Source organism: Sphingopyxis sp. FD7, from assembly GCF_003609835.1.
Taxonomy (GTDB): domain Bacteria; phylum Pseudomonadota; class Alphaproteobacteria; order Sphingomonadales; family Sphingomonadaceae; genus Sphingopyxis.
Map to the genome: position 1 here is coordinate 1,134,127 of NZ_AP017898.1, position 57,671 is coordinate 1,191,797.

Here is a 57,671-nt window from a genome sequence, read left to right on the forward strand (position 1 = left end):
CCGTTCGAGGGCACGTTGGTGAAGGCGTCCATGCTGTTGCGGCGCACGCTTCCCTTGGCGGTCGCGAACATGACGTGCAGCTTGCCCCATTCGGACTCGTCCTCGGGTAGCGGCAGCACGGTGGAGATGGTCTCGCCCTGTGCGAGCGGAAGCAGGTTGACCATCGGACGGCCGCGCGTCGCGGGCCCGCCCTCGGGCAGGCGCCACACTTTCATGCGATAGACCTTGCCCGCGGTCGAGAAGAAGAGCACCGGCGTGTGCGTCGAGGTGACGAACAATTCGGTGACGACATCCTCGTCCTTGGTCGCCATGCCGGCGCGGCCCTTGCCGCCGCGGCGCTGCGCGCGGAAGGTGCCGAGCGGCGTGCGTTTGATATAACCGTCCATCGTGACGGTGACGACCATCTCCTCGCGCTCGATCAGATCCTCGTCGTCGATCCCGTCGGCGGCGGGCGCCACCAGCGTCTTGCGCGGCGTTGCAAACTCGTCGCGCACCGCGACCAGTTCCTCGCGCATCACCGCGTAGAGTTTCGCGCGGTCGGCCAGGATCGAAAGCAGTTCCTCAATCTCGGCCGCCAACTCCCCGAGTTCCTTGCCGATTTCATCGCGGCCGAGTGCCGTGAGGCGGTGGAGGCGGAGGTCGAGAATCGCCTTCACCTGCACTTCGGACAGGCGATAGGTCGCGGCCTCCTCCATCTCGCCCTCGATCGCCTCGACAAGGCGGATATAGGGCGCGATCTCGCCGATCGGCCATTCGCGCGCGAGCAGGGCTTCGCGCGCGGCGGCGGGCGAGGGCGAGCCGCGGATGATGCGGACGACTTCGTCGAGATTGCTGACCGCGACGACGAGGCCGAGCAAGATGTGCGCGCGGTCGCGCGCCCTGGCGAGCTCGAACTTGCAGCGGCGGGTGATGACCTCTTCGCGGAAGGCGATGAAGGCCGAAAGAATGTCCTTCAGGCCGAGCATTTCGGGGCGTCCGCCGCGGATCGCGAGCATGTTCGCGGGGAAGCTCGACTGCGCGGGGGTGTGGCGCCACAGCTGGTTGAGCACGACCTCGGCGGTCGCGTCGCGCTTCAGCTCGATGACGACGCGCACGCCCTCGCGGTTCGATTCGTCGCGGATGTCGGCGACGCCCTCGATCCGCTTGTCGCGCGCGGCTTCGGCGATCTTCTCGACCAGACCGGATTTGCCGACCTGAAACGGAATCGACGTCAAAACAATTGATTGCCGGTCATTCCTGCCTTCTTCGATCACATGCGTCGAACGCATCATGATCGAACCGCGGCCGGTGGCATAGGCGCTGCGCGCGCCGCCCTGGCCGAGCATCATCGCGCCGGTCGGGAAGTCGGGGCCGGGGACGATCGCCATCAACTCCTCGAGCGTGATCGGTTCGCCGCCCTCGAGCTGGCGGTCGATCATCGCGAGCGTCGCGTCGATCACTTCGCCGAGGTTATGCGGCGGGATGTTGGTCGCCATGCCGACCGCGATGCCCCCCGCGCCGTTGACGAGCAGGTTGGGGAAGCGCGCGGGGAGCACGGTGGGCTCCTCGCGGCTCGCGTCATAGTTCGGCTGGAAGTCGACCGTATCCTTGTCGAGATCGTTCAGCAGCACCATCGCGGTCCTGGCAAGGCGCGCCTCGGTATACCGCATCGAGGCCGGTGGATCGGGATCCATCGAGCCGAAATTGCCCTGACCGTCGATCAGCGGCACGCGCAGCGACCAGTCCTGCGTCATGCGCGCGAGCGCATCATAAATCGCGCTGTCGCCGTGCGGGTGATAATTACCCATGACGTCACCGACGATCTTCGCCGATTTCTTGTACGGACGGCCGGGGACGAAGCCGCCTTCCTGCGCGGCATAGAGGATGCGGCGGTGGACGGGCTTCAGGCCGTCGCGCACGTCGGGCAGCGCGCGGCTGACGATCACGCTCATCGCGTAATCGAGGTAGGACGTCTTCATTTCGTCGACGATATTGATCGGCGAAACGCCGTCCTCGGACGGCTGCACAGGCGTATTTTCTTCGGTCAAGACCCGGCCTTTTTTCTGCTTTTCGGGAGGTGGTTTTTGCCTAGCCCAAGGCGCAACGGATTGCCAGTGATTCGGGCGATTTTCAGGGAATGATTTCGCTGCCGTCCCACGCGAAAACCCGGCCCGTCTGGGCCGGTGTCAGCGCGGCGATCGTCCGCAGCAGATTGCTCGCCGCCAGGGATGGTGAAGCGAGCGACGCGGGCGGAACCGCGCGCCGAAACGGCTGCGACATCGGCGTATCGACCGTGCCGGGGTGCAAGGCGACGATCAGGGCGTCGGGATTGCGCCGCGTCTCGGCGATCGCAAAGCTGCGAACGAGCTGATTGAGCGCGGCTTTGGAGGCGCGATAGCTGAACCAGCCGCCGGTCCGGTTGTCGCCGATGCTGCCCACCCGTGCCGAGAGCGCGGCGAAAACGGTGCGCCCACGACGCGGCATCAGCGGCAGGAAATGCCTTGCAACCAGCGCGGGCCCGATCGTGTTGACCGCAAAGTTTCGCGCCATCCAGTCCGCATCGATGTCGGACAGGCCGCGTTCGGGGCGATGGCCATCTGCGTGGAGCAGGCCCGTCGCGACGATGACCAGACGGGGCGGCGGGCCGCTGGCGGCGACCATCGCCGCGGCCGCGGCCACCGAATCCGCGTCGGTGACGTCGATGGCGAGCGGAGGTGACGCCGAACGGGCAAGACGGTGGATGACGTCATGCCGCCCATCGGCGGCAAGCGCGTCAGCCAAAGCAGCGCCGATGCCGCCCGCTGCGCCGATTACAACCGCCGATCCCGCTTCCGTCATGGAAGCGACGCCTATCATTCGGGGGCACGAAGGAACAAGCGATGCTTGCCAAAGCCGCTTGCCGCCATAATAGGTTGATCCGTGCATCCTTTGCTGTTCCTCGCTTGCCTATGCCCTTGATCGCGCTCGTCGGCGCCAGTGAGACGCTGCCCGATGGCGGATTGCGCGCGCTTGTCACCGTGGCGGGCGAGACGCTGATCGAGCGACAGGCGGCGCGCCTCGTCGATGTCGGGGTGACGCACATCGCCGTCGCCGTCGCCGCGCTGCCCGCCGAACTGCTGGCGGTGTGCGACCGCATTCGCCGTCGGGGGGTGAAGGTGACGCCGGTGCGCGCGGCGGGCGATCTTGTCCCGCTGGTCGAGGCCGAGGACCGGCTGATCCTCGTCGCCGACGGCCTGCGCGCCGGGGGAACGCATTATGCCGCGATCGCAAAGCCGGGATCGCCGGCGATTCTCGTCACCGGCGACACCATCTTGACCCAGGGATTCGAGCGGATCGACGCAACGCGGCGCTGGGGCGGGCTGGCCTCCGTCGCGCCGCCGATGGTGGCCGAACTCGCGGCGATGCCCGGTGAATGGGACATGATGCTGACGTTGCTGCGCCTCGCCGTGCAATCGGGCGCGCGCCGTCTTTACTGCGAACCCGCGCTGTTCGAGCAGGGCGAGATTGCGATCGTGTCCGACCGCCCGACCGCGGCGCTGATCGAGCAATCGAGCCTGCAACGGACCGAATATGGCGGCATGGGGCTGGGACGTTCGGCGATCATGATGCCGCTCGTGCGGCTCGCCGGGCCGCTGCTCGTCAAGTCACCGAAAACCGCGCGTTATCTGCCCGTTGTCACCGCATTTCTGTGGATCGGGGTCGCTGCGCTGGCGGCGAGCGGGCTGGCCGCGGCGGGAGCGCTTGTCGCGGTGCTGGGCGGGCTGGGGCTTGCCGCGATGCGCTTTCTGTCGGCCTTTCGCGCCGAAAGTGCGGCGCAGGATCGGACGCGCTTGCTCATTCGCAGCTTCGCGCTCGCCTTGCTCGCGCTCTTTCCATGGCTGCTCGCCTTCGGTGCAGCCAGCCGGTCGATGCCGCCCTTTGCCGAAGCGGCGCTGGCGCCGTGCCTCGCGGCGGCGATCGTGCTGGCGCGCGCGCTTTACGAGGATGCGGGCGAGCGGCGGCGCTTCCACTGGTTGCTCCCCGACGCCGACCAGGCGTGGATCATGCTCGCGCCTGCACTGCTGTTCGGGCTGGCGTCGCCGATGTTCGCGATCCTGCCGCTGCTCGCGCTGTTCCAGATCCTGCTCTGGCTGCGCCTCGCACGGCGCCCGGAGCCCCGCTAAAACAACGTCCTTCAAGGTTTAAGGCCTATTAACGCCAAACTGCTATTGGCGGGTGCGCATGAGTGAATCGCTCTCCTTTGCCGGCATCGAACCGCCGTCGCCGACGCTGTCGGCGCGCCTTGACGAGCTGGCCGACTTTTTCGCGGCGCCCTCCGCCGGTCGGCTGACCGACGAGCAACGCGCGCTGTCGCTGGGGATCGCGCGGCGCCTGGTCACCGATGTCGCGGCGCGGATCGACCCCGCGATCGACAGCGCCGCTCTATGGGCCGACTGGCTGCACCGCGGGGTGCCCGGCGCGACGCGGCTGGTCGGCGTCTGCTTTGCGCGGGCCGAGGAGCATCGCTGGCGCGCACTTTCGGCCGAGCGCGTGGTGCCGGCGCCACCGACGGGCGCCGTGGACGAGGCGAGCGGCGCGGCGTCCGACGCTCCGATGACGGCGCGCGAGCGTGCCTATCTGGATCTGCGCATTGCCGACCGGCGGCGGTTCGACGCCCATGGACAGCCGACGCTGGCGATCGCCGACGTCGATGAGGAAATCTTCCGCGCCTTGCTCCACGAGGTCGCAGCGTGGCGGCTGGCCGAGGTGAACATCGACACCGGCCGGGCGGCGAGCCTGGGCGATGCCGTGCGGCATGCGGTAGAAGGGCAGGCCGACGAGGGCGGCATGACCGCCGCCGCCATCGCCTATCACGAGGCGGTCGGCGCCGCGTTGCCCGAGACGGCGCGCGCGGCGATCGCGGCGCACGACTGGCCCGCGCTGATCGCGCTCGCGGCGGCGGCGCAGCAGCGTCGATATGCCGATATGGCGCTGGCGCTTCTGACCGCCGAGACGGCGGCGCTGCCGTCGCTGCTCGCGCCCTTGCGGCTCGACCGCGACGCCCTGGCGCCGCTCGAAGCATCGCTCGCCATGCTGCCGGCGCGTGCCGTGAACGACGCCGATGGCGCGGCGCCGGAGGCGGAGCGATGAGCGAACGCATTGTCCGCGGCCGCGTCGACCGGTCGGGCGTGCTGGTTAGCGCCGATGTGCCGCTGCTCCGGCTTCAGCAGCGCGCCGGGGCGGGGCTTGGCAAGCCGCTCGCGCTGCCGCACCTCGCGCGGCTCGCCGCGCTGGCGCAGCGGTTGCATCGCGAGATCAACCGGCCGCTCCATGCCGCCGACGATCATAGCGACATCCAGGCGCTCGTGCGCATCACACCCGACGCCGAGGGGGCGAGCATCGAGATCAGCGACTGGCGCGCGCGCGCCGTGGCGCAACCGGGAATGCCGCCCGTCGCGGAGGAAACGGCGCTCGCCGACGGATGGGCGTGGGAGTGCGACCAGCAGTTGCGGCTCGTCGCGCTTCGCGCCGCGGGGCGTGCGCCCGCGGTGCCGCCGGGATGGGAAGGACGCTCGCTGTCCGAGTTGTTCGAGTTGCAACCCGACGCCGACGGTCGCTTTCCTGTCCTGCGCGCGCTCGCGCGCCAGTCGCGCTTTGGAGGGCAGAGCGTGCGGGCTGCGGGCTCGGCGATGACGCTTGGCGGCGACGCGCTGTTCGATGCGGCGGGCCGCTTCACCGGCTTCCGCGGCTTCGCCGCGGTGACCGGCGCCCCGCCCGCCGCGACGCCGAAGGACGGCGGCGCGCTTGTCGATCCCGCCTTTGGTTCGCTGCCGCTGTCCGACCCGAAGTTCGGCCGCCGGATCGACGGCGCGCTGCGCGGTCCCTTGAGCCGCATCATCGCGACCGCCGAGACGATTTCGGGCCAGTTCGACGGCCCGATCCGCGCCGATTATGCGCGCTATGCCGGCGACATCGCTCATGCAGGACGGCATCTGCTGGGGCTGGTCGACGACCTCGCCGACCTTCAGAATATCGAACGGCCGGGGTTCAAGGCGGCGCGCGACGACATCGATCTTGGCGATCTGGCGCGCCGCGCGGTCGGTCTGCTCGGCATGAAGGCTGAGGAGAAGGGCATCCGCATTTCGGCGCCCAGCACCGATGACCGGATGCCCGCAACCGGCGAGTTTCGCCGTGTTTTGCAGGTGCTGCTCAACCTGCTCGGCAATGCGATCCGCTATTCGCCCGAAGATTCGCAGATATGGCTCCGCGTCGATCGCGAGGACGACCGCGCGATGGTCACCGTCGCCGATCAGGGGCAGGGGATCGACGCCGAGCAGCAGGCGGTGGTGTTTGAAAAGTTCGAGCGGCTGGGTCGCACCGACAGCGGCGGATCGGGCCTGGGCCTTTATATCGCCCGCCGCCTGGCGCGCGCGATGGACGGCGACCTGACCGTCGACAGCGCGCCGGGGCAGGGCGCACGCTTCACGCTGAGCCTGCCGGCGCGGGATGAGGAGTAGGGATCGTAACGGCCTTGGGTATTTTTCCTAAGTCGTCATCCCTCGCTTTCGCTGATCTCTTCCAGCGTCGCCGGATCGAGCACGCGCACGCGGCCCTGTTCGAGCGCGATGATTCCCGATTCCTCCCAGCTTTTGAGTTGGCGGTTGATATGCTCGCGGCTCATTCCCGCGAAATTGCCGAGTTCGGTCTGGCTGAGCTCGACGCGCTGCGCGATCCCGGTATCCTTGCGGATCAGGCGTTTCAGATAGCGCGCGAGACGCGGGCCGGAGGCATAGGCGCGGTCGCTTTCGATCGTCTGGTCGGCAGTGCGCAGCCGCCGTGCGAGTTGCTGCATCAGCGACCAGGCGAAGTCGGGGTGGCTGGCGACGAAATCCTTGAGCGCATTGCGGCCGAGCTGGAGCGCACTGCCCGCGCTGGTCGCGGTCACCGACGCAGTGCGCTCGCCACCGTCGAGCAAGGCGATCTCGCCCAGCACCGCGCCCGGTTCGGCATAGGCGAGGACGATCTCGCGCCCGCCCGACGTCAGCATCGACACGCGCGCGGTGCCTTCGGTCAGGATCAGCATCATGTCGCCGGGGTCGCCTTGGACCAGCAATTCCTTGCCCTTGGCGAACTGGACCTGGACCGCGCGGCGCGCGATCTCGGCCCAATCTTCCGCCGAAAGACCGGAAAAAATGCTGTCGGGGCCCTGCAGTTCGGCAAGTCTTGCATGATCCATGGCCCCAATCCCCTTTTTGGTCAGACCAGCCGGCTCTGCTTCACCGCCGCTTCGATGAAACCCGCGAACAAGGGATGCGGGTCGAAGGGTTTGGATTTGAGTTCCGGGTGGAATTGCACCCCGATAAACCACGGATGGTCCGGCCGCTCAACGATTTCCGGCAACATGCCGTCGGGCGACATGCCCGAAAACACCAGCCCGCCCTTTTCCAGCCGCTCGCGATAGGCGCCGTTGACCTCGTAACGATGGCGGTGGCGTTCGCTGATCTCGGTCGCGCCATAGACGCTTGCGACATGACTGTTCGGGGAGAGCTTGGCTTCATAGGCGCCGAGGCGCATCGTGCCGCCAAGGTCGGTGTTGGCGCCGCGCTTCTGCAACCCCTCCGCGCTCATCCATTCGGTGATGAGGCCGACGACGGGTTCGTCGGTCGGGCCGAATTCGGTGCTCGACGCCTTCGCAATACCGCTCGTATTGCGCGCCGCCTCGATGCACGCCATCTGCATGCCAAGGCAGATGCCGAAAAAGGGCACATTTCTCTCGCGCGCGAAACGGACGCTCGAAATCTTGCCCTCCGACCCGCGTTCGCCGAAGCCGCCGGGGACGAGGATGCCGTGCAACGGTTCGAGATTGGCGACGAGATCCTCGTCGCGCTCGAACATTTCGGCGTCGAGCCAGCGGATATTGACCTTCACCCGGTGCGCCATGCCGCCATGGACCAGCGCCTCGTTGAGCGACTTATAGGCGTCGGGCAGCGACACATATTTGCCGACGACGCCGATCGTGACTTCGCCCTCGGGGTGCTGCTTGCGGTCCATGATGTCGTACCAGGCCGTGAGGTCGGGCGCGGGGGCGTCGTGGATGCCAAAGGCGTGGAGCACCTCGGCATCAAGTCCTTCGCCATGATATTGGACCGGCACCGAATAAATGCTGTCGGCGTCGAGCGCCGGGATTACCGCTTCCTTGCGCACGTTGCAGAACTGCGCGATCTTGGCGCGCTCGGTCTCGGGCAGCGGCTTTTCGCAGCGGCAGAGCAATATGTCGGGCTGGACGCCGAGCGAGGCGAGTTCGCGTACGCTGTGCTGCGTCGGCTTGGTCTTCAGCTCGCCCGCGGCGGCAATATAGGGCACCAGAGTGACGTGGACCGAGATGGCGTTGTCGCGCCCGACCTCGTTCTTCAGCTGGCGGATCGCCTCGATGAACGGCAGCGATTCAATGTCGCCGACGGTGCCGCCGATCTCGCACAGCACGAAATCGAGGTCGTCGGTTTCGGCGCGGGCAAAATCCTTGATCGCGTCGGTGACGTGCGGGACGACCTGCACCGTTGCGCCCAGATAGTCGCCGCGGCGTTCCTTGGCGATGATCCCCTGATAGATGCGGCCCGAGGTCACATTGTCGCTCTGCCGCGCCGCGACGCCGGTGAAGCGCTCGTAGTGACCAAGGTCGAGGTCGGTTTCCGCCCCGTCGTCGGTCACATAGACCTCGCCATGCTGATAGGGCGACATCGTGCCCGGATCGACGTTCAGATAGGGATCGAACTTGCGAATGCGGACACGATAGCCACGCGCTTGCAGCAGGGCGGCGAGGCTGGCCGCCATCAAACCCTTGCCAAGCGAGGAGACCACGCCGCCGGTGATAAAAATGAACCGCGCCATGGGAGGAAAGACTTACTCAAAGGGTGGGGGACGGCGCAAGCCGTCGAATCGCAAGCCACGGAAAAAGTTTCCGCTGGCGTGCGGGGTGGATGCGGAGGCCGAAGCCGCCGTTTATTTGGTGGCGGGCGGCGCCTTGCTGCTTCCGGCCGGGGCCGGGGCGCTTTCCTGGCTCGCCGCGGCGGCCGCGGCGGCGGCCAGCGGATCGTCGGTCAGCGGCGCGGGCGCGGTGCCCGCGGCGGCGCCGTCGGCGGGCTGCGCCGGGGCGGTGATCGACGAAGCCGGAGCGGCGCCGCTCGTCTGCGCCGATTTCGACAGCGTGGTGTCGATCGTCGAGCCGCTGCGGCCGACCGAGGCCATCGCCGCGAGCAGGATCGACAGGCCCACGAACAGGCAGGCGAGCACCGTCGTCGCGCGGGTCATGAAATCCGCCGCGCCGCGCGCCGAGAGCAGGCCCGCGGGGCTGCCGCCGACGCCCAGGCCGCCGCCTTCCGACTTCTGCATCAAAATGACGCCGATCATCGCGGCGGCAACGAGCGCCTGGACGACGAGCAGGAAGGTGAAAAGGCTGGACATCATATTTTCCCGAACTTGCGCGGCCTCAAACGGATCGCGCCCGCGGCGCACATAGAGACGAAGCGGCAGGGGTTCAAGCCACAGCTTCCTCGAACGACATTCCGGGTGCCGTTCATGTCGGGCCCTTCGACTGCCTTGCAGGCGTTCAGGATAGATTTCGACCTTTGGTCGAAGTCGAGACACCCATCGAGATCACTCCATGCCCGAGGGGCATCTCGACTTCGCTCGATGCAAGCGGAAATTATTGGTGGATTAAAGTCCCGCCGCCGCCTCGATGATCGGCACGAACTTGGCCGCGGTCAGGCTGGCCCCGCCGACGAGCGCGCCATCGACGTCGCCCGCGCCGAGCAGTTCGGCGGCATTGTCGCCATTGACCGAGCCGCCATAGAGGATTCGGATATCTTCCGCCGCATCGCCGAACCGTTCCGCGAGCGCGCCGCGGATCGCGCCGTGCATCGCCGCGACGTCTGCAACGGTCGGAACCAGTCCGGTGCCGATCGCCCAGATGGGTTCATAGGCGATCGCGAACCGCTGCGGATCGAAGCTGTCGGGCACCGACCCAGCGACCTGCGCCAGCACATATGCGATTGCGCCGCCCGATTCGCGCACGCCCTGCGGCTCGCCGACGCACAGGATGACCGACAGGCCCGCGGCGAGCGCTGCTTCGGCCTTGGCGCGCACGTCGGCGTCGCTTTCGCCGCAGCCTTCGCGCCGTTCGCTATGTCCGACGATCACGAGCGAAGCCCCCGCATCGGCGAGCATCGGCGCCGCGACCGAGCCGGTGAAGGCCCCCGACGCGGCGCTATGGCAGTCCTGTCCGCCGACCGCCTTGCCGGGCGCTGCCGCGGCCATCGCACCGATCAGCGTGAAGGGCGGGCACAGGGCGACATTGACGCCGGGATGCGCGTCGGCGGCCGCGAAAATGGCCTGTGCTTCGCCGAGCGCATTCTTGAGCCCGTTCATCTTCCAGTTGCCGACCACATATTTGCGCCGCGTCATCGCCCCGCTTCTCCCGCTTCTGCGAACAATGATCCGCCCCTAGCGGCGAAGGTCGCCACGAGGCAAGCGGCGCGGCGATCCGCCGGGGTCGCCTTTCGCGCCTTGATGCCGCGGCATCGCGCCTCTAAAGCAGCGCGCAACCGCGCCTCGTTGCGCCCTGCCCGAAAGACCGCCTGCTCCATGATTACCGCCATCCGCGCCATGTTTTCTTCGACGATCGGCAAGTTTCTCGCGCTGGCCTTTGTCGTTCTGGTCGGCGTCGCCTTTGCGCTCAGCGACGTCACCGGAAACTCGACCTTCGGCGGGATCGGCGGCGCCAATGTCGCGAAGGTCGGTGGCGAAGAGATCGGTGTCGGCGAACTGCGCGACCGCGTGCGGCAGGCCTATGACCAGGCGCGCCGTGATCAGCCGGGACTGACGATGGCGGCGTTCGTCGAAGGCGGCGGACTCGATCAGGTGCTCGGTCAGCTCATCGACGGGCTCGCCTTTGATCAATATGCGACCGAGTTGGGTTTCGGCGTCAGCAAACGGCTGATCGACGGGCGAATCGCCGATCTGCCAGCCTTTGCAGGCGTTTCGGGCAAGTTCGACCAGACGGTGTTCCAGAACTTCCTCCGCCAGAACGGGATCAGCGAAGCACAGCTGCGCCGCGACCTTCGCCAACAGATACTGCTCGAACAGCTGGCGGCGCCGATCGCGCAGATGCCGCGGATCGCGTCCGGCATGGCCGAGCCCTATGCCGCGCTGCTGCTCGAACGGCGGCGCGGGCAGGCGACCTTCATCCCGTCAAGCGCGTTCGCGCCCAGAAACGATCCGGGCGACGCCACGTTGCGCCAGTTCCTCGCCCAGAATGCCGCGAAGTTCACCGTGCCCGAACGCCGCGTGATCCAATATGCGATTTTCGACCGCGCCTCGGTGCCGGTGCCCGCCGTGACCGACGCCGAAATCGCGAAGGCGTATAAGGACAATGCGGCGCAATATGCCGCGAGCGAAACGCGGCGTTTTGCGCAGGTGATCCTGCCCGACCGGGCGGCCGCAAACAGCCTCGCCGCGAAGGTGCGCGGCGGCGCGTCACTCGCGAGCGCGGCTGCCGAGGCGGGTTTGTCCGCCTCTACGACCGGCGACCTCAGCCAGAGCGCCTATGCCGCGACCACAAATGCGACGGTTGCGAAGGCCGCCTTTGCCGCAAAACGCGGCGAGGTGATCGGGCCGCTCCAGACCGGACTCGGCTGGACAGTGCTGCGCGTCGAGGATGTGACTGCGCGCCCGGCCCGCAGCCTGGCCGAAGCAAGCGCGGAAATTCGCGCCGAACTGGCAAAGAACAAGGCGAACGAGGCGATCGTCGATTATTATAATGCGATCCAGGATGCGGTGAACAGCGGGGCGTCGATCGAGGAGGTTGCGTCCGACCGCAAGCTCCCGATCATCGAGACCCCGGCGATCCTGCCGAGCGGCCGCGCGCCGGGACAGCCAGGCTTCGCACCCGCGCCGGAACTCGCACCGGTCATTGCGCAGGCGTTCCAGGTCGGCGGCGAGGGCGAAGGTCAGATCGCCACGATCGTCGAGAATGAGAAATTCGCCGTCTTTGCGGTGAAGTCGATCGTCGCCGCCGCGCCGCCGCCCTTCGCGCAGATCCGCGGCGACCTGCTTTCCGAATGGCGCTTTGCCGAGGGGCAGAAGGTCGCGCGCGACAAGGCGCGCGCGATCGTCAAGGCGGTCGAAGGTGGCAAGAGCCTCAACGAAGCCGTCGCTGCCGCGGGACCGAACATCGGCGATGTGCAGGCGATCGGCGGCAGCCGCGCCGAGCTGGGCGCCAATGGCGAGCGCGTGCCGCCCGAACTCGCGCTGCTCTTCTCGATGGCCGAGGGCAGCGTGAAAACGCTGGAAATCCCTGGCAATCGCGGCTGGATGGTGATCGCGCTGGATGAGGTGCAGCGCCCTGATCCCAAGGCGATCGAACCCCAGCGCGTTGCCGCGATCGCGCGGCCGCTGGCGCCCGCCTTTGGCAATGAGCTGATCGAGCAGTTGGCGGCGGAGGCGAAGCGGCGCGCCGGGGTGACGATCAACAAGGAACTGGTCGACCAGTTGCGCCGCGAACTGACCGGCACCGCGCCGGTCGCCGAATAAGCGTGAGTCTGGAGGGCAGGGCCGCCGCGCTCGAAGCGCTGGCCGCGGGACGCGGCGCGGTCGTCTGGCAGCGGCTGATTGCGGACATCGAAACGCCCGTATCGGCGGCGCTCAAGCTGATCGAGCCGGGCCGCGGCGACTGGGTGCTCGAATCGGTGGAAAGCGGCGAGACGCGCGGGCGTTACAGCCTGATCGGCCTCGACCCCGACCTGATGTTCGAGGTGCGCGGCGAGGCCGCACGCGTCAACCGCGACTGGCGCCGCGACCGCGACGCCTTTTCCCCGGTCGAGGCGGGCGCGTTGCGGGCGCTGCGCGACCTCGTTGCCGAATGCCGTTTCGACGTGCCCGACGGATTGCCCAAGGCGCTGGCGACACTCGTGGGCTTTTTTGCCTATGAAACCATCGGCCTCGTCGAACGCATCCCGCGCGCGCCGGGCGCGGGGCTTGGCCTGCCCGACATGATTTTCGTGCGCCCGACGACGATCCTCGTCTTCGACCGGCTCGCCGACGAACTGTTCCTGATCGCGCCGATCTGGCCCGACGCGCATGGCGCGATCGACCGGATGATCGACACAGCCGAAGAGCGGCTCGAAAGCATCGCAGCGCGCCTGTCGAGCGCGAGCGTCCACGCGGATCGCGCGTCGACTGCATCGCTGCCCGACGACATAGCCGCGACGCCCGCGACGTCGCCCGAACGCTTTGCCGAGATGGTGGCGGCGGCGAAGGACTATATCGCCGCGGGCGACATTTTTCAGGTGGTGCTATCGCAGCGCTTCTCGACGCCGTTCGACCTGCCGCCCTTCGATCTGTACCGCGCGCTTCGGCGCGTCAATCCGTCGCCCTTTCTCTATTTTCTCGATCTGCCGGGTTTTGCGCTCATCGGCTCGTCGCCCGAGATACTGGTGCGTGTGCGCGACGGCGAGATCACGATCCGGCCGATCGCGGGCACGCGCCCGCGCGGACGCACCAGCGCCGAGGACGCCGAAAACCGCGAAAGCCTGCTCGCCGACCCCAAGGAGCGCGCCGAGCATCTGATGCTGCTCGATCTCGGCCGCAACGATGTCGGCCGCGCGGCGATCGGCGGCAGCGTCACCGTGACCGACAGCTATACGGTCGAGTTCTACAGCCATGTCATGCACATCGTATCGAACGTCATCGGCCGCATCGCGCCGGGTAAAGACGCGATCGACGCGCTGTTCGCAGGCTTTCCCGCCGGGACGGTGAGCGGCGCGCCCAAGGTTCGCGCGTGCCAGATCATCGCCGAGCTGGAGGCCGACGCGCGCGGGCCTTATGCGGGCGGCGTCGGCTATTTCGCGCCCGACGGCAATATGGACAGCTGCATCGTCCTGCGCACCGCGATCGTCAAGGACGGCATGATGCACGTTCAGGCGGGGGCGGGGATCGTCGCCGACAGCGATCCGGCCTATGAACAGCGTGAGTGCGAGGCGAAGGCGGGCGCGCTCTTCGCTGCCGCGCGCGAGGCAGTGCGGGTCGCGGGGGCCGCGGGGTACGGGCAGTAAGGTTGGGGTGTCCTTTGCTTGGCCGCTTGCGGCGGTGATGCGGATATCGGTGATTGACCGAAAGCGGGGCTTTATTCCATCGTCATCCCGGCGGATAAGGGAAGGTCAGCTTACTTACCCCATCAGCCACCGCACCCGCCGGAATCACAACGCCCGGGCCTTGTTCCCAAGACCCGGGCGCCTGTGACGAACACTCGCCATCCCCCTTGTTGCAGGCCTGGCGAAAGGCCTGCACTCCCTGGAGCCGGGCCTTCGGGCCGCGTTGTTCCAGAAGCCAGAGGGGTAGGTGGGTGGTGGCCTTTTGTCACCCTTCCGCGCGCTGCCGAGCGCGCTTTTTCAAAGCCCTGTGGCCAATGGGCAACATATGTTGCGAATCGCTCGCATTGCACCGCCCATTGCCAGCGCCCCGCGACCTGCCTAAAGCGGCGCCATGCGTGATGCTTTTTCTGCGCCGCAAGGACCGCGATCTACATGATTCTCCGCCCTTATGAGCGCGCCATCTTCAAACGCTATCTGCTGCCGCAGCGCGGCGAGGGCTTCATCTTCGTGGCGGCGGCGTTCAGTTTCGTCGCCGTGACGCTGGGCGTCGCGGCGCTGGTCGTCGTGATGAGCGTGATGAACGGCGTGCGCAGCGACCTGTTCGACAAGATCGTCGGCCTGAACGGCCATGCGGTCGTGCAGGGTTTCGGCGGACGGCTCGACGACTGGCGCGACGTGCTGGAGCAGGCGAAGGCGACGCCGGGGGTCACCTCGGCCACGCCGCTGATCGAGCAGCCGCTGCTTGCAACCTTCGGCGGGCGCGTCGAAGGGGTGCTGGTGCGCGGCATGACCGTGCCCGACATTCGCAGCAACGCCGTGCTGGGCGGCAAGGTGTTGCAGGGCAGCCTGAACAGCCTGACGCCGGGGTCCGGCAATGTCGCGATCGGCAGCGAACTCGCCCGCAACCTCGGTGCGACGGTCGGCTCGAACGTGACGATCATCAATCCGCAGGGCCGCTCGACGCCATTCGGAACGGTGCCGCGCGAGATCGGCTACCGGGTATCGGCGGTGTTCGAGATCGGCGTCTATGACTTCGACAAGGCCTATATCGTCATGCCGATGGAGGATGCGCAGCTCTTGCTGCTCAGCGGCGACCAGATCGGGATGATCGAGGTCAAGACCGAAGATCCCGACCGCGTGGGCGAGATTTTGCAGCCGCTCGCCGAAAAGCTGGCGGCGCAGGCGGTCGTGTCCGACTGGCGGTCGATGAACGCCAGCCTGTTCGAGGCGCTGTCGATCGAGCGCGTCGCGATGTTCGTGATCCTGTCGCTGATCATCCTGGTCGCGTCGTTCAACATCATTTCCTCGCTCATCATGCTGGTGCGCGCCAAGACGCGCGACATGGCGATTTTGCGCACGATGGGCGCGCCGCGCGATTCGGTGATGCGCATCTTCATGGCGATCGGCCTGTCGATCGGCGTCGCGGGAACGATCGTCGGCATGATCGCCGGCTTCGGGCTGCTCTATTTCCGGCAGGGGGTGCTGCGCGGGGTCGAGTTTCTGACCGGCCAGCCCTTGTGGGATCCTTCGATCCGCTTTCTGACCGAACTGCCGTCAAAGCCCGATCCGGTCGAAATCGTCGGCATCGCGGTGATGGTGATCGTCTTCAGTTTCCTCGCGACGCTCTATCCCGCCTACAAGGCGGCGAACACCGATCCGGTGCAGGTGCTGCGCTATGAATGACGCCGCGCTGGAACTCGTCGACCTTCAGCGCAGCTTCGTGCAGGGGGACGTCACCATCGACGTACTGCGCGGCGTCAATGCGTCGCTGCGCCGCGGCGAGATCGTTGCGCTGCTGGGGCCGTCGGGATCGGGCAAGTCGACGATGCTCCAGGCGGTCGGCCTTCTCGAAGGCGGCTTCGGCGGCACGATCCGCATCGACGGCGAGGATGTGACGCGATTCCAGCAAGGCGAACGCACCAGGACGCGGCGCGAAAAGATCGGCTTCGTCTATCAGTTTCACCACCTGCTCCCCGATTTCAACGCGATCGAGAATGTCGTGCTGCCGCAGCTCATTCGCGGCGCGGGGCAGGCGGAGGCCGAGGAGCGCGCCGCCGACCTGCTGGGGAGGCTTGGGCTCGCCGAACGGCTGCACCACAAGCCGAGCAAGCTGTCGGGCGGCGAGCAGCAGCGCGTCGCGGTGGCGCGCGCGCTGGCGAACCGGCCCTTGCTCGTGCTCGCCGATGAGCCGACGGGCAATCTCGACGAAGCGACCGCCGACCGGGTGTTCGACCAATTCGTGAAGCTGGTCCGCGATCATGGGTCGGCGGCGCTCGTCGCGACGCATAACGAACGGCTCGCGGCGCGGATGGACCGCGTGTTGCGCTTGCACGAGGGGCGGATCGAGGCGTAGGCTCCTCCCGCCGGAGGTAGGGGGATTGCCGATGACCATCCGTTTCATGGTGGCGCTGTTCGCCCTGGTGCTGGGCGGTGCGAGCGCTGGACAGGCCCAGTCGCCGCCGCCGCCGCCGCCGCCGTCGGCCCCACCGCCGCCGCCACCCATATTGCCCCCGCCGATCTTGCCCGCGCCGCCGACCTGCATCGGCCCCGAATATCGCGCCTTCGATTTCTGGGTCGGCGAATGGGACGTTTTTGCCAACGGTGCGACCACACAGGTCGCGACGAGCAGCATCGAGGCGATGTTCGGCGGCTGTGCGATCCGCGAAACCTGGAAGCCCTTCAAGGGCGCGGGTGGCGGCTCCTTTAGCCATTATGACAAGGAACGCCGCCGCTGGCGGCAAGCGTGGGTCGATGGCAGTGGGACGCGGGTCGATTTCGACGGCGGCGTCGCCGAAGGGCGGATGGTGCTGACGGGGCATTGGGCGAATGTTGCCGGAAAGGGCAAGGACGGGCTGATCCGCATGACCTTCAGCAAACTGCCGGGCGGCGCGGTGCGCCAGCATGGCGAACAGTCGCTTGATCACGGACTGACATGGGCGACGAGTTTCGATTTCGTATACAGGCCGCGCAAGGCGGGGGAGGATTGATATGGGGCTTTACGATCTCTCGGCGAAACTGCCGGGCGGCGGCGCGCAGTCGCTCGCGGACTATCGGGGCAAGGTGCTGCTGATCGTCAACACCGCATCGAAATGCGGCTTCACCCCGCAATATGAAGGGCTGGAGGAACTGTATCGCGATTACAAGGATCGCGGGTTCGAGATATTGGCTTTCCCGTGCAACCAGTTCGGCGCGCAGGAACCGGGCGACGCCGAGGAGATCCGCAATTTCTGTTCGCTGACCTATGATGTGTCGTTCCCGTTGATGGCAAAGATCGACGTCAATGGCGACGACGCCGACCCGATCTTCAAGCATCTGAAGAAGGAAAAGACCGGGCTTCTGGGCAGCGCGATCAAGTGGAACTTCACCAAGTTCCTCGTCGATCGCGACGGCAAGGTCGTCTCGCGCCACGCGCCGACGACGAAGCCCGAGCAGCTGCGCAAAGAGATTGAGGAACTGCTGGGTTAGCGGACAAGAAATCGTCATTGCGAGCGAAGCGAAGCAATCCCCAGCTATCAACCGCAAGTTGAGATCAATAGCTGGAGATTGCCGCGTCGCCTTCGGCTCCTCGCAATGACGTTTTTGTGAAACGAGGCCATGGTCGAATCATCCCGGTCACGTTAGCGTCACCCGATGGCCTACAGCCCCTTCGTTCCCCTGCGCGTCTTTTCCAGTTACACGATGCTCGAAGGGGCGATCGAGCCCAAGGCGATTGCCAAGGCGGCGCGCGAGCGCGGATTTCCGGCGATTGCAATTGCCGATCGCAACGGGCTCTATGGCGTCATGGCCTTTGGCGAAGCGTGCAAGGCCGCCGGGGTGCAGCCGATCGTCGGCGCGCTGCTCAGCGTTGCGCGGCCTGGGCAGCGGATGGCGAACGGCGCGCCGCTGATCGACTGGCTCGCGCTTTATGCGCAGGACGAGACGGGTTACAATAATCTCTGCGGGCTGGTGTCGGCGGCCCATCTCGCGCGACCCGTCGAGTTGGAACCGCACATTGTCTTGGCCGATTTGGCGGGCAAGACCGACGGCCTCCTCTGCCTGACGGGCGGTGGCGAAGGCGCTTTGGCGCGCCTGCTCGCGGGCGAGCAGCAAAGCGCCGCCGAAGATTATGTCGAGCAACTGGAGGCGCTGTTCGGCGGACGGCTTTACATCGAGCTGTCGAGGCGCGGCGACGCCACCGAGCAGGCGGCCGAAAATGCACTGATCGAGATGGCCTATGCACGCGCGCTGCCGATCGTTGCCACCAATCCCGCCAATTTCGTCGAACCGCAATTCCACGCCGCGCACGATGCGATGCTGTGCATCGCGCAGTCGGCCTATGTCGAGAGCGAGGATCGCCGGTCGAGCAATCCCGAGGCGTGGCTGAAGCCCGCGGAGGCGATGGAGGATGCCTTTTCCGACCTGCCCGAAGCGATCCGCAACACGCTGGTGATCGCACAACGCTGTGCGTTCATGGCGCCGAAGCGCAAGCCGATCCTGCCGAGCCTTGCGGGCGACCGTGAAGGCGAGGCCGCGCAATTGAAGGCCGACGCCCATGCGGGGCTGGAGGCGCGGCTCGCGCTCTATCCCGACCTGACCGCCGACGAGCGGCAGGCCTATGTCGAACGGCTCGATTATGAGATCGACGTCATCACGCAAATGGGCTTTCCCGGCTATTTCCTGATCGTTGCCGACTTCATCAAATGGGCGAAGGCGCAGGATATTCCGGTTGGACCGGGGCGCGGGTCGGGCGCGGGCAGCGTCGTTGCATGGGCGCTGACGATCACCGACCTCGACCCCTTGAAATTGGGCCTGCTGTTCGAGCGATTCCTCAATCCCGAGCGCGTGTCGATGCCCGACTTCGACATCGACTTCTGCGAAACGCGGCGCGGCGAGGTGATCCGCTATGTGCAGGAGAAATACGGTCGCGACACCGTCGCGCAGATCATCACCTTCGGGAAGCTGAAGGCGCGCGCGGTGCTCAAGGACACCGGGCGCGTGCTCCAGATGAGCTATGGCCAGGTCGACCGGCTCGCGAAGCTGGTGCCGAACCATCCGACCGACCCCTGGACGCTCGAACGCGCGCTGAATGGCGTTTCGGAGCTGATGACCGAATATAAGCAGGACGACGGGGTGCGGCGCCTGTTCGACATGGCGCGCCAGCTGGAAGGGCTTCCGCGGCACAGTTCGACCCACGCCGCCGGCGTGGTGATCGGCGATCGGCCGCTCGATCAACTCGTCCCGCTTTATCGCGACCCGCGCTCGGACATGCCCGTGACGCAGTTCGACATGAAATATGTCGAGACCGCGGGGCTGGTGAAGTTCGACTTCCTCGGCCTCAAGACGCTGTCGGTGCTGAAGGAGGCGCGGCGGCTGCTCGCGCTGCGCGGGATCGACGTCGACCTCGACACCCTCGCGTGGGACGATCCGGCGGTTTATGAACTGCTCCAGCGCGGCGACACCGTCGGGGTGTTCCAGCTCGAATCCGAAGGGATGCGGCGCACGCTGTCGGCGGTGAAGCCGACCAATTTCGGCGACATCATCGCGCTCGTCGCGCTCTATCGACCGGGGCCGATGGACAATATCCCGCTGTTCGGCGCGCGCAAGAACGGGCGCGAGCCGATCGCCTATCCGCACCCGCTGCTCGAGGGCATCCTCGCGGAAACATACGGGATCTTCGTCTATCAGGAACAGGTGATGCAGGCCGCGCAGATTCTGGCCGGCTACAGCCTCGGCGGCGCCGACCTGCTCCGCCGTGCGATGGGCAAGAAGATTCAGGCGGAGATGGACGCGCAGCGCGAAACCTTCGTCAAGGGCTGCGGCGAGCATAACCAGATCGACGCGAAGACCGCGAACGAGCTGTTCGACTTGATCGACAAGTTTGCGGGCTATGGCTTCAACAAGAGCCATGCCGCCGCCTATGCGCTGCTCTCCTATCAGACGGCATGGCTGAAGGCGCATTATCCGCATGAGTTCTTTGCCGCGTCCATGTCGTTCGACAGCCACCAGACCGATAAATTGTCGGTGTTCATCGACGACATGCGGCGGCTGAATATCGACATTGCGCCGCCGTCGATCAACGACAGCGAAGCCGATTTTTCGGTCGGCCGCACCGACGGGGGACTGGCGGTGCGCTATGCGCTGGGGGCGCTCAAAGGCGTCGGTGAAAAGGCGATGGAGGCGCTGGTCGCCGAGCGGCAGGCGAAGGGCGATTTCGCCAGCCTCGACGATTTCGCGAGCCGCATCGACCCCAAGCTGCTCAATCGGCGGCAGATTGAGGCGCTTGCCGGGGCGGGGGCCTTTGATTGCGTCGAGCCCGACCGCCCGCGCGCCTTTGCGGGCGCCGAGGCTCTGCTGGCTTGCGCCAATGCATCGGCGCACGAACGCTCGACGGGGCAGGGCGGCCTGTTCGGCGGCGACATCACGATCGCGCCGGCATTGCAGCTCCCCGCCGCCGAGCCCTGGACGCTCGCCGAGCGGATGACGCGCGAAAAGGAGGCTTTCGGCTTCTACTTTTCGGCGCATCCGGTCGAGCAATATGAAGCGATCCTGTCCGCGCGCGGCGCGCGCACCTATGGCGACATCTGCGAAAATGTCGAAATGACGCCGGGCACGCGCATTCCGATGGTGATGGCGGCGATGGTCGAAAGCGCGCGCGCGCGCGTATCGCAGCGCGGCAACCGCTTTCTCAATCTCACGCTCTCCGATCGTAGCGGACAATTCCAATCGAGCTGTTTTGACGAAGCGGCGGGAAAGGTGCTGGAGGGACTGGCGGGCGAGGGAGGCTGCGCGTTGCTATCGGTCGAGCTCGATCTGCTCGAGGGCGAGGAAACGCCGCGCGTGACGGTGCGCGGGGCGCAGCCGCTCGCCGACATCGCCGCGACCGCCTCGCTCCAGCTGCTGTGCCGCGTCGAAGCGCCCGAGGCGATCGCCGAAATGGCGCGCCTGCTCGAAAAGCGCGGCGATGCGCGCGGTCGGGTGATAGTGGCGACGCCCGATCCAATGACCGACGAGGATGTGCGGATCGAACTGGGGCGTGGATTTGCGCTCGGCCCCGATATCGTCACGCGGCTCGACCTTGTGCCGGGGATATCCGAAGCCGCGCTGTCGCTGGTGGCTCCGCGCGAGTTCCGGGTGCGCTGACGCGCTTTGCCCCTTGCACAGCGGCGCGCTCGCGCCCTATTCCTGAGCGGCAACGACAAGAATAGAGGATGCCGCACCATGGGAATGCAGGGCCAGCCGCTGCTCGTCACCAGCCTCATTGACCACGCCGCACGCGAACATGCGGGACGCGAGATTGTCTCGCGATGGGCCGATGGAAGTGTGACGCGATCGAACTGGGGCGAAATCGGAACCGACGCACGGCGCTTTGCCGCCGCGATGGTGAAGCTGGGGATGAAGAAGGGCGATCGCATCGCCACGCTGGCGATGAACCACGGCCACCATCTTGTGAGCTGGTACGGGACCGCCGGGATGGGCGGGGTGCTGCACACGGTAAATCCGCGGCTGTTCGACGAACAGCTCGTCTATATCATCAATCACGCCGACGATCGGGTGCTGTTCTTCGACGCGGCTTTCCTGCCGATCGTCGAGCGGTTGCGCGGCCAGCTTTCATGCGTCGAGCATTTCGTGCTGTTCGACGCGCCGCCGCAGGGCGACTATCAATCCTATCGCGACCTGATCGCGGCCGAGGACGGCAGTTTTGAATGGGTCGAACTGGACGAGCGCGACCCGGTCGGGCTTTGCTATACCAGCGGCACGACGGGCAATCCCAAGGGCGTATTATATGAGCACCGCTCGAACGTCATTCACGCGATCACCGAAATCCAGCCCGACGCCTTCGACCTGTCGAGCCGCAGCGTGATCCTGCCGATTGTCCCGATGTTCCATGCGAACAGCTGGGGCATCCCCTTCGCGGCGGCGACAGTCGGCGCGAAGCTGGTCTTTTCGGCGACCAATGATGCGCAGACCTTGTGCGACCTGATGCACGCCGAGGGTGTCACGCACAGCGCCGGGGTGCCGACGGTGTGGCTTGCGATGTTCGCGCATATGGATGCGACCGGCATGGATTATGGCGCGCTCAAACATGTCACCATCGGCGGGTCGGCGGCGCCGCGCGCGATGATCGAACGCTTCATGAAGGCGGGCGTCCATGTCGGGCACGCCTGGGGGATGACCGAGACCAGCCCGATCGGGACGATGGGCAAGCGGCCGTGGAACTGGGACGCGCTGAGTTTCGACGAGCAGGTGGACATCATCTGTCGCCAGGGCTGCCCGCCCTTCGGGGTCGAACTGCGCATCGTCGACGACGAGGGCAGGGAACTGCCGCGCGATGGCCAGACCAGCGGGCGGCTGCAGATCCGCGGACCGTGGATCATCCAGCGCTATTTCAAGGCCGATGCCGACGCAGCCGACGCCGACGGCTGGTTCGACACCGGCGACGTATCGGTGCTCCACCCCGATGGCGTGATGCAGATCACTGACCGCGCGAAGGATGTCATCAAGTCGGGCGGCGAATGGATCAGCTCGATCGAGCTGGAAAATGCCGCGGTCGGCGCGCCCGGCGTGCAGGAGGCGGCTGCGGTCGGCGTCTATCATCCGAAATGGGATGAACGGCCGATCCTGCTGATCGTACGGAAACCCGGCGCGGAGGTCAGCGAGGCGGAGATCATCGACTATCTGAAGGACAAGGTTGCCAAATGGTGGCTGCCCGACGAGGTGGTGTTCGTCGACGAACTGCCGCACACCGCCACGGGCAAGATTTTGAAGCGCCAGATCCGCGATGACTATAAGGATTATAAGCTGCGGTCGCTCACCGCGGCCTAGAACAGCTCCATTTGACCATTACGCTCCGGCGGCCTGAACAGGTCGCTGCGCAGTGGCGGAAAGCTGCGGTCCATGCCATGCGCGCGGGCGGCGCGTTTGATGCGCTGGCGGATCAGCTGCGGCCAGATGCCTTGCCCCTTCATGCGGCTGAAGAAGTCGGGGTCGTTATCGCGCCCGCCGCGAATGTCCTGCATCATGTGCATCACCTTGGCCGCGCGGTCGGGGTAATGCGCGTCCAGCCAGGCGCGGAAAAGCGGAGCCACCTCATAGGGCAGCCGCATCAATATATAGGACGCGCGGATCGCACCCGCGTCCGCCGCCGCGGCCATGATCGCCTCTATCTCATGGTCGGTGATCGCGGGGATGATCGGCGAGATATTGACCTGCGTCGGCACGCCCGCGTCGATGAGCTTGCGGATCGCGGCGAGGCGGCGGCGCGGATGCGGCGCGCGCGGTTCGAGGGTGCGCGCAAGCGCGGCATCGAGCGTCGTGACCGAGATCGCGACGCCGACCAGATTGTCGCGCGCCATCGCCGCGAGCAGGTCGATGTCGCGCAGCAGCCGGTCGGACTTGGTGGTGATGAGCAGCGGATGGCGCGTTTCGGCGAGCACCTCGATCACCGAGCGGGTGATGCCCCATTCGCGCTCGATCGGCTGGTAACCGTCGGTGTTGGTGCCGATAGCGAGCGGGGCGGCGGCGTAGCCCTTTTTTGCAAGCTCGGCGCGCAGCAGGGTGGCCGCGTCGGACTTGGCGAACAAGCGGCTTTCGAAGTCGAGACCGGGCGACAGGTCATGGAAGGCGTGGGTCGGGCGCGCGAAGCAATAGATGCAGCCATGTTCACAGCCGCGATAGGGATTGATCGAACGGTCGAAGCTGATGTCGGGCGATTTGTTGCGCGAAATGATCGTTTTGGGATGCTCGACCGTCACCGTCGTGCGGAGCGGCGGCGGGGCACCGTCCACATCCTCCGCCGCGTCGAGCCAGTCGCCATCGGCCTCGCGATCGAGCGAGCCGGTGCGCGTCGGGCGCGGGTTGGCGGGAGCGCCGCGACCGGAGGTCGGGGGCAGGGGTTTGGCGGGTTCCACCGAGCGAGTTTATCGCCGTTGATGGAACAAATAAAGAACATTTGTCGTCGCCAGCGCAAGTTCACCCTGTCCTTCTTCGCGCCTTTGCGTGAGATTATCGGGGACTCACGCAAAGGCGCAAAGGCACGAAGAAGAGGGCAAAAAATGGATATCCGCGGCCGCCCGAAGGAAACAACCGCGGGATCATTCCATCAATCGCGGCATCAGGTCGACGAAATTGCAGGGCTTGTGCCGACTGTCGAGCTGACTCGACAAAATGCCTTCCCACGCGTCGGTGACGGCGCCGGTCGAGCCGGGAAGCGCGAAGATATAGGTGCCGCGCGCGACGACGGCGCATGCGCGCGACTGTATGGTCGACGTGCCGATCTTCTGATAGCTCAGCCAGCGAAACAGCTCGCCAAAGCCCGGAATATCCTTGCCGTCGAGCCGATGCAGCGCCTCGGGCGTCACATCGCGGCCGGTGAGACCCGTTCCGCCGGTGGTGATGACGACATCGACATCGGGATCGTCGATCCAGTTGTGGAGGCGCGAGACGATGAGGTCGGTCTCGTCCTTGATGATCGCGCGCGCGGCGAGAATATGCCCCGCGCCGGTGAGCAGTTCCTCCAGCTTGTCGCCCGACCGGTCGTCGCCGGCGCTGCGGCTGTCCGAAATCGTCAGCAGCGCGATGCGGACAGGCTTGAAGGCCAGGCTTTCGTCAATCGGCATCGGCGAGCCCGCCAGCCCAGGTCAGGCGCGTGCGATCTTTGCCATCGGGAAAGCGCGGCCATTTGCCCTGCGCGAGCGCGGCACGGCTGTCTGACGGCTTGCCTTGCTGGGCTTCGTACATCCAGTAATTGCGCAGCACGATGCCGACATAACCGCGCGTTTCCCAATAGGGGATCGATTCGATGTAGAGCAGCGGGTCGCCATTGTCGCGTATCTCGCTCTGCCAGCGCGCGACGGGCGCGGGCCCGGCGTTATAGGCGGCGATGACCTTGGGCAGCAGGCCGCCGGTAGCGGGTTCGCGGCTCAGATACTGGAGATAGCGCTGTCCGAGGTCCATGTTTACCGCCGGTGTCTTGAGGTCACCCAGCGCGGCAACCGCACCTTCCCAGCGCACGACATCGCGCGCAGTGCCGGGGCGCACCTGCATCAGCCCCGTCGCGCCCGCGCTGCTCACCGCGGCGCGCTGGAAACGCGACTCCTGAAGGGTGTGGGCAAAGACGAGCGCGGGATCGACGCGCCAGCCGCCGCTCGGTTCCCATCTGGGTTGCGGGTAACGCGCGGTTGCTGCGGGCTTGCGGCCATGCGGCGTGTTGTGCGCGAGATAGAGCTGCGTTTCGGGCAGGCTGAGTGCGCCCGCCATCGCGATGAGCGCGTCGTGCTGGTCGGGATGGCCGATGCGGGCCTGGTGGCGCAGCGCTTCGCCGGCGTAATTTTCCTCGCCGAGTTCGGCGAGCGCCATGGCGAGCCGTACATTGGGAAGCCCCTGGAGCGCGCGCCATGCGCTGCGATCGGCGCGGAGCGTTTCGCGCTGGCTGACTGGCGCAACGCCGAGCGTCTCGGTCGCGAGCAGGCCGTAAAGCGTCTCCTCATTCGCTGCGGCGGCGCGCAGTCGCGACTGGACCGCCGCCGGTTCGCCCGCCGCGACCGCCGCGCGCGCCGCCCAATAATAGGCCGCGGCGCGCAGCTCGCTGTCGGGCGCTTCTTTTGAAACGCGATCGAAGGCGGCGAGCGCGGTGCGATAGTCATGGAGCCGCCATGCGGCGAGGCCCTGAACCCATGCGCCTTGCGTCGCCCAGGGCCCGCCGTCGGCGGTGCAGGCAAGCGCGAGACGGAGCGCATTGGCGTCGTCGTTTTCGATATAATAGGACCAGGCGACCTTCTGCCGCCATTCGGCGCGCGCCGCGGGGCTCAGCTGGTCGATGACGGCGTTGAGCAGCGCTTCGGCGCCCGCGGGGTCGTCATTCTTGATCCGGTCGGGGATCGTGCGCGCGAGGCCCGCGGCGACCGGGTCGCTGCTCACCGCGTCGGCGCCGAGGCGGCGCGGCGCGCTGCCGGCCCAGGTGAGCCGCGTTTCGGGGGGCAGCGCGGGAATGTCGATCGCGCCGCGCCTTGTCGCAAGGCGGGCAAGTTGAGGCGCCTGCGGAAGAAATGGAGCACGCGCAAGGATGGGCATGATGTCGGCGACTTCGGCGCGAGGGCTGTTCGCGGCGACGAGCAGTTCGGCGCGCAGAAAATCGGTGAGCGGATCGGCGTCGGCACTGTCGAGAAGCGCCTTGGCCTCGGTCCACCGCTCGCCACGGATCGCGGCCAGGATCTGCCCGTAATGCTGCTTCTGCTTGGCCGACAAGATGCCGGGGACGGTTTGAGGCGCAGCGGTGAGGCCGGGCATGCCCGCATCGGCGGCAATCGCCGGAACGGAGATGATCGTGAGCGCCATGGTCGCGCAGGATAAAAGGATTCGGGTCACAATCGGCATTCTGTCAACGTCCCCAGTTGAACAGTTTCAGGCTATCCCACGCTGCTGCCTTCTGCGCGGGGCGGGCCAGCAGCATCGCGGGATGCGCGACGGCTACCGTGTCCACCTTGCCGCCATCCTGGTTAAGATCGAGTGACTTTCCGCGCGCGTTGGGGAGCGACAGCCCCGTCGTCATACGGAGAATATCGCCGCCGACCAGCAGCAGCCGCCGCGGTGCGGCGAGGCGCAGATGGTGCCACAGCAATCGCTCCAGTTCGGTGCTGTCCTGCGCGGCGATGCGGCCGCCCGGTGGGCGGGTTATGGCAAGGCTGGCGAGATAGCATTGGCCGCGCGTCAGGCCGATCGCCCGCAGCATCGCGTCGAGCAGCGTGCCCGCCGGGCCCGCGAACAATTGCCCCTCGCGCTGATCGTCGATTTCGGGCCAGGCGGTGAGCAGCATCAGCGGCGCGGCGGCATCGCCGACGGGGAGGACGCGGCGCGCGTCCCACTGGCTGCCCGGAACCTCGTCGCTGCTGGCCAGCCATTGCTGAAAATCGTTCCACTCGTCAGGAAGCGCGATGGGCCCTCTGGGTTCGGCGGGCGCTTCGGCGGGCTGACGCTGAAGCACGGCGGGCAATGGCTGCGCTTCGGGCGCCGGGTCGGCGACGCGCTTCGGCCGCGATGCCGCAGCGTCATTGGCCGGCGGCACGGCGAGCCACCCCGCCGGCCGGTCTCCGACCAGCGCTTCGACCCCTGCCAGCGACCACCAGTCGCAATAGCTTTCCGCCAGCAATGCAGTGTTTGGCCCGCCCATGAAAATGTTTGAAACAGGAGGTTGACGGGCGCGTCAATTGGCGGGCATCGCATTTCGTGACAGAATGAGCGCCGGACACGATGAATGATCGGCGCGGGGACGGCAGAAAGGTGATTGCGGTGAGCGAACGGGAATCGATGCCCTATGACGTGGTCATCGTCGGCGCGGGTCCGGCGGGACTTTCGGCGGCGATCCGCCTCAAGCAACTGGCGAATGCGGCGGGGAGCGAACTGTCGGTGTGCATCCTCGAAAAAGGGTCGGAGGTCGGCGCGCACATCCTGTCGGGCGCGGTGATCGACCCCAGGTCGCTCGACGAGCTTTTGCCCGAATGGCGGACCATGGGATGTCCGCTCGCCGAAGTTCCGGTCAATGACAACCAGCATTGGGTGCTGACCAGGAAAAAGAAGTTCAACCTGCCCGAGTTCATCTCGCCGCCCTTCATGCACAACAAGGGCACTTATACGGGCAGCCTCGGCAATCTTTGCCGCTGGCTCGCCGAACAGGCCGAAGGGATGGGGGTCGAAATCTTCCCCGGCTTTCCTGCCGCCGAAATCCTCTATCACGAAGATGGCTCGGTGAAGGGCGTCGCCACCGGCGACATGGGCGTCGCGCGCGACGGCAGTCACAAGCCCGACTATGCTCCCGGCCTCGAACTCCACGCGAAATATACTTTCTTTGCCGAAGGTGCGCGCGGGCATCTGACCAAGATGCTCAAGCCGCAATTCGCGCTTGACGCCGATTGCGAGCCGCAGGTCTATGGCCTTGGGGTCAAGGAATTGTGGGACATCGATCCCGAAAACCACGCGCCGGGGCGCGTCATCCACACGCAGGGCTGGCCGCTCGACGAACATGCCAATGGCGGCGGCTTCCTCTATCATCAGGCGAACGGACAGGTGGCGCTGGGGTTCGTGACCTGGCTCAACTATCGCAATCCGCACATCTCCCCCTTTCAGGAGATGCAGAAGTGGAAAACGCACCCCGAAATCGCGAAGATCCTGAAGGGCGGCAAGCGCGTTTCCTATGGCGCGCGCGCGATCAGCGACGGCGGCTATCAGTCGGTGCCGAAGCTCGCTTTCCCCGGCGGCGCCTTGATCGGGGACAGCGCCGGTTTCCTCAATGTGCCGCGCATCAAGGGGACGCACACCGCGATGAAGTCGGGCATGATGGCGGCCGAGGCGGCCTTTGCGGCGGTGACCGCCGGCCGGTCGGGCGACACGCTCGACGCCTATCAGGCCGCCTATGACGACAGCTGGGTCAAGAAGGAGCTCAGCGTCGTGCGCAACGTCCTGCCGCTTGTCGAAAAATGGGGCGACCTTGGCGGTACGATCCTCGCGGGCATCACCATGTGGGCCGAGACGCTCAAGATCAGGATGCCGTTCACGATGAAGCATCATCCCGACAATGAGACGCTCTATCGCGCCGACATGATGCCGAAGCCCGATTATCCGAAACCCGACGGTGTGTTGACCTTTGACCGCCTCTCTTCGGTGTTCCTGTCGAATACCAACCATGAGGAGGATCAGCCGGTTCACCTCCAGCTCAAGGATCCGTCGATCCCGGTCGAATATAATCTGCCGCTCTATGACGAACCTGCGCAGCGTTATTGCCCCGCGGGGGTCTATGAAATCGTCGGCGCGGAAGAGGGCGATCCCAGGTTCGTGATCAACGCGCAAAACTGCGTCCATTGCAAGACGTGCGACATCAAGGATCCGACCCAGAATATCAACTGGGTCACCCCCGAAGGCGGCGGAGGCCCCAATTATCCGAATATGTAAGCCCGTTGGTCTGTCGATCGCGGCCGCGCTGCTTGGTGCGGCAACCCCCGTCGGGGCGACCGACGGCGACGGCGCCGCGCTGAACGCGCTGGTTCGCGCGCGGCTGGCCGAAGAGCACGGCGCACCTGCGGCGGCGCTGTCGGCGCTGAACGAGGTCGCGAGTCTGGCGCCCGGACTGCCGGGCGTACGCGGGCGGATGCTGGAACAGGCGATCGCGGCGGGCGACCTCGACGCGGCGCGGCGCGCGGCGCAGCCGTTGTGGGCGGCGGGCGACCATCGTTTCGACGCGCAACTCATCCTGCTGGTCGATGCGATGCGGCGATCCGACTGGAAGGCGGCGCGCGGTTTTCTGGCGGGACGCGCCGACAAGGCAGGCACGAGTTCGGTCGCGCGGCTCATCGTGCCGACCTTTCAGGCCTGGATCGACGTTGGCGCGCGCACGCGGCGGCCCGAGCGTCATCTGATCGCCGCCGCGGGCACGCGGGCGGAACCCGCGTTGATGCTCCAGGCCGTGCTGGTGCAGGCGGCAACGCGCCGCGCGGGCGAGGCGGCGCGACTGGCGGACGAGATCGGCCTGAGCGACCGGCTCAGCCAGCTCGTCGCGTTGCGCGCCGCGGCGACGCTCGATCGCGCGGGCGAAGGCGCGGCCGCCGAACGCCTCCGTGCGCGCATCGCGCTCGCGGCGGGTGAGCGCGAGGACTCGATGCTGCTGCTGCCCGACCAGCCGGTGAGCAGCCCGCGCGCGGGGAGTGCGCAGTGGCTCGGCCTGCTCGCCGACGGGCTGGCGCGCACGCCGAACGGCGACACCAGATTGCCCTTGCTGTTCGCGCGCGCCGCGCATTGGCTGAACGACGAGGATTGGGCGGTGCGCGCAACGCTGGTCGAGGCGCTTGCCCGCGACGGACAGGAGGGTGCGGCCATCGCGCTGCTCGACGGCCTGCGCGGAAAATTGCCCGCGGTCTTGGCGATGCGCCAGGCCGAGCTGATCGCCGACAGCGGCAATCCGGCGGCTGGCCTCGAACGCGCCGAGGCGGCCGCGCGCGACGACGCGCCGCGCACCTTGCTGGTGCGCCTTGCCGATCTGGCGCGGCGGTCGGGCGACGCCAGCGCCGCCGCGGCCGCCTATGAGCGACTGGACGCGGCGCTGGGCGAGGAGGACCGCGCGCTGCGCAGTTCGCTGTTGCTTGCCCGCGCCGAGCTGAAGTTGCAGGCCGATGAATGGGACGCGGCGTCACCGCTGATCGAGCGTGCGGTGGCCCTGCAGCCCGACGATCCCGTCGTGCTCAATTTCGCGGGCTATTCGGCGCTCGAACGACGCAGGGATGTCGAGCAATCGCTCGCGCGGATCGAAACAGCGTGGGCCAAGGCGCCGCAAAATCCAAGCATCACCGATTCGCTTGGCTGGGCCTATTTCCTGACCGGGCGCACCGACGAAGCGGTCGAGTTGCTCGAAAAGGCGCAGCGCGGCGAACCCGACAATGCGGTGATCGTCGAGCATCTGGGCGACGCCTATTGGCAGGCGGGCCGCAAGTTTCAGGCGCGCTATAGCTGGCGCGCGGCGGCGCTGCTCGCCGACGCCGAGATGGCGACGCGGATCGAGGCGAAGCTGCGCGACGGGCTGACTCCGGCGACGGTGGCGCCATGAACCTGTCGATGCGCGAGACGGGATGGGCGAAGATCAACCTCGCGCTCCACGTCCGTGCGCGGCGCACCGACGGCTATCACGAGATCGAGACGCTGTTCGCTTTCGTCGATGGCGGCGATGGGATCGAAGCGGTTGTCGCCGACGCCGACACGCTGTTCATCGACGGCGAGTTTGCGGAGAGCCTGAGCGCGGATGCGGACAATCTGGTGCTGCGCGTGCTGGCGTTGCTGCGCGACCGCTATGGCGCCGACCGCGTGCCGCCGCTCGCGGTAACGCTCACCAAGCGGCTTCCGGTCGCGGCGGGGATCGGCGGCGGGTCGGCCGATGCCGCGGCAATGGCGCGGCTGGTCCGCGCGCATTTCCTGCCCGAGCTGGGCGATGCGACGCTCGCGCGGGTCGTCGGTCCGCTGGGCGCGGACATCGCTGCCTGCGTGGCGAGCAAGGCCTGCATGGGATCGGGGGTCGGCGAGGAATTGCACGCCGTCGCCGGGCTGCGGATCGAGGGAATGCCGGTGCTGCTGGTCAATCCGCGCCAGCCCGTCGCGACCGGGCCGGTCTTTGCCGCGTGGGACGGGATCGACCGCGGCCCGCTCTACATTGGCGCCGACCACCGCGCGCAGCTGATCGGCGCTCGCAACGATTTGCAGCGTCCCGCAACCGCGGCCTGTCCGGCGATTGCCGACATATTGCTCGAACTCGGCGCGCTGCGGCCGTGGCTGGCGCGCATGTCGGGATCGGGAGCGACCTGTTTCGCGCTGTTCGACGCGGCGTGCGAACGCGACGCGGCGGCGGCGACGCTCGCGGCGCGGCATCCGGGCTGGTGGCTGATGGCGGGGGCATTGCGGTGAGCGAGGCCTGGCGCCAGCTGGGAGAGCCGCGCGCAGGCGGCATCTTGCTGATCGGCGATCATGCGTCGGCGCATGTGCCGGACGATGTCGATCTGGGCATCGATCCCGCGCTGCTCACCAACCATATCGCGATCGACATCGGCGTCGCGGAGGTCGCGGCGCTGCTCGTCGACGGCGGCGCGGTCGATGCGGCGATCCTCGGCGGTGTGTCGCGGCTCGTCGTCGATCTCAACCGCGAAGAGGATGCACCGGGCGTGCTGCCGATCGCAAGCGACGGCCATGCCGTGCCGGGCAATGCCCTGAACGATGCGGCGCGCGAGGCGCGGCTGGCGCGGTTTTTCCGGCCCTATCACGACCATATCGCGGCGACGATTGCGAGGCACCGCCCCGCGATGATCCTGTCGTTGCACAGCTTTACCCCCGCGCTGTGGGCGCATCCCGATCAGGCGCGGCCCTGGCACGTCGGGGTGCTTTATAATGAGGACGACCGGCTGGTCGCCGGGGCGATTGCTGCGCTGGAGGCCGAAGGGCTGCTCGTCGGCGATCAGCAACCCTATTCGGGCAAGGTGCTCAACGCGACGATGAACCGCCACGCCGAGGCGAACAACATCCCCTATATCGGCATCGAGATGCGGCAGGACCTGGTCGGCGATGCGGCAGGGCAGGCGCTGTTCGCCGAGCGACTGGCGCGCATGTGCAGGAAAGTGGCGTTGAACATCGGCGCATAGGCGTGTAGAGGCGCATCTCGCCGCCGATTTGCGAAACAAAATTATCAGGATTGAGTAAAATGCCTTCTTATCGTTCGCGCACCACGACTCACGGCCGCAACATGGCCGGTGCCCGCGGCCTGTGGCGCGCGACAGGGATGAAGGACAGCGACTTCGGCAAGCCGATCATCGCGGTGGTCAACAGCTTCACCCAGTTCGTGCCGGGTCACGTCCACCTCAAGGATCTGGGCCAGATGGTCGCGCGCGAGATCGAGGCGGCGGGCGGAGTCGCCAAGGAGTTCAACACCATTGCGGTCGATGACGGCATCGCGATGGGGCATGACGGGATGCTCTATTCGCTCCCCAGCCGCGACCTGATCGCCGACTCGGTCGAATATATGGTCAATGCGCATTGCGCTGACGCGATGGTGTGCATTTCCAATTGCGACAAGATCACGCCGGGGATGCTCATGGCGGCGCTGCGCATCAACATTCCGGTGGTGTTTGTGTCGGGCGGGCCGATGGAGGCCGGCAAGGTCGTGCTGAAAGGCAAGCAGGTCGCGCTCGATCTGGTCGACGCGATGGTTGCCGCGGCGGACGAGAAATATAGCGACGAAGAGGTGCTGGCGATCGAGCAGGCGGCGTGCCCGACCTGTGGCAGCTGTTCGGGGATGTTTACCGCCAATTCGATGAACTGTCTGACCGAGGCGCTGGGGCTGTCGCTGCCGGGCAATGGCTCGACGCTTGCGACCCACGCCGACCGCAAGCAATTGTTCCTGCGCGCCGGGCGGATTGTCGTCGAAATGTGTCGCCGTCATTATGAGGAAGGCGACGACAGCGTGCTGCCCCGCAATATCGCGACCTTCGAGGCGTTTGAAAATGCGATGAGCCTCGACATCGCGATGGGCGGGTCGACCAACACCGTGCTCCACCTGCTCGCCGCCGCGCACGAGGCGGGGGTCGATTTCACCATGGCCGACATCGACCGGTTGTCGCGCCGCGTTCCATGCCTGTCGAAAGTCGCGCCGGCGAAGAGCGACGTCCATATGGAGGATGTCCACCGCGCGGGCGGAATCATGGCGATCCTCGGCGAACTCGACCGCGCCGGACTGCTCCACGCGCATCTGCCGACGGTGCACAGCGCGACGCTCGGCGATGCCCTCAATAAATGGGACATTGCCCGGACGAACGATCCCGAGGTGCAGCAATTCTTCATGGCCGCCCCCGGCGGCGTGCCGACGCAGACTGCCTTCAGCCAGGACCGGCGCTGGGATTCGCTCGACCTCGACCGGGAAGGCGGCGTGATTCGCTCGGCCGATCATGCGTTCAGCAAGGATGGCGGATTGGCGGTGCTCAGCGGCAATATCGCGCTCGACGGCTGTATCGTGAAGACCGCGGGGGTCGATGAAAGCATCCTGAAGTTCAGCGGCCCCGCCAAAGTGTTCGAGAGCCAGGATGCTGCGGTCACCGGCATATTGACCGGACAGGTCGCGGCGGGCGACGTCGTCGTCATCCGTTACGAAGGGCCAAAGGGCGGGCCGGGGATGCAGGAAATGCTCTATCCGACGAGCTATCTGAAGTCGAAGGGGCTGGGCGCCGCCTGTGCGCTGGTCACCGACGGGCGTTTTTCGGGCGGCACGTCGGGCCTGTCGATCGGTCATGTCTCGCCCGAGGCGGCCGAGGGCGGCACGATCGGGCTGGTCGAAAATGGCGACCTCATCACCATCGACATCCCGGCGCGCACGATCACGCTCGCCGTGGCCGATAGCGTGCTGGCCGAACGCCGCGCCGCGATGGAGGCAAAGGGGGAGGCCGCCTGGCAACCCGAAAAACCGCGGCCGCGCAAGGTTTCGGTCGCGCTGCAAGCCTATGCCGCGATGACGACGAGCGCCGCGCGCGGCGCGGTGCGCGACCTGTCGCAGCTGAAGGGCAAGGGATGATTCGCACACGCGGCGCGGCGCTGGTTGTGGCGATGTTGCTGGCCGCGTGCGGCGGCGCGTCAGGCGATGAGGCGGCGGATGCGGGCAAGGAGCGGATCGAATGCGCGCTGGAGGGCGCGGACGCCTTCGCGCGCGACTGCACGGTCGAGGAAATGAGCGGTGCGGATGGCGCGGTTCTGGTCGTCGGCCGCGGCGACGTCGGATACCGGCGTTTGCAGATCACGACCGACGGGCGCGGAGTCGTATCGGCCGATGGCGCCGAGCCCGCGAAGGTGACGATCATTGGCGACAAGCTGATCGAAGTCGCGATCGGCAGCGATCGATATCGCTTGCCTGCCAACACCGGCGGCGGCGAATAGAAACCGTGTCATTTCTTTGCTTTGCTCGCATTGACGACTAACCACGCTTCCGCAGCGACATTTCTGTCGGTCATGCTAATCTCGGTGCCATGTCCGTTCCCGCCGACGCTCCCGTCCTGACCGCCGATGCGATGCGCGTGGCCGAGGCCGAATGCGTCGCTGCGGGCACGCCGCTCAGCGAGCTCATGGAGCGCGCGGGCGCGGCAGTCGCGGACATCGCCTGGCGCATGTCGGCAGGCGCGCCGGTCCTGATCCTGTGCGGTCCCGGTAACAACGGCGGTGACGGCTATGTCGCGGCGCGCCGCCTGGCGGAGCGCGGCGCGACGGTGCGCGTAGCGGCATCGGCCGATCCGGCGACCGATCTCGCGCGCGCGGCGCGCGCGGCGTGGACCGGGCCGGTCGAGTCGATCGACGCCGCGCTGGCGGCCGCGCCGCTGATCGTCGATGCGCTGTTCGGCGTCGGCCTGTCACGGCCGATCGCGGACAATCTGGCGGCGGCGCTGCGGCGCCTGTCGGGCCGGGTGCTCGCCGTCGATGTGCCGAGCGGAGTCGACAGCGATGGCGGCGCGGACTGGATGCCGCCACTGGTCGCCGACGTCACGCTGGCGCTCGGTGCGCTCAAGCCCGCGCATGTGCTGTTGCCGACGGCGGCGGCATGCGGGCGGGTGCAGCTGGCGCCGATCGGGATTGCTGCGGAGGGGGCGATGCGGACACTGCCCCGGTTCCGGCGGCAGCCGCCCGACGCCGCGGCGCACAAGTTCAGTCGCGGCATGCTGCTCGTCTTTGCCGGGCCGATGCGCGGCGCCGCCGGGCTGGCCGCCGCCGCCGCGCTGCGTGCGGGGGCTGGCTATGTCGTGCTCGGTGGCGGCGACGGCGCGCCGCTTTCGGCGATCATCGCCGAGGGGAGCGAGACGTTGCGCGAACGTCTGAATGACCCGCGCGTCGATGCGGTCGTCATCGGGCCCGGATTTCCGGCGGGGGAGCCATTGCTGTTCGATGTCGAGGCGGCGCTCGATTCGGGCAAGCCGCTGGTGCTCGACGCCGCCGCGATCGACGCCGCACTGCCGCGCCTGTGCGGAACGCCGCGCAAGGTGATCCTGACGCCGCACGAAGGCGAGTTCGCGCGGGCCTTTCCGCAAGCGCACGGCAGCAAGATCGACCGCGCGCGGGCCGCCGCCACGCTTACGCAAGCGGTCGTTGTCTACAAGGGCGCGGATACGATCATCGCCGCACCCGACGGCCGCGTTGCGGCGGCCTGGCCCGGAAATCCCTGGCTGGCGACCGCGGGAACGGGCGATGTGCTCGCAGGAGCGTGCGGCGCGATGCTGGCACGCGGCAGCGATGCCTTCGACGCTGCTGTCGCTGCGGTGGGCTGGCATATTGCGCGCGCGGCGCATATAGGCCCCGGCCTTGTGGCCGACGATCTGATAAGGGACTGACATGGGCGAAGCAGCGCTGATCGAGCGCATTGCCGCGCGCGGGGACGGCGTCACGGGCGACGGCCGCCACGTGGCGGGCGGCGTTCCGGGCGACCGCGTGCGCGACGACGGCATCCTCATTCCGGGACCGAACCGCGCCGAGCCCCCGTGCCGCCATTTCGGCAAATGCGGCGGGTGCCAGTTGCAGCATGTTGCGGAGCCTGCGCTGGCCGACTTCGTGCGCGACCGCGTCGTTGGCGGTCTGGCGGGGCAGGGGGTGCCCTTTGGCGACGTTCTGCCCGCGCTGCTGTCGCCGCCGCAGAGCCGCCGCCGCGCGGCGCTGACCGCGCTTCGGAGCGGAAAGCAGGTCGCGATCGGGTTCAACGCCGCGCAGAGTAACCAGATCGTCGATATGCGGATGTGCCCGCTACTTGCCCCTGAGTTGTTCGCGCTGGTCGCGCCGGTCCGCGACCTGCTGGTGATGATCGCGCAGCCGCGGCGACCTGTGAAGGTCAAGCTGCAACTGCTCGATCAGGGCGTCGAATTGATATTGGAGGGCGTGAAGGCCGAAGGACTCGATGCCGCCATGGCGCTGCAGGATTTCGCCGGTGCGCACCATCTCGCGCGCTTTGCGATCGATCAGGGCGACGGGCTCGAAATCCTGTGGCAGCCCGATCCGCCGACGGTTCGTTTTGGCGACATCGCGGTCGAAGTCCCGCCCTTCGCCTTTCTGCAACCGACGGCGGCGGGGCAGGCGGCGCTCGTCGATGCGGTCGCCGGGGCCATCGGCGACGCGCCCGCGGTGGCCGACCTTTTCGCCGGGGTCGGCACCTTTGCGCTGTCGGTGCAGGCGGGGCGCAAAGTCTATGCGGCCGAAGGCGCGCGTGATGCGATCGCGGCGCTGGCGGGGGCCGCCAATCGGGCCCGTGCGCTCGTCGCAACCGAGCATCGCGACCTGTTCCGTCGCCCGCTGGTTCCCGCCGAGCTCAATCGGTTCGGCGCGGTCATCCTCGACCCGCCGCGCGCGGGCGCGGAGGAGCAGGTGAAACAGCTTGCGGCGTCAGTGACGCCGGTGATCGCCTATGTCAGCTGCAATCCCGCAAGCTTTGCGCGCGATGCGAAAATCCTCGTCGAGAGCGGGTACAGGCTCGATTGGGTGCAGCCCGTCGGCCAGTTCCGCTGGTCGACCCATGTTGAACTGGCCGCGCGGTTCTCGAAATAGCGTCGCCCCCACGACGGCGGGGGCCGCTGGCAAGCTTGTGCTACGCCTATGGCGGCCCCCGCCTTCGCGGGGGCGACGCCTGTATTTCAATGCAGCACAAAGCCCATGAAGGCGTGGATGCAGAGCGCGAGCAGGGCAAGGCTTGCCAGCGCGAACACCAGGAAACGCCACATCACGCGGTTGACGGTGACCTGGATCAGGCTGTGAATGATCTGCAGCACGACATAGGCCCAGGCGATCTGCGCGTTCAACCCGCCGCCCATGCCGCCGACCGCCAGGGCAATTGCAATGGCGTAAAAGACGGTCGGCTGCTCCATCAGATGATTGTAATTATGGGCCTTCCACTGAACCTCAGGCGGCAGCACATCGTCGAGCCCCTTGCCGGTGCCGCCGACCATCTTGGCGGCGTCGATCTTGGCGCGCTGCATCGCCGGGATGCGCGTCGCATACATCCACACCCACATGACCATCGACCACAGCGCGAGCGTCGCGACCGGGCCCAGAATTGCGTTCGTATCCATGATGGCTCCTTCAGCCCAGAGTGGCGATGACCGCGAGAATCGACAGCGCGAACAGGCAGAATGTCGCGAGCGCGAAGATCGTAAAGCGTACCGGGATGCGGTTGACGGTCGCTTGCCACAGGCTGTGGACGATGCGCAGCACGACATAGGCCCAGGCAAGGCTGCGCGTCAGCTCGGTGTCGCCGCCCGACAGGTGCAGGAAGATAAGGACGGCGTAAAAGATCGTCGGCTGTTCGCACAAATGCGTATAGTTATGCGACTTCCAGTTGGTTTCGGGCGGCAGCACATTTTCCAGATCGGCGCCGCGCCCGCCCGGCGGCGCGGCCTTGATGTCGACCCCGATCTTGGCCATCGCCGAAAAACGGGTCACCGCGACCCAGCCGAGCATGATGATCGTCCACAGCGCCAGCACGGCGCCGGGTGCAAGTAAACTGTCTGACATGGCTTCCCCCTCCGTTATCAGGCCGCGATGCTAGGCAAGATGCGGCAATATGCAATTCAATCCTTCCTCTGCGACAGTTCGGCACGGATCGCTTCGCCATCGCCATCGACCCGCGGGGCAAAGCCCAGGTCGCGCGGCGGCATCGCGCCGTAGCGGACCGGCGGCTGCATTTCGTGAAAACCGCCGACGTCGGGATGGGTGCGGCGGCGGAAAAAGCCGGTCGCGATGAAATGTGGATCCTCCCTGATGTCATCGAGGTCGCGCACCGCCATCGCGGGGATGTCGTTCGCGGCGAAGAGCGCCAGCCATTCGGCGGTGGTCTTCTCCGGCGTTTTGCGGGCGATTTCGCTGTAGACGATCGGCATATGCCGCCCTGCGGCCTTCGCTGCCTCGAACTCTGGCGTGTCGGTCAGACCCTCGCTGCCCAGCAGCGTCATCAGTCGTGCGGTCGATTCGGGCGTATAGGGGACGATCGCGACATGGCCGTCGCGCGTTGGAAAGGGCTGGCGCGTCGGATCGAGCTGGCGCGGATAGCCCGCGGGGCCGATCGGCGGGTCGAGCGCGGCGTCGCGCAGATGCTCGGTGAGCATGAAGGCGGTGAAACATTCGAACATCGGCACTTCGACCGCCTGCCCCTCGCCCGTGCGCAGCTTGTGGACGAGCGCGGCGAGGATCGCCTGCGCGCCGAACTGCCCCGCGATCTTGTCGGCGATCAGCGACGGGAAATAGCGCGGGCGCGGGTCGCCATCGACGCGCGGAAGCAGGCTGGTGGTGCCGCTCGCCGCCTGGATCACATCGTCATAGGCCTGAAGATCGGCATAGGGGCCGTCCTGCCCGAAGCCGGTGCCATGGACATAGATGATGTCGGGCTTGAGCGCGCGGCACGCCGCATAATCGAATCCCAGCCTGGCGATCGCCTTGCCCCGGATATTGTGGAAAAAGACATCGGCGGTGGCGACCAGATCGCGCAGCACCGCGGCGTCCTCGGCCTTTTTCAGGTCGAGCGCGATCGACCTCTTGCCGCGGTTCACGGTCAGGTGGATCGACCCCATCGTCGGATCGGGGATGCCGCTGCCGAGGTAACGCGAGACGTCGCCCGTGCCCGGCGTCTCGACCTTGATGACCTCGGCGCCGAGGTCGGCGAGCATTTGCGTCGCATAGGGACCGAAGATCACCGTCGTCAGGTCGATGATGCGGATGCCGGACAGCATGGACATGGCGCCTCCCTCTTGTCGCCGCGCACGATAGACGCATTGCAAAGTGAAACGGAAGAGGCTTTTGCGGCGGCGGTTCAGATGGCTGCGGGCGTCGCCGTGCCGCCGTCGACTCCATTGGCATAGGCTGCCGAAATGCGGCGATAGGATCTGGAGCGGAAGGCGGCGAGCGTCGCGAGCACGCCCAGCAGCCCTGCGATCGAGAAGACGATCGCGATGCCGCGTTCGGGTCCGCGCCCATACCAGTCGCCGATCGCCGCCGCCCCGGCACCGTCGGTCATCAGCGGCACAAAGACGAACTGGGTGATCGGCGCGATCAGGAAGGCGGTGAGCGGCGAGGCGGCCTGTTCGACCGACTGCGCAAAACCGAACACGCGCCCCTGCCGTTCAATGGGAACGACCTTTTGCAGCGTCGTCTGCTCGGCGGCCTCGGCATAGGGGCCGAGGAACATCCAGAGGAAGCAGCCGGCGGCAAGCAGCAGGATCGACGACTGGATGGTGAAAAAGACCGCAACCGTCCAGGCAATCAGGTTCACCACAAGCAAGGTGTGCACCGGATTGGCGCCGAGTCCCGTGCGCGCGATCATCATCCCGCTGAGGATGAAAGCGCAGGATATGACCGCCCAGAGCAGCCCCCATTCCTCGACCTTCATCAGCGACAGGCCATAGGCGTCCATCAGCGCCATGAAGACGCCGCCGAGCAGATTGTTGAACGCGGCGAACAGGATCAGCGCCATCAGGCCCGGAATGGCGAGGACGACGCGCAATGTGCCGACAAGATCGACGCGGCGCGGCGTGTCATGTTCCTCGGCCTCGCGCGGCTCGTCGACGCTGACGAAAAGCAGATCGACCGCAGCCGCGAGTGACAGGATGATCGCAAAGACGAGGGTGGCGACCATCCCGCCCCATGCGACGAGGAAACCGCTGATCGCAGACGTGGTGAGGAAGCCGATGCCGCTGACCATGCCGACGAGCCCGTTCGCCTTGTCACGACGGTCCTCGGGCACCAGCAAGGTCACGAGCGTGGGCAGCGCGATCATCCTTATATTGCCGACGATCACCCCGAGCATCGTCAGCAGAATGAAGAGCCAGAAGGAGATGCTCGTGATCTCCGCGGCACGGATGTCCGGATCGAGCGCATAGCCGCCAAGCACGGCCGCATAGAGCGCGAGCGAGGCAAGGCTCGAAACAAGCATCATGTTTCGCTTGCCATGATGGTCGACGAGGCTGCCGAACCAGATACCCAGCATCGCGGTGAGGACAAGATAGATGCCCGCGATCATCCCCGTCGCAAACACCGACTGGGTTTCGAGGAAGGTCCAGAAGGTCAGCGCGAACCACACCGTGAAATTGGTGATGTTGGCGACCAGATTGTTGGCGAGGAGGTGATGGAAGGGGGGCATAGGCGGCGCAATCTAGCGCCGACGATTGCCGATACCAGTCTGAAGATGAACGTCATCCCGGCCTTCGCCGGGATGACGATGGTTTAAACCGGACCGGCGCTTTGCCGATCCTGATCCGTCAGAACAGCTTGGTCACCGTCGCGCTGCGGCGTTCCTGTTCGACTTCGCCCGTGTAGAGGCTCGTCATCGGTTCGTCGCTGACGACATGGGTTTCGTCGGCGCCGAAACCGTTGAACTTCGTCCGCATCGCGCAGCCATAGGCGCCGAGCATCCCGATCTCGATGAAATCGCCGGCCTTGATGTCGGCGGGCAGAAAGAACGGCCCCGCCATATGGTCGAGGTCGTCGCACGTCGGGCCATAGAAGCTGAACGGCACCAGATCGGCGTCGCTTTCGGCATCGCGTTGCAGCGACACCGGGAAGCGCCAGCCGACATGCGCGGCGTCGAACAGCGCGCCATAGGCGCCGTCGTTGATGTACAGCTCCTCGCCACGGCGCTTTTCGACGCGGACGATCAGCGAGCTGTACTCGGCCGACAGCGCACGGCCCGGTTCGCACCAAAGCTCGGCCGAATAGCTGATCGGCAGGCTTTCGAAGCTGCGGTGGATCGTGTCGAAATAGGCATCGAGCGGTGGCGGCTCCATTCCCGGATAGGAAGACGGAAAGCCGCCCCCGACGTCGATGATGTCGACGGTGACCGACGCCGCGACGATGGCGGCGCGGACACGCTCCATCGCCTGCGCATAGGCGTGCGGCGTCATCGCCTGGCTACCGACATGGAAGCAGATGCCGAGCGCGTCGGCGGCCTGCCGCGTCGCCATCAGCAGTTCGGCGACGTCTTCAGGCTCGGCGCCGAACTTGGCGGCGAGGCTGAGCTTTGAATGATCGGACGAGACGCGCAGCCGCACGAGCAGGTTCAGATCCTGCGCGCCTTCGGTCGCGCGAACGATCTTTTCGAGCTCGTCGAGCGTGTCGAGCGAGAAGGTGCGCACGCCATGCTTCCAATAGGCTTCGGAAATCGCTTCTTCGGCCTTGACGGGGTGCATGAAGCAAAGCGTCGCCCCCGGCAGTGTGCGCGCGACGAGCCGCACCTCGGCGATCGAGGCGACGTCATAGTGGGTGACACCCGAATCCCACAGCACGCGCAGCAGGTCGGGCGACGGATTCGCCTTGACCGCATACATGGTCGTGCCGGGAAATCGCTCGATGAAGAAACGCGCTGCGCGCCGCGCGGCGTGCGGGCGGACGAGCGTGACAGGTTCGACCGGCGAAAGTGCCTGAATCAGCCCGTGGGCGCTATGATGCTGGTGCAATGCAAGGGACCCCCAAAGGTAAAGTGAAACATCCAAGGCTGCCTTGCGGTTATTGGAAGTCCCCCTGGGGCAGCGGGGAGCGCATATATGGCGGGGGGTCTCCCCTGTAAAGACCCCTCTGCGCAATTTTGTAACGCGGCGGTAACAGTCGGGGCGAAGCGGGGCGGCGGTGCGCCGAGCGGGGCAGGAGCGCGAGTTCGTCAGCGATGAGCGTCCAATGGCTCAGCCAAGCCGCGTCTTGAAATCCTCATACCCGAATTCGCGGATCAGCTCGAGGTCGTCCGTGTCGCTGTCCCACAGCCAGATCGACGGCAGCGGCACGCCGTTGAACATATTGGTCTTGACCATGGAATAATGCGCCTGGTCAAGAAAGGCGAAGCGCTGGCCGATGCGCGCCCCCCCGGGCAGGCGATAATCGCCGATGACGTCGCCCGCGAGGCACGACGGCCCGCCGAGCCGCGTCGCCCCGCCTTCGCTCGCTTCGCCAAGCATTGCGGGGCGATAGGGCGCCTCGATCACGTCGGGCATGTGGCAGGTCGCCGAAATGTCGGTGATGCCGATGCTCATGCCGTTGCTGAACAGGTCGAGAATCTCACCCACGAGGATGCCCGCGTCGAGCGCGATTGCCTCGCCGGGTTCGATCATCACGTCGCAATCGGTGGCGGCGCGCACCTGTTTCAGAAAGGCGATCAGGTCGTCGACCTGATAATCGGCGCGCGTGACATGGTGGCCGCCGCCGAAGTTGATCCATTTGAGCTGGCCGAAAAACGGCCGCAGCATCGGATGGACCGCATTCCATGTACGTTCGAGCGGCGGGAAATCCTGTTCGCACAGGCTGTGCATATGCACGCCGTCGACGCCGTCCATATGTTCGGGCAGCAATTGCGTGATCGGAAAGCCCAGGCGGCTGCACGGCGCGGCGGGGTCATATTTGGTGACCTCGCCCTCGCTGTGCATCGGGTTGATGCGCAGGCCGATGTCGAAGCTTTCGCCCTTGGCGCGCAATTCGTCCAGCAGCGGGCGGAAGCGCGCGATCTGGCCGGGCGAGTTGAAGATGAGATGGTCGGACAGCGACGCGATTTCGGGCAGGTCGGCTTCCTTGTACCCCGCGCAATAGGTCGCGACCTCTCCGCCATATTCGGTGCGTCCGAGTTTGGCTTCATAGAGTCCGGACGCGCAGACGCCATCCAGATATTCGGCAACCGTCGGGCCGAGCGACCACATCGAAAAGGCTTTGAGCGCCGCGAGCACGCGCGCGCCCGATGCGTCGCCGACATGGCGCAGCAGCGCGAGGTTGGCGCGAATCTTTGCCGCGTCGACGACGAAGGCGGGCGAGGGGACGCGGCTGAGGTCGAAGCGGGCAAAGGCTCCGGGGTCGCCGGCACGGGTTTCCATGTCGCTATAGGCTTTCTGTCAGACCGCAATCGGGCCCTTGAAGATGAAAAACGCCCCCGCCGCAATCAGTCCGAAACCGACGAGATGGTTCACGGTCAGCCTCTCACCGAGCCAGAAGACCGCGAACCCGGCAAATATGATGAGCGTGATGACTTCCTGCAAGGTCTTGAGTTCGGCGGCGGTGTAGACGCTATAGCCGATGCGGTTTGCCGGGACGACCAGGCAATACTCGAAAAAGGCGATGCCCCACGCGATCAGAATGGCCAGCCATAACGGCCGCGATACCGCGCCGAGTTGCCCGTACCAGGCGAAGGTCATGAAGATGTTGGACAGGAACAAGAGGCCGATCGGGGCGAGGTAGGCGGTCATGGCTGCTCCCAATCCTGTATTTCGTGCGCCCGCGAAGGCAGGGCCCACCACCCGGGCGATCGCTCGTCAACGCACCATGCCGAATGACGACATATTCGGTGGCGAATCCCTGTTTCGCAGCGGCGCAGTTGGCTTAGAAATCCAGCGGCGCGTCCAGTTCCTTCACCTGCCACGGCAGACCATGCTTCATCAGCATGTCCATGAAGGGATCGGGGTCCATCTGTTCCATGTTGAACACGCCGTCGCCGCTCCACGTGCCGGTGACCATCATCGCGGTGCCGATCATCGCGGGGACGCCCGTGGTGTAGCTCACCGCCTGATTGCCCGTTTCGGCATAGGCGTCCTCATGGTCGCATATATTGTAGAGGTAGAGCGTCTTTTCCTTGCCGTCCTTGCCAAGTCCGGTCGCGATGACGCCGATGTTGGTCTTGCCCTTGGTCGTCTCGCCGAGGCTCGACGGTTCGGGGAGCACGGCTTTCAGGAATTGCAGCGGGATGATTTCCTTGCCCTCGTACATCACCGGGTCGATGCGCGTCATGCCGACATTCTGGAGCACGGTGAGGTGCTGGATATAGGCGTCGCCGAAGGTCATCCAGAACCGGATGCGCTTGATTTCGGGCAGGTGTGTTTTCAGGCTTTCGATCTCCTCATGATACATGAGGTACATATTCTTCGGCCCCACACCCTCGAAATCGAACGACTGCTTCACCGACATCGGCGGCGTTTCGACCCATTCGCCATTTTCCCAGTGCCGCGCGACGGCGGTGACTTCGCGGATGTTGATTTCGGGATTGAAGTTGGTCGCGAAATGCTGGCCATGATCGCCGCCGTTGCAGTCGAGGATGTCGAGCGTGTCGATACGCTCGAAATGATGCTTCTTGAGCCATGTCGTGAACACGCTCGTCACGCCGGGGTCGAAACCCGAGCCGAGCAGCGCCATCAGCCCGGCATCCTTGAAGCGGTCGTGATAGGCCCATTGCCAGTGATATTCGAACTTCGCCTCGTCGCGCGGCTCGTAATTGGCGGTGTCAAGATAATGCGCGCCGGTCGACAGGCACGCCTCCATGATCGTCAGATCCTGATAGGGAAGCGCCAGGTTCACGACATGGGTTGCGCCGATCGAACGGATCAGCGCCGCGGTCGCGTCGATATGGTCGGCGTCGACCTCGGCGGTCCTGATCGTCACGCCGGTGCGCGCCTTCACCGACTCGGCGATCGCGTCGCATTTGAACTTGCGGCGGCTGGCCAGCGTGATGTCGGGAAAGATGTCGGGGTTCATCGCCATCTTGTGCACTGCGACCGAACCGACGCCGCCCGCACCGATCACCAGAACCTTGCTCATCGAAAAATCTCCTGTCGCGGCGCGTTGCCGCCTTGTCTTGTATGCCCGGCCCTATAGGACGAAGCCATGACACAGCAAAGCCCCGAAGCCCTCATCGATCCGAACCGTGCGCCCACGCTGGCAGGCGTCGAGCGCGCGGCGGCGAAAGTCGCGACCTTGCTCCCTCAAACGCCGCTGCTGCCGCTCGAGGTCGATGGCCGCACCATCTGGTGCAAGGCCGAATCGCTCCAGCCGGTCGGCGCGTTCAAGATTCGCGGGGCGTGGCACCGATTGACCGACCTGACGGCGGAACAGGCCGCGGCGGGCGTGGTCGGCGTGTCGAGCGGCAACCATGCGCAGGGGGTAGCCTGGGCGGCAAGGCGCCTCGGGATCAAGGCAACGATCGTCATGCCGAGCAACGCCCCGGCGATGAAGCTTGCGGCGACGCGGCGGCTCGGCGCCGAGGTCGTGCTGTATGACCGTGTCACCGAATCGCGCGACGCGGTTGCGGCGAAGCTGCTCGAAGAACGCGGCGGCACGCTCGTCCATGCCTATGGCGATCCGTGGATCATCGAAGGGCAGGGAAGCGCGGGGATCGAGGCGGCGGCGCAGATGCGCGCGCGCGGGATCGAGGGGCCCGACCGGATCGTCGCCTGTTGTGGCGGCGGCGGGCTGTCGGCGGGCCTCGCGCTCGCCTGTCCCGACGCCGAGCTGATCGCGGTCGAGCCCGAAGGCTGGGACGATGTGACGCGCAGTCTGGCCGCGGGCGAAATCCTGAGCGTCGACGATCTGGCCTTTCCCACCGAATGCGACGCGCTCCAGACGCCGGAGACGCGGCCGATCAATTTTGCGGTGCTCCGGGCGCGCGGCGTGCGCGGCGTCGTCGTCACGCGCAGCGAAGTGCGCGACGCGATGCGGCTTGCCTTCGAGAAACTGCACCTGGTCATCGAACCCGGCGGCGCGGCGGCGCTCGCCGCGGTGCTGGCGGGCAAGGTGACGCCGACCGATGCAACGCTCGTCACCCTGTCGGGCGGCAATGTCGATCCGCTGAAATTCGCCGAAATCATCGGCGAATAGGAAACTTCGCGCGCATCGGGCGTTTGCGTGGCAAAGGAGAAAGACGATGCACAAGAGTCTGACGATGGCTGCCGCTGCTGCCGCGATCCTGCTCACCGGCTGCGAAAAGGCCGAGGCACCGGCGCCCGCTGACGCTACGACTGAAACGGTGCCGGTCGAGACGGTCCCGGCGGAGGAAGCGGACGCCGCCGCGTCGCACCGCTTTGCGAGCTGGGCGGGCAAGTGGACTGGCGTTGAAGGCATGTATGCGACGATCACGCCTGCGGAACCGGGCCGATACAGGCTGGAGATGCAGTCGGACCTCGACACCAGGGGCAGCTATGACGGCACCGACAGCGAGCATGGGATCCGGTTTATCCGCGGCGGTGAAGACCTGACCCTGCGCCGGGCCAGCGGCGACGAGACGGGGCTCAAATATCTTGCGGGCAAGACCGATTGCCTGATGGTCAAACCGGGCGAGGGCTATTGCCGGGATTAAAGGCCCACCGATAATCCTCCCCATCGCTTCGCAACAGGGAGGATCATCATTTGTCGCGTCTGTCGCCGATTTGTCATCGAACCGTCGCGCGAATCGCAACAAAGCGTGCCATGCGCAGCCTCGGAAACATCCGTTCCGGGAGTCGCGCAGCATGGCCAGCCAGCCCAACAGGAAAATCGCCGCCGCGGTCGTCCGCACCGACGCCGAACAGAATCAGCGCCTGCTCGACCGCGCCTTTGCGCTCGCGTTCAGGGGGCTTGTCTATGCGCAGATCTGGGAAGATCCGGTGGTGGACATGGAGGCGCTGGCGATCGAGCGGGGCCACCGCATCGCGACGATCGCGAGCGGCGGCTGCAACGTCTTTTCCTACTTGACCGCCGACCCCGCGGAGATCGTCGCGGTCGACCTCAACACCGCGCATGTCGCGCTCAATCATCTCAAGCGCGTCGCGATCGAGCGGCTTCCCGATTATCTGAGCTTCCGCCGCTTCTTCGCCGATGCCGACAGCGCGGCGAACATCGCCGATTACCGCGCCTTCGTGCGCCCGCACCTCGACGAAACGAGCCGCCGCTATTGGGAGGGGCGCGATCTGGTCGGGCGCCGCCGCATCAACGGCTTCGCGCACGGGCTCTACAAGCGCGGCCTGCTCGGCAATTTCATCGGTCTTGCGCATCTGGTCGCGCGGATGCACCGCGTCGATCCGCGCCAGTTTCTCGAAGCCCAGAGCATCGAGGAGCAGCGCGCGATTTTCGACGCGAAGTTCGCACCTTTCTTTGACCGCAAGTTCATCCGCTGGGTCACCGACCAGCGCTCGTCGCTCTTCGGCCTCGGCATCCCGCCCGCGCAATATGATGCGCTGGCGGGCGGCAGACCGATGGCCGATGTGCTGCGCGCGCGGCTCGAAAAGCTGGCGTGCGACTTTCCGCTCAAGGACAATTATTTTGCCTGGCAGGCGTTCGGGCGCGGCTATGGCAAGGGCGTGACCGTGCCGCTGCCGCCCTATCTGCAGGCGGCCAATTATGCCGCGGTCAAGGCGCGTGCCGGGCGGGTGACGATGCTCCACGCGAACATGACCGATATGCTCGCCGCCGCCGATGCGGCCAGCTTCAACCGCTATATCTTCCTCGATGCGCAGGACTGGATGAGCGATGCGCAGCTCATCGCGCTATGGGCCGAGGTCACGCGCACCGCGCGGCCTGGCGCGCGCGTGCTGTTCCGCACCGCCGCCGAACCGACATTGCTGCCGGGGCGGCTCCCCGCCGACCTGCTCGACCGCTGGGAATATCGCGAAGACGCCTCGCGCGATTATACGCGCCGCGATCGTTCGGCGATCTATGGCGGCGTCCATCTCTATGTGCTGAAGGGCGCGGGTGCATGACGGCGGCGCATGGCGAACTGATGGACCGCGTCTATCGCACGCAGCGGCACATCTATGACCTCACGCGCAAATATTATCTGCTCGGCCGCGACGGGCTGATCGCCGAGCTGGCGCCGCCGCGCGGCGGCTCGGTGCTCGAGATCGGTTGCGGCACGGGGCGCAATCTGGTTGCGGTCGGCAAGGCGTGGCCGGAGGCTCAATTGTTCGGCGTCGATATTTCGGACGCGATGCTGGCGACAGCGCGGACGTCGCTCGGCAGGGCGGGCATCGACGCGAAGCTGGCGCGCGGCGATGCCTGCGATTTCGACCCCCAGGCGCTGTTCGGCCGCGCGACCTTCGACCGCGTATTCATCAGCTATACGCTGTCGATGATCCCCGACTGGAAAGCGGCGCTCGTCCATGCGGCGCGCTGCGTCGCGCCGGGCAGGCGGCTGGAGATCGTCGATTTCGGGCAGCAGGATCGCCTGCCGCGCGTCTGGCGCCGCACGCTGTTCGGCTGGCTCGCGCAATTCCACGTCGCGCCGCGCGCCGAGCTGGCGCCGATGATCGCGGGGCTGGCCAGGGAAATGGGCAGCGCGGGCCATTGCCGCAGCCTCTATCGCGGTTACGCGATCCGCGGCGGCATCGCGCGCGGCTGATACCCGGCTGCGCTCAGCGCGCGGGGCGCGTTGCCGTGAAGGCAAAGGCGACATCGACCTCCGCCGCAATCGCGTCGGTCGCGGCCCATTCGCCCTGACCGACACCGAACGCCGTGCGGTCGATCCGCGCGGTGCCGCCCACGCGCGCGCGGTCGCCTTCGATCCGGAGCGTGAAGCGCAGCGTCGCGGGTTTGCTGGCGCCGCGCAGGTCGAGCGTGCCGCGCGCTTCATAGCGGTCGCCGTCGAGGTGCCGGATGTCGCGCGCGGTGAAGGTCGCGCTCGGATATGCGGCGGTATTGAAGAAGTCGCTACTCTTGAGCGAATCGTCGCGCTGGCCGTCGCCGGTATCGGCGGACGTGAGGTCGACCTTCACGCTGATGCGCGACGCAGCAAGCTGGTCGGGGCTGAACCGGATGTCGGCGCGCCAGCGATCGAAACGTCCCTCGACCGCCTCACCATTCCAGCGCGCGGTAAAGCCAAGGCGGCCGCCCGGCGCCACCGTCCAGTCTGCGAGCGGCTCTGCCTCTTCCTCGGGCTCGGCGGCGGGATCGCTGTCAGGGGCTTCGGCCGCTTCCGCCTTTTCGGCCTCGACCGGCGCGGGAGGCGCGACGGGCTCGGCCTGTGCTGTATCGGAGATGACCGGTTCGGCGGGTGCGGCGCGCTCGCGGTCGGGATAGACGCTTGAGCCCACAGCGAAGGCGCCGCCGATGAGAGCCAATGCGATCACGGCCGCTCCCACGGCCTTGCCGCGCGCCGACGGGATCATGCGCTGAAGCTCGGGCTTGCCGAGCAGCCACTGGTGGCGGAGCGCGCCCGCGACGTGCAGCAGGAACAGCCCGATCGCCAGCCACGCCATCGCCTCGTGGACCACTTCGGCGGGTTCGTGCCAGCCGCGACCGACGGGAAGGTGCGGCCAGGGCACAATACCGAACAGCAAGGTCGGCACCTGAACCTTCGCGGTCGACACGAGCAGCCAGCCCGTAATCGGGCCAAGGATCATCACCACATAGAACAGGCTATGGACCAAGCCCGCGAGCGCGCGCGTCCACGCCGGGCCGTCGGACGCGGGCGGACGCTGCATGACGACGCGCGCGGCGAGGCGGGCGAGGCTGAGCAGCAGGATCGCGATGCCGACCGATTTGTGGAGCTGGAACCGCTGAAACAGCTCGGGACTGTTATTGCCTTCGAGCGCCCAGCCGAGCGCAATCTGAAAGGCGAGGAGCAGCGCGATCAGCCAGTGGAGCGTGATCGCGGTATAGCTATAGCGTTGAACGGCCATGCAAAACCTTTGTGCAGGGAGCGCGGGAACCGCCGGAAAGACTAGCGCCCGCCGGGATTCGCACAAGCGTCAACCGCTGCTGCCGGTCAATCGTCGAACCCGACGAACCGCACCGCTTCTTCGACGCTCTTGCGGTTCGACACCACCGCGTTCGCGGGAAAATCGGCGTCGGGCCAACCCATCGCGACGCAGATCATGATGACCTGATCGTCGGGAATGCGCGCATGTTCGCGCACGACCGGGCTTTGCATGATCCCCTGGCTGTTGATCACGCAGCCAAGCCCGCGCGACCAGGCGGCGTTGACGAGCGCGTTGGTCACCGCGCCGCAGTCGAACGGCGCGATGTCGCTGCCCAGCAGCACCCGATCATAGGTGACGACGATGCTGACCGGCGCATCGAACTGGCGAAAGCCGCGCAGCACCCAGTCCTGCCGCGCATCCTTGTCGTCGCGTTCGATGCCCATCGCGCCGAACAATTGCTTGGCGATCTCCACCTGACGGCCGCGATGTTCGTCGGGAACCTTGTCGAAGCGGCGAAACTCGCGGCTGTCGGGCTTGCCTGCCAATATGCCCGTGGTATTGCCGCGGCGGATCGCGTCGAGCGGCGCGCCGGTCACGACCGAGAAGTTCCAGCACTGATTGTTGAACGACGACGGCGCGCGCATCGCCACGGCGATGATTTCGGCGATCAGCGCCTTGGGAACGGGCTTGTCGAGGAAGCCGCGGATCGAGCGTCGTCCGACGACGACCTCGTCAAAACCGGGCGTGGTCGTCACGCCGCCTTCTGGAGCTGCAATTCCAGCCGGTCCCAGATTTCGACGAGCGCTGACGTCAATTCGCGCATCATCGCCTCGTCATGCGCGGGGCCGGGGGTGAAGCGCAGGCGTTCGGTGCCGCGCGGCACGGTCGGGAAATTGATCGGCTGCACATAGACGCCATATTCGGCGAGCAATATGTCGCTGATCTTCTTGGCGCGCACCGGGTCACCGACCATCAGCGGGACGATATGCGTCGTCGAATCCATCACCGGCAGGCCGGCGTCGCGGAAACATTGCTTCAGATAAGCGGCGGCGGCCTGCTGCGCCTCGCGCTCGACGCTCGATTGCTTGAGGTGCCGCACGCTGGCGAGCACGCCCGCGACAAGCACCGGTGACAGGCTGGTCGTGAAGATGAAGCCCGGCGCGTAGCTGCGGATCACGTCGATGATATTCCTGTCGGCGGCGATATAGCCGCCCATCACGCCGAACGCCTTGCCCAGCGTGCCTTCGATGATCGTCACGCGATGCGCGGCTTCGTCGCGATCGGTGATGCCGCCGCCGCGCGGCCCGTACATGCCGACGGCATGGACTTCGTCGCAATAGGTGAGCGCGTTATATTTTTCGGCGAGGTCGCAGATCGCGTGGATCGGCGCGACGTCGCCGTCCATCGAATAGACGCTTTCAAAGGCGATCAGCTTCGCCGCTTCGGGATCGTCGGCGGCGAGCATCTCTTCCAGATGCGCAAGGTCGTTGTGGCGCCACACGCGCTTTTCGCAGCCCGAATTGCGGATGCCCGCGATCATCGAGGCGTGATTCAGTTCGTCCGAATAGATGATGCAGTTGGGGAGCAGCTTGCCGAGCGTGCCGAGCGTCGCCTCGTTCGAGATATAGCCCGAGGTGAAGAGCAGCGCGCCCTCCTTGCCGTGCAGGTCGGCGAGTTCGGCCTCCAGGTCGACGTGATAATGGGTGTTGCCGCCGATGTTGCGCGTGCCGCCCGATCCCGCGCCGACGTCGTGCAGCGCCGCCTCCATCGCCTCGACCACCTTGGGGTGCTGGCCCATCGCGAGATAGTCGTTGGAACACCAGACGGTGATCGGCTTCGGCCCATTGTGGCCCGCAAAGCAGCGCGCGTTGGGAAATGCGCCCTTGTTGCGCAGAATGTCGATGAAGACGCGGTAGCGTCCCTCTTCGTGCAGCCGGTCGATCGCGCGAGCGAAAATGTCGTTGTAATTCACGTTTCAGCCCCGCAGTCAGGTGCCAGTCAAGCTCTGGGCGCCGCTCCCCCGGCGGCTGTTAACATGCGGGCCAATAACGCCGAAAAGCGTCAAAGGCCAGTGCGAACGATTCGCAGATCCGGGACAAATTGTCCGATCAGATCGTCTCGATCGATCCGATGCCATAGGGCGCGAGCGCGGCAAGCGGCGGCGGTTGCCGGTCGTCGCTGCGCGTGAAGACCGCGATGCCCGGCGCCGCCGTTGCGGGCCAGCGCTGCCCTTCGGTCAGATGCGCAATACGCCGCGCGATCCCTTCCGCGCCGTCGATCAGCGCGACGCCGGGGCCGAAACCCGCCTGCAATTCGGGCTTCAGCAGCGGGAAATGGGTGCAGGCGAGCACGACGACATCGAGCGCGTCGCCTCCCGGCTGATCGCGGAGCCCCGCGACCGCGCGCGCAATCACCTCCGGATCGACCGCCTCGCCGCGCAGCTTCGCCTCGGCGCCGGTGACGAGGCCGGGGCTGCCGTGGCGCAGCACCGTCTTGCCGCCGGCAAAGCGCGCGCTCAGATCGTCGACATAGGGCTGGCGCACCGTCGCTTCGGTGCCGAGCACGCCGATGACGCCGCTGCGGGTCATTGCGGCGGCGGGCTTGATCGCGGGGACGGTGCCGACGATCGGCAGGTCGAGCGCGGCGCGGACATGGCCCAGCGCGATCGTCGAGGCGGTGTTGCATGCGATGACCGCGAGCCGCGGCTGGTAACGCTCGACAAGCCGCCCGAGCAAGGCGGGGACGCGCGCCGCAAGCTCCTCGTCGCTTTTCTTGCCATAGGGCAGGCCGGCATAGTCGGCGGCATAGACGATCGGCGCAGTCGGCAACAGCGCGCGCGTCGGGCCGAGCACGGTCAGCCCGCCAAGGCCGCTGTCAAAGAAAAGGATCGGCGCGTCGGGGACGGGTGGGTGCATGTGTGTCGCCTAGCAGGCGATGCAAAGGCTCTCAATCTTCTCCGTCGTCCCGGCGAAAGCCGGCACCTCGCCGGTGCGGAAGGAAGCGAGGGTGAGATCCCGGCCTTCGCCGGGATGACGGGTTTATCCATTTCGGATCGCGATGTGCCCGAATCCGTTGATTGCTCCCGCCAACCCCGCCAAAAGGGAAGGCGAACGAAGCGGGGAGTGTGATGACCATCTATCTGTTGATCGCCGGCGGTTATCTGCTCGGCTCCATCCCCTTCGGCGTGTTGCTGACGCGCGCGTTCGGCGCGGGCGATCTGCGGCAGATCGGGTCGGGCAATATCGGCGCGACCAATGTGCTGCGCACGGGGCGCAAGGGGCTGGCGGCGGCGACGCTGCTGCTCGACGGCGCCAAGGGCGCGGCGGCGGTGCTGCTCGCGCGCCACTTCGCGCCCGAACTCGGCGACCATGCCGCGATGATCGCGGGCGCCGCGGCGATGATCGGCCATTGCTATCCCGTGTGGCTCGGCTTTCGCGGCGGCAAGGGCGTGGCAACGCTGCTCGGCCTCGCGCTCGCGCTCGCCTGGCCCATCGGCCTGGTCTTTGCGGCGGTGTGGCTCGGTGCGGTGCTGCTGCTGCGGATATCCTCACTCGGCGGGATGCTGGGCGCGGTATCGGCGCCGGTCGCGGCGTTCCTGTTCGGCTACCCGGTCTATGCCGTGGGGCTCGCCGGACTTGCGGTGATCGTGCTGTGGCGGCACCGCGAGAATATCGCCCGGCTGCGCGCCGGGACCGAACCGCGCATCGGCGCCGCGAAAGAGCGCGCGTGAGCGACGCCGAGCGGCTGGCGCGGCTGCGGCTGATCCGCACCCCGCATGTCGGCCCGGTCAGCTGGCACCAGTTGATGCAGCGTTTCGGATCGGGCGTGGCCGCGCTCGAAGCGCTGCCCGACCTCGTGCTGCGCGGCGGGGCAGGGAAAGCGCGGATCGCGCCTGCCGAGATTGCGGAACGCGAGATCGAATGCGTCGCGGCGCTCGGCGCGCGCCATATATTCAGCGACGAGGATGATTATTCGCCGCTGCTGCGCGCGGTCGAAGGCGCGCCGCCCGTCATCGTCGTGCGCGGCGATACCGCGATGCTGCACCGCCCGTGCGTCGCCATCGTCGGCGCGCGCAACGCGTCGGCCATCGCCTGCCGTTTCGCCCGCCAGCTCGCCGCCGACCTGGCGGGACAGGGTGTGACCGTCGTGAGCGGCCTGGCGCGCGGGGTTGATACCGCGGCGCATGTCGGTGCGATGGGCGGATCGACGGTGGGCGTCATCGCCAGCGGCATCGACATCGCCTTTCCCCCCGAAAATGCCGCGCTTCAGGAAAAGATCGCAAGCGATCAGCTGCTGATCGCCGAACAGCCGCCGGGCACCGAGCCGCTCGCGCGCCATTTCCCCTCGCGCAACCGGATCATCGCGGGGCTGGCGCATGGCACGGTGGTGATCGAGGCGGCGCCGAAATCGGGTTCGCTCATCACCGCGCGGCGCGCGGGCGACTATGGCCGCGAAGTGATGGCGGTGCCCGGCTCGCCGCTCGATCCGCGCGCGCAGGGCTGCAACCAGCTGATCCGCGAAGGGGCGACGCTGATCCAGACGATCGACGATGTGCTCGAGGCGATCGGCCCGATCGACCGCCGCATGGTCCGCGAGCCGGGCCGGGCTTTCGTCGCGGCGCCGGTGGCCGAGCCCGCGGATGGCGAGCGGCGCGCGCTGGTCGAACTGCTCGGCCCGACGCCGGTGGCGGTCGACGAACTGGTGCGCCAGTCGGGGCAGGATGCCGCGGCGGTTCAGCTCGTGCTGCTCGAGCTGGAGCTCGCGGGGCGGGTCGAGCGCCATGCCGGAGCCAAAATCTCGCTTCTGTGATGCGCCGCACAGCGTCGGATTATCGCTGCATTATCGGTTCATCGCGGTTCAGCCACGGTTCAGCGGTGACGCGACAAGCTGATGATATTGTATCACATGCGGGGAGGTGGTTGATGCGAAGCCGGTTTCTGACGAGTGTCACTCTGGTTGCCGTGCTGGCCAGCGCGCCCGCTCCCATTCCCCCCGCCATCGCCCAGCCAACGACCGAGCGCGGACAGGCCTATTGCCGCAATGCCGCTCCGCTGCCGCAGCTGGACCCTGAAGTGACACCGAACCGGCAATCGGAGACGGGCCACAAGACCGAGGGACGCAGCGGACGCGACGGCGACCCGATGGCGATCGCCGAGCCCGTTCCACCGCCGCCCCCGCCACCACCACCGCCGCCCGCGCCGACGGCTCCGTCGCCATCCTATGAGAGCGCGGGGTCGGCGCCGGACGTCGTCGTGACCGGATCGCGGGTATCGGCCGATGCCGCGCCGCCTGTCGCATCGTCGCCGGCCGATGCCCGCATTCGCCCTCCGGTCCCGCCGCGCCCATGGCCGCAGCCGCAACCGCAATCGGGCATTCTGACGGCCGGCGAGCATGACGACCTGCTCAATCCCGAACTCTACGCCGCCTATGTGAATCGCAGCGCCAATCTGGGGCAGGAGGTGCGCGATCTGCCGCGCGTCGATACGACGCGCGTGGTGACGGTGAAGGTGGCAGACCGCAACGGCCAGCCGATCCCCTTCGCCGACGTGACCGTGACGTGCAGCGACGGCAACAGCATCACCATGGCGACGCACGCCGACGGCAGCGCGGTCTTCTTTCCCGGCCTCGACCGGCTGAGCGAGCGGATCGACGTGTCGGCACGCAAGGCTGGGCACATGATCGCCGACGCGCGGCCCGTGCTCGTCAGCCATGCCGCTGGCGGGCAAGTCGTTGGGCTCACGGCAAACCGCGCCGCGACGAAAGCCACCAAACTCGACCTGATGCTCGTCATCGACACCACGGGCAGCATGGGTGACGAAATCCGCTATTTGCAGGCCGAAACGCGCTCGATCATCGGCGCGATCGCGGCGAAGCACCGCGACCTCGACATCCGCGTCGGCTTCGTCTTCTATCGCGACCTCGGCGACGATTATGTGACGCGCACGGTCGCTTTCGACCGCGACATCGGCCGCGTCCAGGGTGCGCTGGCGCGTCAGCAGGCGAATGGCGGCGGCGACTATCCCGAGGCGATGGACCGGGCGCTGATCCGCGCGGTGGCGCAGGACTGGCGCCCCGACGCGGTGAAGTCGCTGCTGCTCGTCGCCGACGCGCCGCCGCACGACGACAGGTTCGCTCGCACCTGGGTCGCGGCGGAGGCGGCGCGCGCGAAACGCATCCACATCACGCCGGTCGCCGCCTCGGGCGTCGCCGACAAGGCCGAATATGCGATGCGTGCGATGGCGGCGGCGACGCAGTCGCGCTACCTGTTCCTGACCGACGACAGTGGCGTCGGCAATCCGCATGCGCCGCCCGCGATCGACTGCTATCTCGTCACCCGCCTCGACGCGCTCGTCCGCCGCGTAATCGACGCCCAGATCAGCGGCCGCCGGATCGAGCCCGACGATAGCGAGATCATCCGGCGCGTCGGCGAATATGACCGGGGCAAATGTATCCTGCCCGCCGATTTCAGATGGCAGGATGGGTGACGCAAAAAGCCGCTTGACGGAATCAAACGATCCCCGCCACCCTCGCGCGTACATGTGAGCGCCGGTGACGGGGATGGTTTTGAATGCAGTTGGTAATTGTTGAATCGCCGGCCAAGGCAAAGACGATCGAGAAATATCTCGGTCGCGATTTCAAGGTTTTGGCGAGCTATGGCCATGTCCGCGACCTGCCGCCGAAGGACGGGTCGGTCGATCCCGACGACGGCTTTGCGATGCAGTGGCAGCTTTATCCCGACAAGGCAAAGCGACTGAAGGAAATATCGGACGCGGCGAAGGGCGCCGACCGCCTGATCCTCGCGACCGACCCCGACCGCGAGGGCGAGGCGATCAGCTGGCATGTGCAGGAATTGCTGCGCAGCAGGAAGGCGCTGCCAGCCGCGGTCGATCGCGTGACCTTCAACGCGATCACCAAACAGGCGGTGACCGAGGCGATGGCGCACCCGCGCGCGCTCGACACCGACCTGATCGACGCCTATCGCGCGCGGCGCGCGCTCGACTATCTCGTCGGTTTCACCCTGTCGCCGGTGCTGTGGCGCAAGCTGCCCGGCGCCAAATCGGCGGGGCGCGTCCAGTCGGTCGCGCTGCGACTGGTGGTCGAGCGCGAGCGCGAGATCGAAGCCTTTGTTGCGCAGCAATACTGGTCGGTCACCGGCCTGTTCGAAATGGGCGGCACGCCGTTCAAGGCGCGCCTGTCGCGCTGGAAAGGCGACAAGATCGAGCGGCTGTCGATCACCAGCGAAGCCGATGCGCGCGCCGCCGAGGCCGATGTGAAGGCGGGGCATTTCACCGTCGATGCGGTCGAGACCAGGCCGCTGACGCGCAATCCGCCGCCGCCCTTCACCACCTCGACCTTGCAGCAGGAGGCCGCGCGCAAGCTCGGTTTTTCGGCCAGCCACACGATGCGCATCGCGCAGGCGCTCTACGAAGATGGCGCGATCACCTATATGCGGACCGACGGCGTCCAGATGGACGGCAGCGCGATCAGCGCGGCGCGCAAGGCGATCGCGACGCGCTACGACGGCGGCTATGTCCCCGACAAGCCGCGCCAATATCAGACCAAGGCGAAAAATGCGCAGGAAGCGCATGAAGCGATCCGTCCGACCGATTTCAGCAAGGACAAGGCGGGCAGCGGCGACCATGCGCGGCTCTATGAGCTG

General features: G+C 66.7%; 49 protein-coding genes (2 of these 49 only partly in view). 27 read left to right on the plus strand and 22 right to left on the minus strand.

Annotation, left to right across the window (positions count from 1 at the left end; all coding sequences use genetic code 11):
• Together gyrA and SPYCA_RS05335 are read right to left on the minus strand one after the other, a co-directional pair.
• Window positions 1-2,027 carry the 5' portion of a DNA gyrase subunit A gene (gyrA, locus tag SPYCA_RS05330; RefSeq protein ID WP_172594979.1) on the minus strand. Its footprint begins 703 nt before the window's first position, so only the first 2,027 of its 2,730 coding nucleotides appear in the window; the start codon lies at window positions 2,025-2,027; its stop codon lies off the left edge, out of view.
• 82 nt (window positions 2,028-2,109) lie between these two features.
• Window positions 2,110-2,817: an SDR family NAD(P)-dependent oxidoreductase gene (locus SPYCA_RS05335; protein ID WP_120219237.1), complete on the minus strand. Its 708-nt coding sequence runs from the start codon at window positions 2,815-2,817 to the stop codon at window positions 2,110-2,112.
• A gap of 110 nt (window positions 2,818-2,927) precedes the next feature.
• Between SPYCA_RS05335 and SPYCA_RS05340 the strand changes: the two genes are divergently transcribed.
• Genes SPYCA_RS05340 through SPYCA_RS05350 form a run of 3 tightly spaced genes read left to right on the plus strand, consistent with a single transcriptional unit; the run spans window position 2,928 to window position 6,476 of the window.
• Window positions 2,928-4,142 carry a hypothetical protein gene (locus SPYCA_RS05340; protein WP_232003642.1) on the plus strand — a complete coding sequence of 405 codons (1,215 nt, stop codon included), beginning with the start codon at window positions 2,928-2,930 and terminating at the stop codon, window positions 4,140-4,142.
• A 58-nt stretch (window positions 4,143-4,200) separates the two neighbouring features.
• Entirely contained in the window at window positions 4,201-5,109 is a 909-nt protein-coding gene (locus tag SPYCA_RS05345; RefSeq protein WP_120219239.1) for a hypothetical protein, read from the plus strand.
• Entirely contained in the window at window positions 5,106-6,476 is a 1,371-nt protein-coding gene (locus SPYCA_RS05350) for a sensor histidine kinase (RefSeq protein WP_120219240.1), read from the plus strand. Before SPYCA_RS05345 ends, SPYCA_RS05350 begins: the two co-directional genes overlap by 4 nt.
• Window positions 6,477-6,511: 35 nt before the next feature.
• Here the strand turns inward: SPYCA_RS05350 and SPYCA_RS05355 are convergent, their stop codons facing one another.
• From SPYCA_RS05355 to tpiA, 4 genes are all read right to left on the minus strand, one after another.
• The gene (locus tag SPYCA_RS05355) at window positions 6,512-7,195 is read right to left on the minus strand and encodes a Crp/Fnr family transcriptional regulator (protein ID WP_120219241.1); all 684 of its coding nucleotides are present in this window, start codon (window positions 7,193-7,195) and stop codon (window positions 6,512-6,514) included.
• 20 nt (window positions 7,196-7,215) lie between these two features.
• Complete coding sequence (locus SPYCA_RS05360; protein ID WP_120219242.1) at window positions 7,216-8,847, minus strand: CTP synthase; 1,632 nt, start codon at window positions 8,845-8,847, stop codon at window positions 7,216-7,218.
• A 111-nt stretch (window positions 8,848-8,958) separates the two neighbouring features.
• Complete coding sequence (secG, locus tag SPYCA_RS05365) at window positions 8,959-9,420, minus strand: preprotein translocase subunit SecG (protein ID WP_443029497.1); 462 nt, start codon at window positions 9,418-9,420, stop codon at window positions 8,959-8,961.
• Between the two features lie 252 nt (window positions 9,421-9,672).
• Window positions 9,673-10,419 carry a triose-phosphate isomerase gene (tpiA, locus tag SPYCA_RS05370; protein ID WP_120219243.1) on the minus strand — a complete coding sequence of 249 codons (747 nt, stop codon included), beginning with the start codon at window positions 10,417-10,419 and terminating at the stop codon, window positions 9,673-9,675.
• 180 nt (window positions 10,420-10,599) lie between these two features.
• Between tpiA and SPYCA_RS05375 the strand changes: the two genes are divergently transcribed.
• The 8 genes from SPYCA_RS05375 to SPYCA_RS05410 all read left to right on the plus strand — a co-directional run bounded on the left by SPYCA_RS05375 (window position 10,600) and on the right by SPYCA_RS05410 (window position 22,907).
• Entirely contained in the window at window positions 10,600-12,546 is a 1,947-nt protein-coding gene (locus SPYCA_RS05375) for a peptidylprolyl isomerase (RefSeq protein ID WP_232003532.1), read from the plus strand.
• A 2-nt stretch (window positions 12,547-12,548) separates the two neighbouring features.
• On the plus strand, window positions 12,549-14,066 hold the full coding sequence (gene trpE / locus SPYCA_RS05380; RefSeq protein WP_120219244.1) for an anthranilate synthase component I: 1,518 nt from the start codon (window positions 12,549-12,551) through the stop codon (window positions 14,064-14,066).
• 471 nt (window positions 14,067-14,537) lie between these two features.
• Window positions 14,538-15,788, plus strand: a complete 1,251-nt coding sequence (locus SPYCA_RS05385) for a lipoprotein-releasing ABC transporter permease subunit (RefSeq protein WP_120219245.1) — start codon at window positions 14,538-14,540, stop codon at window positions 15,786-15,788.
• Window positions 15,781-16,458, plus strand: a complete 678-nt coding sequence (locus tag SPYCA_RS05390) for an ABC transporter ATP-binding protein (RefSeq protein WP_120219246.1) — start codon at window positions 15,781-15,783, stop codon at window positions 16,456-16,458. The genes SPYCA_RS05385 and SPYCA_RS05390 overlap by 8 nt, the downstream gene beginning before the upstream one ends.
• A 31-nt stretch (window positions 16,459-16,489) precedes the next feature.
• The gene (locus SPYCA_RS05395) at window positions 16,490-17,092 is read left to right on the plus strand and encodes a hypothetical protein (protein WP_120219247.1); all 603 of its coding nucleotides are present in this window, start codon (window positions 16,490-16,492) and stop codon (window positions 17,090-17,092) included.
• Between the two features lies 1 nt (window position 17,093).
• Window positions 17,094-17,570: a glutathione peroxidase gene (locus SPYCA_RS05400; protein ID WP_120219248.1), complete on the plus strand. Its 477-nt coding sequence runs from the start codon at window positions 17,094-17,096 to the stop codon at window positions 17,568-17,570.
• Between the two features lie 165 nt (window positions 17,571-17,735).
• Window positions 17,736-21,224 carry a DNA polymerase III subunit alpha gene (dnaE, locus tag SPYCA_RS05405; RefSeq protein WP_120219249.1) on the plus strand — a complete coding sequence of 1,163 codons (3,489 nt, stop codon included), beginning with the start codon at window positions 17,736-17,738 and terminating at the stop codon, window positions 21,222-21,224.
• A 78-nt stretch (window positions 21,225-21,302) separates the two neighbouring features.
• Window positions 21,303-22,907 carry a long-chain fatty acid--CoA ligase gene (locus SPYCA_RS05410; protein ID WP_120219250.1) on the plus strand — a complete coding sequence of 535 codons (1,605 nt, stop codon included), beginning with the start codon at window positions 21,303-21,305 and terminating at the stop codon, window positions 22,905-22,907.
• Here SPYCA_RS05410 and SPYCA_RS05415 read toward each other — a convergent pair.
• The 4 genes from SPYCA_RS05415 to SPYCA_RS05430 form a co-directional block, all read right to left on the minus strand.
• Entirely contained in the window at window positions 22,904-23,992 is a 1,089-nt protein-coding gene (locus tag SPYCA_RS05415) for a PA0069 family radical SAM protein (RefSeq protein WP_120219251.1), read from the minus strand. The genes SPYCA_RS05410 and SPYCA_RS05415 overlap by 4 nt on opposite strands.
• A 183-nt stretch (window positions 23,993-24,175) precedes the next feature.
• Window positions 24,176-24,700 carry a molybdenum cofactor biosynthesis protein B gene (gene moaB, locus SPYCA_RS05420; protein ID WP_120219252.1) on the minus strand — a complete coding sequence of 175 codons (525 nt, stop codon included), beginning with the start codon at window positions 24,698-24,700 and terminating at the stop codon, window positions 24,176-24,178.
• Window positions 24,690-26,417 (minus strand): lytic transglycosylase domain-containing protein, encoded by a 1,728-nt coding sequence (locus SPYCA_RS05425; protein ID WP_232003533.1) that lies wholly within the window; start codon window positions 26,415-26,417, stop codon window positions 24,690-24,692. Before SPYCA_RS05425 ends, moaB begins: the two co-directional genes overlap by 11 nt.
• 43 nt (window positions 26,418-26,460) lie before the next feature.
• Entirely contained in the window at window positions 26,461-27,249 is a 789-nt protein-coding gene (locus tag SPYCA_RS05430) for a uracil-DNA glycosylase family protein (protein ID WP_120219254.1), read from the minus strand.
• Window positions 27,250-27,368: 119 nt separating this feature from the next.
• On the opposite strand from SPYCA_RS05430, the gene SPYCA_RS05435 reads away from it, so the two are divergent.
• From SPYCA_RS05435 to SPYCA_RS05470, 8 genes are all read left to right on the plus strand, one after another.
• The gene (locus tag SPYCA_RS05435) at window positions 27,369-29,024 is read left to right on the plus strand and encodes an electron transfer flavoprotein-ubiquinone oxidoreductase (RefSeq protein ID WP_120222165.1); all 1,656 of its coding nucleotides are present in this window, start codon (window positions 27,369-27,371) and stop codon (window positions 29,022-29,024) included.
• A gap of 196 nt (window positions 29,025-29,220) precedes the next feature.
• The gene (locus SPYCA_RS05440) at window positions 29,221-30,669 is read left to right on the plus strand and encodes a tetratricopeptide repeat protein (protein ID WP_120219255.1); all 1,449 of its coding nucleotides are present in this window, start codon (window positions 29,221-29,223) and stop codon (window positions 30,667-30,669) included.
• Entirely contained in the window at window positions 30,666-31,517 is an 852-nt protein-coding gene (locus tag SPYCA_RS05445) for a 4-(cytidine 5'-diphospho)-2-C-methyl-D-erythritol kinase (RefSeq protein WP_120219256.1), read from the plus strand. The genes SPYCA_RS05440 and SPYCA_RS05445 overlap by 4 nt, the downstream gene beginning before the upstream one ends.
• Window positions 31,514-32,245 (plus strand): N-formylglutamate amidohydrolase, encoded by a 732-nt coding sequence (locus SPYCA_RS05450; RefSeq protein ID WP_120219257.1) that lies wholly within the window; start codon window positions 31,514-31,516, stop codon window positions 32,243-32,245. The genes SPYCA_RS05445 and SPYCA_RS05450 overlap by 4 nt, the downstream gene beginning before the upstream one ends.
• Window positions 32,246-32,304: 59 nt before the next feature.
• On the plus strand, window positions 32,305-34,164 hold the full coding sequence (ilvD, locus tag SPYCA_RS05455) for a dihydroxy-acid dehydratase (protein WP_120219258.1): 1,860 nt from the start codon (window positions 32,305-32,307) through the stop codon (window positions 34,162-34,164).
• Complete coding sequence (locus SPYCA_RS05460; protein WP_120219259.1) at window positions 34,161-34,523, plus strand: hypothetical protein; 363 nt, start codon at window positions 34,161-34,163, stop codon at window positions 34,521-34,523. The genes ilvD and SPYCA_RS05460 overlap by 4 nt, the downstream gene beginning before the upstream one ends.
• An 89-nt stretch (window positions 34,524-34,612) precedes the next feature.
• Window positions 34,613-35,962 carry an NAD(P)H-hydrate dehydratase gene (locus tag SPYCA_RS05465; protein WP_120219260.1) on the plus strand — a complete coding sequence of 450 codons (1,350 nt, stop codon included), beginning with the start codon at window positions 34,613-34,615 and terminating at the stop codon, window positions 35,960-35,962.
• A 1-nt stretch (window position 35,963) separates the two neighbouring features.
• The gene (locus tag SPYCA_RS05470) at window positions 35,964-37,163 is read left to right on the plus strand and encodes a class I SAM-dependent RNA methyltransferase (RefSeq protein ID WP_120219261.1); all 1,200 of its coding nucleotides are present in this window, start codon (window positions 35,964-35,966) and stop codon (window positions 37,161-37,163) included.
• A gap of 86 nt (window positions 37,164-37,249) precedes the next feature.
• On the opposite strand, the gene SPYCA_RS05475 is transcribed toward SPYCA_RS05470, so the two are convergent.
• The 8 genes from SPYCA_RS05475 to SPYCA_RS05510 form a co-directional block, all read right to left on the minus strand.
• Window positions 37,250-37,684: an MAPEG family protein gene (locus tag SPYCA_RS05475; RefSeq protein WP_120219262.1), complete on the minus strand. Its 435-nt coding sequence runs from the start codon at window positions 37,682-37,684 to the stop codon at window positions 37,250-37,252.
• Window positions 37,685-37,694: 10 nt separating this feature from the next.
• Complete coding sequence (locus SPYCA_RS05480; RefSeq protein ID WP_120219263.1) at window positions 37,695-38,126, minus strand: MAPEG family protein; 432 nt, start codon at window positions 38,124-38,126, stop codon at window positions 37,695-37,697.
• A gap of 56 nt (window positions 38,127-38,182) precedes the next feature.
• Window positions 38,183-39,343 carry a CaiB/BaiF CoA transferase family protein gene (locus SPYCA_RS05485; protein ID WP_120219264.1) on the minus strand — a complete coding sequence of 387 codons (1,161 nt, stop codon included), beginning with the start codon at window positions 39,341-39,343 and terminating at the stop codon, window positions 38,183-38,185.
• 74 nt (window positions 39,344-39,417) lie between these two features.
• Entirely contained in the window at window positions 39,418-40,743 is a 1,326-nt protein-coding gene (locus SPYCA_RS05490; protein ID WP_120219265.1) for an MFS transporter, read from the minus strand.
• A 118-nt stretch (window positions 40,744-40,861) separates the two neighbouring features.
• Window positions 40,862-42,055 carry a type III PLP-dependent enzyme gene (locus SPYCA_RS05495; RefSeq protein WP_120219266.1) on the minus strand — a complete coding sequence of 398 codons (1,194 nt, stop codon included), beginning with the start codon at window positions 42,053-42,055 and terminating at the stop codon, window positions 40,862-40,864.
• 222 nt (window positions 42,056-42,277) lie between these two features.
• Complete coding sequence (locus tag SPYCA_RS05500; RefSeq protein WP_120219267.1) at window positions 42,278-43,450, minus strand: carboxynorspermidine decarboxylase; 1,173 nt, start codon at window positions 43,448-43,450, stop codon at window positions 42,278-42,280.
• An 18-nt stretch (window positions 43,451-43,468) separates the two neighbouring features.
• Window positions 43,469-43,819 carry a DMT family protein gene (locus tag SPYCA_RS05505; RefSeq protein ID WP_120219268.1) on the minus strand — a complete coding sequence of 117 codons (351 nt, stop codon included), beginning with the start codon at window positions 43,817-43,819 and terminating at the stop codon, window positions 43,469-43,471.
• Window positions 43,820-43,952: 133 nt separating this feature from the next.
• Entirely contained in the window at window positions 43,953-45,161 is a 1,209-nt protein-coding gene (locus SPYCA_RS05510) for a saccharopine dehydrogenase family protein (RefSeq protein WP_120219269.1), read from the minus strand.
• 66 nt (window positions 45,162-45,227) lie between these two features.
• Between SPYCA_RS05510 and SPYCA_RS05515 the strand changes: the two genes are divergently transcribed.
• The 4 genes from SPYCA_RS05515 (at window position 45,228) to SPYCA_RS05530 (ending at window position 48,711) form a co-directional block, all read left to right on the plus strand.
• Window positions 45,228-46,217: a threonine ammonia-lyase gene (locus SPYCA_RS05515; protein ID WP_120219270.1), complete on the plus strand. Its 990-nt coding sequence runs from the start codon at window positions 45,228-45,230 to the stop codon at window positions 46,215-46,217.
• Between the two features lie 46 nt (window positions 46,218-46,263).
• Complete coding sequence (locus tag SPYCA_RS05520; RefSeq protein ID WP_120219271.1) at window positions 46,264-46,695, plus strand: hypothetical protein; 432 nt, start codon at window positions 46,264-46,266, stop codon at window positions 46,693-46,695.
• 151 nt (window positions 46,696-46,846) lie between these two features.
• Entirely contained in the window at window positions 46,847-48,073 is a 1,227-nt protein-coding gene (locus SPYCA_RS05525; RefSeq protein ID WP_120219272.1) for a DUF3419 family protein, read from the plus strand.
• Entirely contained in the window at window positions 48,070-48,711 is a 642-nt protein-coding gene (locus tag SPYCA_RS05530; protein WP_232003535.1) for a class I SAM-dependent methyltransferase, read from the plus strand. The genes SPYCA_RS05525 and SPYCA_RS05530 overlap by 4 nt, the downstream gene beginning before the upstream one ends.
• Before the next feature lie 13 nt (window positions 48,712-48,724).
• Here the strand turns inward: SPYCA_RS05530 and SPYCA_RS05535 are convergent, their stop codons facing one another.
• From SPYCA_RS05535 to murI, 4 genes are all read right to left on the minus strand, one after another.
• Window positions 48,725-49,990: a YceI family protein gene (locus SPYCA_RS05535; protein WP_120219273.1), complete on the minus strand. Its 1,266-nt coding sequence runs from the start codon at window positions 49,988-49,990 to the stop codon at window positions 48,725-48,727.
• Between the two features lie 86 nt (window positions 49,991-50,076).
• On the minus strand, window positions 50,077-50,766 hold the full coding sequence (locus tag SPYCA_RS05540; protein ID WP_120219274.1) for a nitroreductase: 690 nt from the start codon (window positions 50,764-50,766) through the stop codon (window positions 50,077-50,079).
• Complete coding sequence (hemA, locus tag SPYCA_RS05545) at window positions 50,763-51,983, minus strand: 5-aminolevulinate synthase (RefSeq protein WP_120219275.1); 1,221 nt, start codon at window positions 51,981-51,983, stop codon at window positions 50,763-50,765. Before hemA ends, SPYCA_RS05540 begins: the two co-directional genes overlap by 4 nt.
• A 136-nt stretch (window positions 51,984-52,119) precedes the next feature.
• Window positions 52,120-52,926: a glutamate racemase gene (gene murI, locus SPYCA_RS05550; protein ID WP_120219276.1), complete on the minus strand. Its 807-nt coding sequence runs from the start codon at window positions 52,924-52,926 to the stop codon at window positions 52,120-52,122.
• 212 nt (window positions 52,927-53,138) lie between these two features.
• Here murI and plsY point away from each other — a divergent pair, with 212 nt between their 5' ends.
• The 4 genes from plsY to topA all read left to right on the plus strand — a co-directional run.
• Window positions 53,139-53,741, plus strand: a complete 603-nt coding sequence (plsY, locus tag SPYCA_RS05555; RefSeq protein WP_120219277.1) for a glycerol-3-phosphate 1-O-acyltransferase PlsY — start codon at window positions 53,139-53,141, stop codon at window positions 53,739-53,741.
• A complete protein-coding gene (dprA, locus tag SPYCA_RS05560; protein WP_120219278.1) occupies window positions 53,738-54,820 on the plus strand; it encodes a DNA-processing protein DprA in 1,083 nt (360 codons plus the stop codon). The genes plsY and dprA overlap by 4 nt, the downstream gene beginning before the upstream one ends.
• Window positions 54,821-54,933: 113 nt before the next feature.
• Complete coding sequence (locus SPYCA_RS05565) at window positions 54,934-56,496, plus strand: vWA domain-containing protein (RefSeq protein ID WP_120219279.1); 1,563 nt, start codon at window positions 54,934-54,936, stop codon at window positions 56,494-56,496.
• 83 nt (window positions 56,497-56,579) lie between these two features.
• A protein-coding gene (gene topA / locus SPYCA_RS05570; RefSeq protein WP_120219280.1) for a type I DNA topoisomerase crosses the window boundary here: on the plus strand, window positions 56,580-57,671 show its 5' portion. Its footprint extends 1,461 nt past the window's final position; 1,092 of the gene's 2,553 nt are visible here — the first part of the coding sequence; its start codon is at window positions 56,580-56,582; its stop codon lies off the right edge, out of view.

Bases quoted from the DNA above. Each gene is read 5' to 3' on its own strand.
- tpiA (WP_120219243.1), bottom strand. From the start codon at position 10,419: ATGACGCGGCGCAAATATGTGGTCGGCAACTGGAAGATGAACGGGCTC.
- secG (WP_443029497.1), bottom strand. From the start codon at position 9,420: ATGTCCAGCCTTTTCACCTTCCTGCTCGTCGTCCAGGCGCTCGTTGCC.
- SPYCA_RS05480 (WP_120219263.1), bottom strand. From the start codon at position 38,126: ATGTCAGACAGTTTACTTGCACCCGGCGCCGTGCTGGCGCTGTGGACG.
- SPYCA_RS05520 (WP_120219271.1), top strand. From the start codon at position 46,264: ATGCACAAGAGTCTGACGATGGCTGCCGCTGCTGCCGCGATCCTGCTC.
- moaB (WP_120219252.1), bottom strand. From the start codon at position 24,700: ATGCCGATTGACGAAAGCCTGGCCTTCAAGCCTGTCCGCATCGCGCTG.
- SPYCA_RS05500 (WP_120219267.1), bottom strand. From the start codon at position 43,450: ATGGAAACCCGTGCCGGCGACCCCGGAGCCTTTGCCCGCTTCGACCTC.
- SPYCA_RS05525 (WP_120219272.1), top strand. From the start codon at position 46,847: ATGGCCAGCCAGCCCAACAGGAAAATCGCCGCCGCGGTCGTCCGCACC.
- SPYCA_RS05400 (WP_120219248.1), top strand. From the start codon at position 17,094: ATGGGGCTTTACGATCTCTCGGCGAAACTGCCGGGCGGCGGCGCGCAG.
- SPYCA_RS05360 (WP_120219242.1), bottom strand. From the start codon at position 8,847: ATGGCGCGGTTCATTTTTATCACCGGCGGCGTGGTCTCCTCGCTTGGC.
- SPYCA_RS05345 (WP_120219239.1), top strand. From the start codon at position 4,201: ATGAGTGAATCGCTCTCCTTTGCCGGCATCGAACCGCCGTCGCCGACG.
- SPYCA_RS05505 (WP_120219268.1), bottom strand. From the start codon at position 43,819: ATGACCGCCTACCTCGCCCCGATCGGCCTCTTGTTCCTGTCCAACATC.
- dnaE (WP_120219249.1), top strand. From the start codon at position 17,736: ATGGCCTACAGCCCCTTCGTTCCCCTGCGCGTCTTTTCCAGTTACACG.
- SPYCA_RS05390 (WP_120219246.1), top strand. From the start codon at position 15,781: ATGAATGACGCCGCGCTGGAACTCGTCGACCTTCAGCGCAGCTTCGTG.
- SPYCA_RS05465 (WP_120219260.1), top strand. From the start codon at position 34,613: ATGTCCGTTCCCGCCGACGCTCCCGTCCTGACCGCCGATGCGATGCGC.
- SPYCA_RS05485 (WP_120219264.1), bottom strand. From the start codon at position 39,343: ATGTCCATGCTGTCCGGCATCCGCATCATCGACCTGACGACGGTGATC.
- SPYCA_RS05515 (WP_120219270.1), top strand. From the start codon at position 45,228: ATGACACAGCAAAGCCCCGAAGCCCTCATCGATCCGAACCGTGCGCCC.
- SPYCA_RS05335 (WP_120219237.1), bottom strand. From the start codon at position 2,817: ATGACGGAAGCGGGATCGGCGGTTGTAATCGGCGCAGCGGGCGGCATC.
- SPYCA_RS05425 (WP_232003533.1), bottom strand. From the start codon at position 26,417: ATGGCGCTCACGATCATCTCCGTTCCGGCGATTGCCGCCGATGCGGGC.
- ilvD (WP_120219258.1), top strand. From the start codon at position 32,305: ATGCCTTCTTATCGTTCGCGCACCACGACTCACGGCCGCAACATGGCC.
- SPYCA_RS05510 (WP_120219269.1), bottom strand. From the start codon at position 45,161: ATGAGCAAGGTTCTGGTGATCGGTGCGGGCGGCGTCGGTTCGGTCGCA.
- SPYCA_RS05475 (WP_120219262.1), bottom strand. From the start codon at position 37,684: ATGGATACGAACGCAATTCTGGGCCCGGTCGCGACGCTCGCGCTGTGG.
- SPYCA_RS05565 (WP_120219279.1), top strand. From the start codon at position 54,934: ATGCGAAGCCGGTTTCTGACGAGTGTCACTCTGGTTGCCGTGCTGGCC.
- SPYCA_RS05440 (WP_120219255.1), top strand. From the start codon at position 29,221: ATGCTGGAACAGGCGATCGCGGCGGGCGACCTCGACGCGGCGCGGCGC.
- SPYCA_RS05460 (WP_120219259.1), top strand. From the start codon at position 34,161: ATGATTCGCACACGCGGCGCGGCGCTGGTTGTGGCGATGTTGCTGGCC.
- murI (WP_120219276.1), bottom strand. From the start codon at position 52,926: ATGCACCCACCCGTCCCCGACGCGCCGATCCTTTTCTTTGACAGCGGC.
- SPYCA_RS05355 (WP_120219241.1), bottom strand. From the start codon at position 7,195: ATGGATCATGCAAGACTTGCCGAACTGCAGGGCCCCGACAGCATTTTT.
- SPYCA_RS05410 (WP_120219250.1), top strand. From the start codon at position 21,303: ATGGGAATGCAGGGCCAGCCGCTGCTCGTCACCAGCCTCATTGACCAC.
- SPYCA_RS05385 (WP_120219245.1), top strand. From the start codon at position 14,538: ATGATTCTCCGCCCTTATGAGCGCGCCATCTTCAAACGCTATCTGCTG.
- SPYCA_RS05445 (WP_120219256.1), top strand. From the start codon at position 30,666: ATGAACCTGTCGATGCGCGAGACGGGATGGGCGAAGATCAACCTCGCG.
- SPYCA_RS05470 (WP_120219261.1), top strand. From the start codon at position 35,964: ATGGGCGAAGCAGCGCTGATCGAGCGCATTGCCGCGCGCGGGGACGGC.
- SPYCA_RS05430 (WP_120219254.1), bottom strand. From the start codon at position 27,249: ATGGGCGGGCCAAACACTGCATTGCTGGCGGAAAGCTATTGCGACTGG.
- SPYCA_RS05395 (WP_120219247.1), top strand. From the start codon at position 16,490: ATGACCATCCGTTTCATGGTGGCGCTGTTCGCCCTGGTGCTGGGCGGT.
- SPYCA_RS05535 (WP_120219273.1), bottom strand. From the start codon at position 49,990: ATGGCCGTTCAACGCTATAGCTATACCGCGATCACGCTCCACTGGCTG.
- SPYCA_RS05375 (WP_232003532.1), top strand. From the start codon at position 10,600: ATGATTACCGCCATCCGCGCCATGTTTTCTTCGACGATCGGCAAGTTT.
- SPYCA_RS05490 (WP_120219265.1), bottom strand. From the start codon at position 40,743: ATGCCCCCCTTCCATCACCTCCTCGCCAACAATCTGGTCGCCAACATC.
- plsY (WP_120219277.1), top strand. From the start codon at position 53,139: ATGACCATCTATCTGTTGATCGCCGGCGGTTATCTGCTCGGCTCCATC.
- SPYCA_RS05350 (WP_120219240.1), top strand. From the start codon at position 5,106: ATGAGCGAACGCATTGTCCGCGGCCGCGTCGACCGGTCGGGCGTGCTG.
- SPYCA_RS05530 (WP_232003535.1), top strand. From the start codon at position 48,070: ATGACGGCGGCGCATGGCGAACTGATGGACCGCGTCTATCGCACGCAG.
- SPYCA_RS05340 (WP_232003642.1), top strand. From the start codon at position 2,928: ATGCCCTTGATCGCGCTCGTCGGCGCCAGTGAGACGCTGCCCGATGGC.